Source organism: Hyphococcus luteus (genome assembly GCF_002943565.1).
Classification (GTDB): domain Bacteria; phylum Pseudomonadota; class Alphaproteobacteria; order Caulobacterales; family Parvularculaceae; genus Hyphococcus; species Hyphococcus luteus.
In genome coordinates this window covers 409,270-466,940 of sequence record NZ_PJCH01000003.1, presented here as the reverse complement: position 1 = coordinate 466,940, position 57,671 = coordinate 409,270, and the positions used below count along the sequence as shown (strand labels likewise).

Annotated in this window: 47 protein-coding genes (1 of these 47 running past the window's edge); 35 read left to right on the top strand and 12 right to left on the bottom strand. The window is 57.7% G+C overall.

The window, feature by feature from the left end:
- The 10 genes from CW354_RS24025 to CW354_RS04705 all read left to right on the top strand — a co-directional run.
- Nucleotides 1-66, top strand: the 3' end of a protein-coding gene (locus CW354_RS24025) for a GSU2403 family nucleotidyltransferase fold protein (RefSeq protein ID WP_104828887.1). It extends 219 nt beyond the left edge of the window; only the last 66 of its 285 coding nucleotides appear in the window; its start codon lies off the left edge, out of view; its stop codon occupies nucleotides 64-66.
- Between the two features lie 53 nt (nucleotides 67-119).
- Nucleotides 120-2,096 carry a ParB/RepB/Spo0J family partition protein gene (locus CW354_RS04750; RefSeq protein WP_165793521.1) on the top strand — a complete coding sequence of 659 codons (1,977 nt, stop codon included), beginning with the start codon at nucleotides 120-122 and terminating at the stop codon, nucleotides 2,094-2,096.
- Between the two features lie 88 nt (nucleotides 2,097-2,184).
- Nucleotides 2,185-3,108: an ArdC family protein gene (locus CW354_RS04745; RefSeq protein ID WP_104828933.1), complete on the top strand. Its 924-nt coding sequence runs from the start codon at nucleotides 2,185-2,187 to the stop codon at nucleotides 3,106-3,108.
- A gap of 10 nt (nucleotides 3,109-3,118) precedes the next feature.
- On the top strand, nucleotides 3,119-3,700 hold the full coding sequence (locus CW354_RS04740) for a DUF6927 domain-containing protein (RefSeq protein ID WP_133162182.1): 582 nt from the start codon (nucleotides 3,119-3,121) through the stop codon (nucleotides 3,698-3,700).
- Entirely contained in the window at nucleotides 3,697-4,680 is a 984-nt protein-coding gene (locus tag CW354_RS04735) for a DUF7146 domain-containing protein (RefSeq protein ID WP_104828884.1), read from the top strand. Before CW354_RS04740 ends, CW354_RS04735 begins: the two co-directional genes overlap by 4 nt.
- A 315-nt stretch (nucleotides 4,681-4,995) precedes the next feature.
- Nucleotides 4,996-5,889, top strand: coding sequence for a DUF2493 domain-containing protein (locus tag CW354_RS04730; protein ID WP_104828883.1), 894 nt, complete (start codon nucleotides 4,996-4,998; stop codon nucleotides 5,887-5,889).
- A 507-nt stretch (nucleotides 5,890-6,396) separates the two neighbouring features.
- Nucleotides 6,397-6,726 carry a DUF736 family protein gene (locus tag CW354_RS04720; protein ID WP_104828881.1) on the top strand — a complete coding sequence of 110 codons (330 nt, stop codon included), beginning with the start codon at nucleotides 6,397-6,399 and terminating at the stop codon, nucleotides 6,724-6,726.
- A 275-nt stretch (nucleotides 6,727-7,001) separates the two neighbouring features.
- Nucleotides 7,002-7,277: a helix-turn-helix domain-containing protein gene (locus tag CW354_RS04715; protein ID WP_104828880.1), complete on the top strand. Its 276-nt coding sequence runs from the start codon at nucleotides 7,002-7,004 to the stop codon at nucleotides 7,275-7,277.
- On the top strand, nucleotides 7,274-7,807 hold the full coding sequence (locus tag CW354_RS04710; RefSeq protein WP_104828879.1) for a S26 family signal peptidase: 534 nt from the start codon (nucleotides 7,274-7,276) through the stop codon (nucleotides 7,805-7,807). Before CW354_RS04715 ends, CW354_RS04710 begins: the two co-directional genes overlap by 4 nt.
- 153 nt (nucleotides 7,808-7,960) lie before the next feature.
- Nucleotides 7,961-9,934 carry a DUF3363 domain-containing protein gene (locus CW354_RS04705; protein WP_165793520.1) on the top strand — a complete coding sequence of 658 codons (1,974 nt, stop codon included), beginning with the start codon at nucleotides 7,961-7,963 and terminating at the stop codon, nucleotides 9,932-9,934.
- A 4-nt stretch (nucleotides 9,935-9,938) separates the two neighbouring features.
- On the opposite strand, the gene CW354_RS04700 is transcribed toward CW354_RS04705, so the two are convergent.
- Genes CW354_RS04700 through CW354_RS04690 form a run of 3 tightly spaced genes read right to left on the bottom strand, consistent with a single transcriptional unit; the run spans nucleotide 9,939 to nucleotide 13,364 of the window.
- Entirely contained in the window at nucleotides 9,939-11,633 is a 1,695-nt protein-coding gene (locus CW354_RS04700; RefSeq protein ID WP_133162181.1) for a hypothetical protein, read from the bottom strand.
- Nucleotides 11,634-11,662: 29 nt separating this feature from the next.
- Nucleotides 11,663-12,577 (bottom strand): nucleotidyl transferase AbiEii/AbiGii toxin family protein, encoded by a 915-nt coding sequence (locus CW354_RS04695; protein WP_104828876.1) that lies wholly within the window; start codon nucleotides 12,575-12,577, stop codon nucleotides 11,663-11,665.
- Nucleotides 12,567-13,364, bottom strand: coding sequence for a type IV toxin-antitoxin system AbiEi family antitoxin domain-containing protein (locus tag CW354_RS04690; RefSeq protein WP_207764668.1), 798 nt, complete (start codon nucleotides 13,362-13,364; stop codon nucleotides 12,567-12,569). The genes CW354_RS04695 and CW354_RS04690 overlap by 11 nt, the downstream gene beginning before the upstream one ends.
- A 429-nt stretch (nucleotides 13,365-13,793) precedes the next feature.
- Between CW354_RS04690 and CW354_RS04685 the strand changes: the two genes are divergently transcribed.
- From CW354_RS04685 to CW354_RS04625, 13 genes are all read left to right on the top strand, one after another.
- On the top strand, nucleotides 13,794-15,782 hold the full coding sequence (locus CW354_RS04685) for a conjugal transfer protein TraG (protein WP_104828932.1): 1,989 nt from the start codon (nucleotides 13,794-13,796) through the stop codon (nucleotides 15,780-15,782).
- Between the two features lies 1 nt (nucleotide 15,783).
- Nucleotides 15,784-16,236: a CopG family transcriptional regulator gene (locus tag CW354_RS04680; protein WP_104828874.1), complete on the top strand. Its 453-nt coding sequence runs from the start codon at nucleotides 15,784-15,786 to the stop codon at nucleotides 16,234-16,236.
- The gene (gene trbB, locus CW354_RS04675; protein WP_104828873.1) at nucleotides 16,233-17,228 is read left to right on the top strand and encodes a P-type conjugative transfer ATPase TrbB; all 996 of its coding nucleotides are present in this window, start codon (nucleotides 16,233-16,235) and stop codon (nucleotides 17,226-17,228) included. Before CW354_RS04680 ends, trbB begins: the two co-directional genes overlap by 4 nt.
- Nucleotides 17,229-17,242: 14 nt before the next feature.
- On the top strand, nucleotides 17,243-17,554 hold the full coding sequence (locus CW354_RS04670) for a TrbC/VirB2 family type IV secretion system protein (protein ID WP_104828931.1): 312 nt from the start codon (nucleotides 17,243-17,245) through the stop codon (nucleotides 17,552-17,554).
- Between the two features lie 12 nt (nucleotides 17,555-17,566).
- Entirely contained in the window at nucleotides 17,567-17,821 is a 255-nt protein-coding gene (locus CW354_RS04665; RefSeq protein ID WP_104828872.1) for a VirB3 family type IV secretion system protein, read from the top strand.
- Nucleotides 17,815-20,262: a conjugal transfer protein TrbE gene (gene trbE / locus CW354_RS04660; protein ID WP_104828871.1), complete on the top strand. Its 2,448-nt coding sequence runs from the start codon at nucleotides 17,815-17,817 to the stop codon at nucleotides 20,260-20,262. The genes CW354_RS04665 and trbE overlap by 7 nt, the downstream gene beginning before the upstream one ends.
- Nucleotides 20,247-20,978, top strand: a complete 732-nt coding sequence (gene trbJ, locus CW354_RS04655) for a P-type conjugative transfer protein TrbJ (RefSeq protein ID WP_243396294.1) — start codon at nucleotides 20,247-20,249, stop codon at nucleotides 20,976-20,978. Before trbE ends, trbJ begins: the two co-directional genes overlap by 16 nt.
- Nucleotides 20,979-21,086: 108 nt before the next feature.
- Nucleotides 21,087-22,421: a P-type conjugative transfer protein TrbL gene (trbL, locus tag CW354_RS04650; protein ID WP_104828869.1), complete on the top strand. Its 1,335-nt coding sequence runs from the start codon at nucleotides 21,087-21,089 to the stop codon at nucleotides 22,419-22,421.
- A gap of 1 nt (nucleotide 22,422) precedes the next feature.
- A complete protein-coding gene (gene trbF, locus CW354_RS04645) occupies nucleotides 22,423-23,118 on the top strand; it encodes a conjugal transfer protein TrbF (RefSeq protein WP_207764666.1) in 696 nt (231 codons plus the stop codon).
- The gene (gene trbG, locus CW354_RS04640) at nucleotides 23,115-24,089 is read left to right on the top strand and encodes a P-type conjugative transfer protein TrbG (RefSeq protein WP_104828867.1); all 975 of its coding nucleotides are present in this window, start codon (nucleotides 23,115-23,117) and stop codon (nucleotides 24,087-24,089) included. The genes trbF and trbG overlap by 4 nt, the downstream gene beginning before the upstream one ends.
- Nucleotides 24,089-25,345, top strand: coding sequence for a TraB/TrbI/VirB10 family type IV secretion system protein (locus CW354_RS04635; RefSeq protein WP_104828866.1), 1,257 nt, complete (start codon nucleotides 24,089-24,091; stop codon nucleotides 25,343-25,345). The genes trbG and CW354_RS04635 overlap by 1 nt, the downstream gene beginning before the upstream one ends.
- Nucleotides 25,342-25,578, top strand: coding sequence for a DUF2274 domain-containing protein (locus tag CW354_RS04630; protein WP_104828865.1), 237 nt, complete (start codon nucleotides 25,342-25,344; stop codon nucleotides 25,576-25,578). Before CW354_RS04635 ends, CW354_RS04630 begins: the two co-directional genes overlap by 4 nt.
- A 3-nt stretch (nucleotides 25,579-25,581) precedes the next feature.
- On the top strand, nucleotides 25,582-25,890 hold the full coding sequence (locus CW354_RS04625; RefSeq protein ID WP_104828864.1) for a DUF736 domain-containing protein: 309 nt from the start codon (nucleotides 25,582-25,584) through the stop codon (nucleotides 25,888-25,890).
- A 598-nt stretch (nucleotides 25,891-26,488) separates the two neighbouring features.
- On the opposite strand, the gene CW354_RS04615 is transcribed toward CW354_RS04625, so the two are convergent.
- Nucleotides 26,489-27,895, bottom strand: a complete 1,407-nt coding sequence (locus CW354_RS04615) for a DUF2779 domain-containing protein (RefSeq protein ID WP_104828862.1) — start codon at nucleotides 27,893-27,895, stop codon at nucleotides 26,489-26,491.
- A 580-nt stretch (nucleotides 27,896-28,475) separates the two neighbouring features.
- On the opposite strand from CW354_RS04615, the gene CW354_RS04610 reads away from it, so the two are divergent.
- The 6 genes from CW354_RS04610 to CW354_RS22965 all read left to right on the top strand — a co-directional run bounded on the left by CW354_RS04610 (nucleotide 28,476) and on the right by CW354_RS22965 (nucleotide 36,456).
- Entirely contained in the window at nucleotides 28,476-30,551 is a 2,076-nt protein-coding gene (locus tag CW354_RS04610; protein ID WP_165793519.1) for a tellurite resistance TerB family protein, read from the top strand.
- A complete protein-coding gene (locus tag CW354_RS04605) occupies nucleotides 30,551-31,861 on the top strand; it encodes an ATP-binding protein (protein ID WP_104828860.1) in 1,311 nt (436 codons plus the stop codon). Before CW354_RS04610 ends, CW354_RS04605 begins: the two co-directional genes overlap by 1 nt.
- Nucleotides 31,812-34,049 (top strand): DEAD/DEAH box helicase, encoded by a 2,238-nt coding sequence (locus CW354_RS04600; RefSeq protein ID WP_207764665.1) that lies wholly within the window; start codon nucleotides 31,812-31,814, stop codon nucleotides 34,047-34,049. Before CW354_RS04605 ends, CW354_RS04600 begins: the two co-directional genes overlap by 50 nt.
- A gap of 199 nt (nucleotides 34,050-34,248) precedes the next feature.
- Nucleotides 34,249-35,274 carry a hypothetical protein gene (locus tag CW354_RS04595; protein ID WP_104828859.1) on the top strand — a complete coding sequence of 342 codons (1,026 nt, stop codon included), beginning with the start codon at nucleotides 34,249-34,251 and terminating at the stop codon, nucleotides 35,272-35,274.
- Between the two features lie 101 nt (nucleotides 35,275-35,375).
- Nucleotides 35,376-35,840: a hypothetical protein gene (locus CW354_RS22970; protein ID WP_133162180.1), complete on the top strand. Its 465-nt coding sequence runs from the start codon at nucleotides 35,376-35,378 to the stop codon at nucleotides 35,838-35,840.
- The gene (locus CW354_RS22965) at nucleotides 35,833-36,456 is read left to right on the top strand and encodes a Cap15 family cyclic dinucleotide receptor domain-containing protein (RefSeq protein ID WP_133162179.1); all 624 of its coding nucleotides are present in this window, start codon (nucleotides 35,833-35,835) and stop codon (nucleotides 36,454-36,456) included. The genes CW354_RS22970 and CW354_RS22965 overlap by 8 nt, the downstream gene beginning before the upstream one ends.
- Here the strand turns inward: CW354_RS22965 and CW354_RS22960 are convergent.
- The 6 genes from CW354_RS22960 to CW354_RS04565 form a co-directional block, all read right to left on the bottom strand.
- Nucleotides 36,453-37,367 carry an anti-phage nucleotidyltransferase gene (locus CW354_RS22960; protein WP_133162178.1) on the bottom strand — a complete coding sequence of 305 codons (915 nt, stop codon included), beginning with the start codon at nucleotides 37,365-37,367 and terminating at the stop codon, nucleotides 36,453-36,455. The genes CW354_RS22965 and CW354_RS22960 overlap by 4 nt on opposite strands.
- Nucleotides 37,354-38,313: an anti-phage phospholipase gene (locus CW354_RS04585; RefSeq protein WP_104828857.1), complete on the bottom strand. Its 960-nt coding sequence runs from the start codon at nucleotides 38,311-38,313 to the stop codon at nucleotides 37,354-37,356. Before CW354_RS04585 ends, CW354_RS22960 begins: the two co-directional genes overlap by 14 nt.
- A gap of 307 nt (nucleotides 38,314-38,620) precedes the next feature.
- The gene (locus CW354_RS04580) at nucleotides 38,621-39,553 is read right to left on the bottom strand and encodes a HEPN domain-containing protein (RefSeq protein WP_207764663.1); all 933 of its coding nucleotides are present in this window, start codon (nucleotides 39,551-39,553) and stop codon (nucleotides 38,621-38,623) included.
- Nucleotides 39,554-39,935: 382 nt separating this feature from the next.
- Nucleotides 39,936-40,973, bottom strand: a complete 1,038-nt coding sequence (locus CW354_RS04575) for a nucleotidyltransferase family protein (RefSeq protein ID WP_104828856.1) — start codon at nucleotides 40,971-40,973, stop codon at nucleotides 39,936-39,938.
- Nucleotides 40,974-41,109: 136 nt separating this feature from the next.
- On the bottom strand, nucleotides 41,110-41,250 hold the full coding sequence (locus CW354_RS04570) for an antirestriction protein ArdA (protein ID WP_104828855.1): 141 nt from the start codon (nucleotides 41,248-41,250) through the stop codon (nucleotides 41,110-41,112).
- A 393-nt stretch (nucleotides 41,251-41,643) separates the two neighbouring features.
- Entirely contained in the window at nucleotides 41,644-41,985 is a 342-nt protein-coding gene (locus CW354_RS04565) for a hypothetical protein (RefSeq protein WP_133162177.1), read from the bottom strand.
- Nucleotides 41,986-42,347: 362 nt separating this feature from the next.
- Here CW354_RS04565 and CW354_RS04560 point away from each other — a divergent pair, with 362 nt between their 5' ends.
- The 3 genes from CW354_RS04560 to CW354_RS04550 all read left to right on the top strand — a co-directional run bounded on the left by CW354_RS04560 (nucleotide 42,348) and on the right by CW354_RS04550 (nucleotide 47,310).
- Nucleotides 42,348-42,572 (top strand): RHS repeat domain-containing protein, encoded by a 225-nt coding sequence (locus CW354_RS04560; protein WP_207764662.1) that lies wholly within the window; start codon nucleotides 42,348-42,350, stop codon nucleotides 42,570-42,572.
- A gap of 83 nt (nucleotides 42,573-42,655) precedes the next feature.
- Complete coding sequence (locus tag CW354_RS04555) at nucleotides 42,656-46,924, top strand: RHS repeat domain-containing protein (protein WP_104828853.1); 4,269 nt, start codon at nucleotides 42,656-42,658, stop codon at nucleotides 46,922-46,924.
- A gap of 17 nt (nucleotides 46,925-46,941) precedes the next feature.
- On the top strand, nucleotides 46,942-47,310 hold the full coding sequence (locus tag CW354_RS04550; protein WP_104828852.1) for a hypothetical protein: 369 nt from the start codon (nucleotides 46,942-46,944) through the stop codon (nucleotides 47,308-47,310).
- Between the two features lie 764 nt (nucleotides 47,311-48,074).
- Here CW354_RS04550 and CW354_RS04545 read toward each other — a convergent pair.
- On the bottom strand, nucleotides 48,075-51,008 hold the full coding sequence (locus CW354_RS04545; RefSeq protein ID WP_104828927.1) for a M16 family metallopeptidase: 2,934 nt from the start codon (nucleotides 51,006-51,008) through the stop codon (nucleotides 48,075-48,077).
- A 355-nt stretch (nucleotides 51,009-51,363) separates the two neighbouring features.
- Complete coding sequence (locus CW354_RS04540) at nucleotides 51,364-51,804, bottom strand: DUF6491 family protein (protein ID WP_133162176.1); 441 nt, start codon at nucleotides 51,802-51,804, stop codon at nucleotides 51,364-51,366.
- A gap of 346 nt (nucleotides 51,805-52,150) precedes the next feature.
- On the opposite strand from CW354_RS04540, the gene CW354_RS04535 reads away from it, so the two are divergent.
- The 3 genes from CW354_RS04535 (at nucleotide 52,151) to CW354_RS04525 (ending at nucleotide 57,662) form a co-directional block, all read left to right on the top strand.
- A complete protein-coding gene (locus tag CW354_RS04535) occupies nucleotides 52,151-52,771 on the top strand; it encodes an RNA polymerase sigma factor (protein ID WP_104828850.1) in 621 nt (206 codons plus the stop codon).
- Entirely contained in the window at nucleotides 52,768-53,868 is a 1,101-nt protein-coding gene (locus CW354_RS04530) for a FecR family protein (RefSeq protein ID WP_104828849.1), read from the top strand. The genes CW354_RS04535 and CW354_RS04530 overlap by 4 nt, the downstream gene beginning before the upstream one ends.
- Nucleotides 53,869-54,047: 179 nt before the next feature.
- On the top strand, nucleotides 54,048-57,662 hold the full coding sequence (locus CW354_RS04525; protein ID WP_104828848.1) for a TonB-dependent receptor: 3,615 nt from the start codon (nucleotides 54,048-54,050) through the stop codon (nucleotides 57,660-57,662).
- Nucleotides 57,663-57,671 lie beyond the last annotated feature (9 nt).

Genomic DNA, 57,671 nt, shown 5'->3' with positions numbered 1-57,671 from the left:
GCTGCGCCGCTCGCGCGGCGCAAAGTGAAAGGATGTTTTTGGCCGGGCGAAGCCCCGGCCCGGTGAAAGAAAGGGTCCGGGTCTTCATTCCTGAAATTCAAATCATGGAGACCTGCCTTATGAGCGAGCACCAAGCCGCATTGAAAACCGGGGAGCGGATCGAGCTTCCTCTCTCGAAACTCATTCTTTCAAAGGACAATCCGCGCAAAACTGCGTGCCGGGAGGCCGATCCGGAGCTGATCGCGTCGATCCGGTCCGTTGGCCTTCTGCAGAATCTCGGCGTGCGCGCGGCGCCGGAAAATCCGGGGAAATTCGAGGTCCGGTTCGGCGGGCGGCGTCTGAGAGCGCTTCGCGCGCTTTCAAAGCAAGGCTATTTCGGTAAGGACGCGCAGTTTCCCTGTACGATCGTTAGCGACGACGAAAAGCAAGCGCAGGAAGCAGCGCTCGCCGAAAACGTCGCCCGGCAAAGCATGAATCCGGTCGACGAGTTCGAAGCGTTTTCCCGTTTGGAAGAAAGCGGCCTTGAAATTCCGGACATTGCGGGACGCTTCGCGATCACCGAACGCCAGGTCCGCCAGCGCCTCGCGCTCGGGCGCGCGGCGCCCTGCGTGCGCAACGCGCTGCGCGCAGGCGAGATTGCGCTCGATATCGCAATGGCCTTCGCCGGCGCGTCCGACATCTCCCGCCAGGAGCGCGTCTTCAAGGCGATGAAAGAGCGCGGCGGCTTTTCCGAATTCGCCGTCAGGCGCATGCTGCATGAGGGCGCCATAAGCGCCGATGACGATCTCGCGCGCTTCGTCGGCGTCGAAGCCTATGAGAAGGCGGGCGGCAGGACCGAAACGGATCTCTTCAGCAATGAGAACCGACTTATCGACCCTGAAATCGTCTACCGCCTGCGCGATGACCGTCTCGCGGCGGGAGCGGAACGCCTGGCGCGCGAGGGCTGGTCCTGGGTCGAGACCCATGAAAGCCACAGCTGGCAGGCGCTCGCTGCGTTCGACCGGATTTACGGCGAGCCGGTCGAGCCTTCTGAGGAAGAAGCGAATGAAATCGAGCGCATCAGCGCCGACATCGCCGCCTATGAGGCGCGTGCCGAAGATGAAATGTCCGATGAAGACTGGGACGCCGTCGACGCGCTGGAAGAAAATCTTGCGAAACTGCAATCGGGACGGCGCCGGTTTTCATCCGAACAAAAAGCCGTATCGGGCTGTATCATCTATCCCGAACGCAACGGGCTTGGCGTTCATGAAGGGCTTGTGCGCAAGGCGGACCGCAAGAAGGCCGCGCGCCTTAACGAACCGGAAGGCGAGGGCGATGGAAAAGCCGATCCGGCGAATGCAGGCTACGGCAAGGCACTTCGCGCTGATCTTGCCAGTTTCAGGGCGCAGGCGCTTCGGGCGGGGCTCGCCGGCGCGCCCCGCCTGGCGCAGACCGCCCTGCAATTTGCGATCGTCTTCGAGGCGCTCGGGCCATGCGCGGCGGCCCGCCCGGAGGGACTAACCTTTTCCGCTCCCGCCGCGCAATTGCGCGTCGCCAAGGGCGAACTCGGCGAAACGCCGGCCGCCGCGCGGCTTCTGGCGATCGAAAAAGAATTGCGCCTTGATATCTTCTCCAGCGGATCCTGGCGCGGCGCCTGGGAGGCGTTCAAGGCGCTCCGCGGTGACGAACGCGCCGCGCTCGCGGCGTTCTCCCTCGCGCGCATGATTGAGCCAATTAATGACGAAGAGGGATTCGCGTCTGTGCTGGGGGTCGAGCTCGGCCTTTCCATTCGCGAATACTGGACGCCGACTGCCGACAATTTCTTCTCACGCATCAGGAAGGACGATCTCGCCGAATTTCTGACGCAGACGGTCGGCAAGGAGCGAGCCGCCTTCCTGACGCGCGAATTCAAGGCGAAGAAAAGTGAAATCGCAGCCGTCTGCGAGCGGCTGACGGACGGAACGACGCCGCTGAAATCCGCCGAACGCGACGCTGTCGGCGCATGGGCGCCGCGCGGCATGGCCTTCGCCATTCCGGCAGGGCTTTCAGCGAAAAATGACGCGCCGGGCGAAGACATCGCGAGCGGAGAGGAACGTCCGGCGACGCAAGCCGGCTGATCGGCAAACCCGAAAGTCGAAAACTGAATTCAACCCTGAACGCCCGCGCGCCGCCGCGGGCGTTTTTCGTTTCAAAGGAGATTTGAAGATGAACATACCCGCTAAAAAATCCCGGCGCGATCCCGCGCAGGAAATCACGAACCGCATCATCGCCGCCATCGAAAAGGGCGCCCCGCCATGGAAACAGCCATGGACCAACGCCTTTTCCCAAATGCGGCCGCTCCGCAGCAATGGCGCTCCCTATTCGGGCGTCAATATCCTCATTCTCTGGGACCGCGCCTGCGAGATGGGATTTGAAAATCCGCGCTGGATGACGTTCCGCCAGGCGCGCGCGCTTGGCGGGCGCGTCAAAAAAGGCGAACGCTCCGTTCTCGTTGTCTATTACGGATCGACCGTCAAAACGGAGGAGGATGAAGGCGGCGAAGCGGCGGAGCGAAGCTTCCGATTCCTGAAATCCTATCCCGTCTTCAACGTCGAACAGATCGTCGGGCTTCCGGCGCATTTTTACGACTATAAGGGATCGGATATCGTCCGCACGCCGCCCGTTTCGGAAAGAAGAACTTTCTTCGACGCGATCGGCGCCAAAATCCGCCATGGCGGCGGCGAGGCTTTTTTCAGCCCGGGCGCCGACGTCATTCGGATGCCGCCCTTCGGTTCGTTTGACGAACCCGAGCGCTATTTCGCAACGCTCGCCCATGAAGCAATTCACTGGACAGGGGCAAGGACCCGTCTCGACCGGCTTAAATTTCCCATGAGCGAGGCCGAACGCGCTTTTGAGGAACTTATCGCGGAAATCGGCGCCGCCATGCTCGGCGCGCATCTTCGCCTGCCGCCCGGCCATGTGGACGATCACGCCGCCTATGTCGCGTCCTGGCTGAAAGCGCTGCGCGGCGACAAGCGTTTCATTTTAAAGGCCGCGGCGGCCGCGCAGCAGGCCTGCGATTATCTGCTCGAACGCGCCGGTCCTGATCTCTCCCTGGATGCGGCCGGCGCCGCGCCGGCGGCGGCGTGAGGAGGCGGTCATGGGATGGACATTCACATCGGCCTATGACGGCTCGGGCGTTCGCGCCTTTCTCGACCGCCAGTTCGAATGCGACAACGAAGACGGCAAATGGGAGATCCTGAAAAGCGCCCTTGTGCGCCTGAAGACCTATTACGCAGCCTGCCGCTGGACCGACAAGAAAACAGGGCGCGTGCGGATTTTCGCCGTCGTAGCGCTCGTTAAATACAATCCGAAGGATGCGGAAGGCCTGTGTCTCGGCTGGAAGGAAATGACCGAGGACATGGGCCCTTTCGCCGATGAATGCCCGCTGTCGATCCGCGATCTTCTCGATTCCGTCGCCACCGGCAGCGATGCGAGCGAATGGCGCGAGCGCGTGAGAGCCTGGCACGCAAGGCGAAAGGCGGCGCCCGAGCCCGGCGATATCGTCGTCTTTGACGAAGCGCTTTCCTTCACCGACGGCTCCTCGGGACGGCGTTTCCGCTGCGAGCGTTTCGGCAGGCGCGGGCGCGCCTGGCGCAATCTCGACAATGGCGGCCTTTACCGGATTTCCAATATCGCCCGGCGCGATTTTGTCATTGAGAGAAAGGAGATTTCGCCATGAGCCGGGCGAAAGAGATCGCCGCGCGCCTTGCCGGGCGGGCCGAGGAAACGGCGCGCGCCTATCTCTCCAATGGCCGGCGTTGCGGCGCCTACTGGATCGCGGGCGATGTGCGAAACGCCCGGGGAAAAAGCCTCTGGGTATGTCTTTCGGGACCGCCGGGCGCCGTCGGGCGCTGGCGCGATGAGGCCGAGGCGGGCGCTCATGGCGATCTTCTCGATCTTATCCGTATGGCGCGCGGCTTCGATACGATCGCAGAAGCCATGATCGAAGCGGAGCGTTTCCTCGGAATGCCGGCGCGATTGACGAGCGGCGATGACGCCGGCGCGGCCTTGCAAGGCGATCGGATCGCAGCCGCAAGGCGTCTTTATGAATGCTCGCATCCCGTTACGGGCACGCCCGGCGAGGCTTATCTGAAAGCCCGTGGGCTAGCGTCGCCGGTTCCAGATGCGATCCGCTTTCATCCCAACGCAATGTATCGCGACGAGCATGGCGCCCGGCATTCGGGTCCGGCCCTCATCGCCGCAATCACCGATCACGCCGGCGCCCTTCAGGGCGTTCACCGAAGCTGGATCGACATGCGCGGGCGCGAACCGATCGTCCTGCGCCGCCGGATCCTCGGCAAAGCCCGCGGTCATGGCGTGTTTCTGGGCGGGCGCGGCCGCAATGCGCTCGCAGGCGAAGGCCTTGAAACGGTTCTCTCGATCTGCGGGATGATCGAAGGCGTCCGATGTTATGCCGCGCTGTCGGCAGTCAAGCTCGCCTCATGGACCTGGCCGGCGGACGCGTCCGGGATTTTCATCGCTGTCGACCGGGACCGCCACGGCGCGGGCGAGCAGGCTGCACGCCGTCTCGCCGCGCGGGCCCATGCTCACGGGACCGCCGCGCGCCTTCTCTTTCCCCGGCTCGGGGATTTCAATGACGATTTGCGCATTGTTGGCGCCGCAGCGCTTGCAAGCGCGCTCGCAAAATCGATGCGCTGACCGCCGCTTCGCCGGGCGAAGAAATCTCCTCACGGACTTCTATTCAGCCGGTTATCGGCCGTTTTCTCGTTCAGCATGCACATGGCGATCGTTTTTGCATGGCTCCGTCCTTGCGTCGCCGGCGCGGCGTTCCCCGGGCGAAAAGCGGGGAGCGTCGCGTCCGGGCGGCGCGCCGGTCAAGCGCCCCGGCGGGGCGCTCGGCCCGCAAGGGTGCGGGCCGCCCTTGCGGGTGACTGCGCGCCTTGAAGGCCCGGCCGCTAGAGGTCCCCGCCGCCCGGGGAACGGCCCCGCGCGGCCGGCAACAAGGAGAAAGCCATGCAATCGCCAACCGCCCGCATTCTGGAAAATCTCGCCCTTTTCGGGCCCGGCGCAATTGCGCCCGAAGACGATCCTCTCGACGATAACAGCGACGTCGCCGGCGCGATCGAAGGTCTCGTAACCCATGCCGGCGACGCGCTCCAAGGCACGCCGCTCGAGGCCTATGCGGACGATATCGCCTGGGGTCTCGTCAATCTTTTCCACCGCAAGGCCGATTGGCTCGAACGCGATCTGCGCGAGGCGGAAAGTCTCTGCCAGTCGCTTATCCGCAGCCAGGACGGTTCGGAAGCCAGATCGGTCGAGCTTGAGCGCGCCACCCAAAAGGCCCGCGCCCTTGCCGCCCATATCGGCGAATTCGAGAATATGCGCGACCGGCTCGCCGATGAATTCGCCGCGCTGACCGGGTCTTCCTGGCGGCCCCGGTCGGGCGTGAAAAAGGGCCGGCCCGGCGTGACCGCGGCGATAATCGAGGCGCGCGATTTCATCGATGCGCGCCGCGCGCGCGAGTGCGAAGCGCGCGCGCCCAAAGGCCCGCTTATCGCCTTTTCCGGCGGCGCGGACTGGACCGATGCGGATGCAATATTCCGGGTGCTCGACAAAGTGCGCGCGCGCCATCCCGACATGGTGCTCGCCCATACGGCTCAGGCTCGCGGCGCCGATCTCGTCGCCGCGCGGTGGGCCGATGCCCGCAAGGTCGATCAGGTCGCCTTCCGCCCGCATTTCGAGCGGCATGGGAGGGCCGCGCCTTTCCGGCGCAATGACGAGATGATCGCCGCCGGCCTCGCCGGATGCGTGATCTTTCCGGGCAATGGCGTTACGCTCAATCTGGGCCAGAAAGCCGAGAAAGCGGGCGTTTTCGTCCTGCGCTGCGGCTTTGACCGGCGCGCCTGAAGCCGGTCCCGGCGCCGATTTCTTGAAAACGATTCTGCCGGAAGCGTCCTTTCCGCCGGGCTCCTTCGCTCTGCCGCGCTGCATTCTGGGCCACGACTGCCGGACGCCGTCACGGCGTTCAATTCCGCGCCGGTATTCACGCACGTGGCGCGTTCGCCGCCAAACTTCCTTCATCGATGACGCCGAATGGCTGAGCCCCTTCGACTGCCGGGTCGTAAGGGGCGCGGGGGCGCCGTCAATTCAACGCATGCCGGTCCGCCACCCGTGTTGTTCGCCGCCCGCGCGGCGAGCGCGCGGTGAAAAGCGGCTCACGGCCCGCGCCAGGGCGGCCCGGCCTTGCGTCCTTCGCTCGCGCTGCGGTCCCGCGCACGGGAGCGAAGCCCGGCCCGGAAGGCCGGGCGCTTTGTTTTCGCGCGGGATGAATTGCGGCGAGGCCCGGCCCCTTTTTTCGCGACCCGTCGAGGGGACTGGCCCTTCGGCGATGATCAATGAGAAGGAACCTTACCTATGTCCACGATCGGCTATGTGAAACAGACCGGCGACAATCGCTTTGAAGGCGTCATCAACGGTCTTCTGACCTGGCGGGGCAAAATCAGCCTGCAGCCGCTTTCGGACGCTGTCTCCGAAAACGCTCCGGAAATGGAAGTCGTTGCGGAAAACGGCGCGCGGATCGGCACGGCCCGCTACCGCACCAGCTCCAAGAGCGGCGAGCGCTATGTCAATATCGCCATCAAGCATCCGCAAATCATCGGCTCCGGCGCGCGCCCGATCTTCGCCAATCTCGGCCCGGCGAACGATCAGGCCGATCCGGACGCTTATGCCGTGATCGCCAATTGATCGCGCATGAGGCGATGCTTCTGCGCGGGACGCCTTAAATCCGTCCTGCGCGGGAGAAATCCGGGAACAGCCGCCCTGACGGGCGGCTGTTCCTTTTCTTAGGTTCTTCGCCTGTTTACGCAATCTATATTAATATAGATTCGCGATAATATATCCATTGACATGGGGAAAAATATCATTTGACCTGTCTGTATTGGCATAATTGTTGGATTTTGCCGATTGTGTTGGTAAGGACGGCTGTGGGGGCCCGTGGGCATGATGGCGGCGGGCGCCAGATGCGGCCAAGCGGGGGTGACCGCATTGTGGTGGCGTTTCGCGTTGTCGCGCCTGAAATCGAAAGCCCGTTTCTGACCGTGGACGAAACCGCGGCCTATCTGCGGCTGACAACGCGGGCGCTTGAGAATTTCCGGCAGTCGGGGGGCGGGCCCATCTATCGCAAACATGGCGGCAGGGTCGTTTATCACAAGGACGATCTCGACGAGTGGTCGGCGCGATTGCGCTATGCTCATAGCGGCGCCGTGTTCAACAAGAACGGGGAGGCGACGGCGTGAGAAAGAAGCCGACCCGCGCCGAGATCCTCATTGTCGGCGCCGCGGCCATTGCGGCGATGGCCTTTGGCGCGCTCAGCAAAACAGCCCCGCGCATCGTCTGGAACGCTTCGCGAAGCGCGCCGACGGGTCTTTATTCGATTAGCAAAAGACTGCCCGGCAAGGGCGATTTCGTGCTCGCCGCGCCGCCGCCGGCGCTTGAAACGCTTATTGAGGAGCGCGGTTATCTGCCGCCGGGAACGCCGCTTTTAAAGCGCGTGGCGGGCCTTGGCGGCGACCGGATCTGCCGGGATGGCGCGCGCCTTGTCCTCAACGGCGTTATTGTCGCGCGGGCGCGCAAGAGCGACTCAGATGGCCGCCCGTTGCCGCAATGGAGCGGCTGCATCACGCTCGGCGCCGGCGAAATCTTTCTCTTGAACGATCACGAACGCTCCCTCGACGGACGGTATTTCGGGGCGATGAAGCGCGAAATTATTATCGGTGTTGCGACGCCCATATGGACGAAACGGCGTAAGTCCCGCTTCAGCGAGTAGACGAAGAACGAAGGAAACATTGCATATGAGCGTAAATTCTGCGCGTAGGGCAAGATTAAAGGATTGGTGCATCAAGAGCCCCAATCCCTGTCTGCACGTCTCGTTTTTATGCACTATGTTCATTCGAAATTGCGCCAAATGGTGCATGGCGCCGTGACCGGGGGAGAAGACGAGTTTCGCCCGCGCCTTGGACGCATTCGTTCAAATGGCGGACGCCCAGCTAAACGCTATCTCGGACGCCTATACGGCAAGATGGAGAAGGTTCGGCCCGGCGCCTTTGCGAAACGCGCCCGCGCGCGGTTTTCCGGTGAGCGCATCGGGCGCGGGGCCGGGATCGGCGCCGCCATCGCCGCACGCTATGCTTTCGCCGGCGCAAGAAGCCGCCGGGTGGCGGTCAAAATCCGCTCAGTGCGTCTCGGCGCCAACGGGCTCGCCAAGGCGCGAGCCCACCTTTCCTACATCCAGCGCGATGGCGCCGGCCGGAACGAAAACGGCGAAAAGGAAAAGGCGCGGCTATATGGTCCGGACGTCGAGAAAGCCGACGGCGCCGCCTTTCTGGAGGAAGGCAGAGACGACCGCCATCAGTTCCGCATCATCCTTTCGCCGGAAGACGCAGGCGAGCTTGGCCGTCTCGACAGCTATACACGGGACTTTATGGCGGCGGTGGAAAAGGATCTCGGCACGCGCCTCGATTGGGTCGCGGTCAATCACTACAATACCGACCACCCCCATGTTCATATCGTGCTGCGCGGGAAGGACGAGACCGGCGCCGATCTTGTCATCGCGCGCAACTATATCGCTCACGGGTTTCGCAAGCGCGCCGAGGAGTTGGCGACGCTGGAGCTGGGGCCGCGCCGCGATCTCGATATCGCCCGCGCGAAAATGCAGGAAGCGACGAAGGAACGCTGGACCGGGCTCGACAGGGAACTTGGCGATCTTGGCATTGACGGCGCCGTCGAGCTGCCGCGCGCGCGAACGGCCTATGACCGATTTCGTCTGAAGCTGTTGACCGCGCGCCTGCGGCATCTGGAAACCATGGGGCTTGCGGGGCGGCGCAAAGAGGGCTGGCGGTTGTCGCCGCGCCATGAAGCGGCCTTGCGCGAAGCGGGAAGGCGCGGCGACATCATCCGCTCTATGGGCGAGGCGATGGGTGCCAAGCTGGCGCCAGCGAGGGTGCGGGATTTTGCAGGCGCCTTCGGCAAGGATGGCCCGCTTATCGGCCGCGTTGTCGGATCGGGCGCCGCCGATGACGGTCATGATGCTCGTTTTCTTGGCATAGAAGGCGCCGACGGCAATCAATGGCGCGTCGAGGCGGACTTCGCGCCGGGCGCTGCACCGCCGGTTGGCGCGATTGTCGAGGTTTCAGGAAAGTCCGGAGAGGCGCGGCCTGCGGACAGAACCATCGCAGCCATCGCCGCGCGCCATGGCGGCGTCTATTCGGGCGATCTTCATGAGGCGGACGATCCCTCATCGAGCGCCGACTATCGGCAGGCCCATAGGCGCCGCCTCGAAGCCTTACGTCGGGCGGGGATAGTCGAGTGTCAGGAAGACGGGTCGTGGCGCATCCCCGGCGACTATTTGGAGCGCGCCGCCGGTTTTGAGAAAAGCCGTTCGGGCGCGCGCGTCCGGGTGCTGTCCTGGGCGTCGCTCGACAGGCTGACGGAAGCGAATGGCGCGACTGTTCTCGACGACGCCCTTGAAGGCAAGCGCGTCATCGACAGCGTGCGATCAGGCTTCGGCGAGGAGATCAAGCGCGCGCTCGCTGTGCGCCGGCAGTTCCTTCTGGCGAACGGTCTTGCGGCCGAAGATGGTCCGCTTTTATCGGTAGACAGAAAGGCGCTTCGCGAACTTGAAAACAGTGCTGTGGCGCAAGCGGGCGCGCGGCTCGCGAAGGAAACCGGCAAGACGTTCGCGCCGGTTGAAGGCGGGCGCATTGAGGGCGTCTATCGCCAGCCGGTCGAGATAGGCGGACGCCGTTACGCCATGATTGAGCGGTCGAAGGAATTTTCTCTTGTTCCATGGCGTGAGGTGTTGGAACGCCACCGCGGAAAGACGGTTTCGGGCATACTTGGTCGAAACAGCGTGCAATGGGCGTTTGAACGGAAGGGGCGGGGGCTTGGCGTATAGGACGCTACCGCGTTTTCCATATAGCGAGACTTGCAAGGCTGATGAGGCGGGTCAGTTCCATTGTCTCGATCCGGTCGAAGCGCAATAGGCCCAAATGGGAGCCTTCGTTTCTGATCGCTACGAGTGCTAGCAGGTAACGCAAAACCGGCGTATGGGCGCCAGCTGACGACTTTAGCCGAGCAATCTGTGCAAGGCGCTGACGCAACGTCTGATGTTCCGTGCGCATCAATGATCGATGCTTACTCAGATAACGATTAAGATCAACGGGACCGGCCGGCCCAAAAAGCAGGCGCAGTTTCGGCACAAGCGTCATTCTAGGCCCGCGCGGCGGCGTTCCTTTTTCGAGCAAAACTTCATTAGCGATCATTTCGGCGAGATTGGCGAAATTGGCGACGTCCGCTGTGGTCGCCGCTCGCTGCACTGGATCATCTCGATGACGCCCTTCTACGGCTCGGCGGTAAATCCAATAGAACTGATAAAGTTTCTTCTCCTCAAGCCATTTGCAGAGTTCATCGAGCTCAGTGTCGTTAAACGTAAACGGCGTCGGAGTTCCATCGAATCCGTCCGCCGCCCAGGGTTTCAGGGAGCGAAAGGCAAGCTCCCTCTGTTCCTTGATCCAGCTGGGAAAGACGACGTCGAGGGTTGGCTTAAAATGGCCGGTGACGCGGCCGACATCAGCGGACTGCTGCTCATGCGTCGCGCCGGTAGCCGCGCGATGGAAATCGAGCGTTATCCCAATATGGCGTTTCCACTCATCGGCGAGAAGCGCGGGTCCGCGGCGTTCAGCGTCATTCCACCACTTGCATTGCGCCTTAACGAAATCGATCAAGTCTTTGTCGTTTAGACCATATTTGCCGAGCGTTTCGGCGGCGATCTGCTTTTCTCTTGCGCGGAATGCTTGCCAGTGACGCGGCGCCAACCGGCCATGTTCATCGGCATGACGGCCAAAGCGCTGAAGTGCATTGCGGGAATAATCCTGAAAGTAACTGACCGCATCGAAGCAATTTTCGTATTTCCGCAATTCATGCAGCTCATGGCGCGCTTCAATGTTGAAAGTCACCTGACGACGCTTCCTAATCGCATCGTCGTCGAGCCGTCCTTCCCACATGGCTTTTGAGACAGCGTCGTCATCGACCGCATAGAGCAGCATCGCAGCCGTGCGCAGATAGGTAGCGAGAAAAAACACCTGCCAAGCATGATAAAAAGTCGGATAGAAGCGATCTCCGGCATAGATTTCATCGCCGTCGATGAGATAGGCGAAGACCTTAAAATCGTCCCAGGGAACAAATGTTTCCCGTGAAAATTCGGTTTGAATGAATGGCGCATGCTCCGGACGAATCTTGTCGAGAATGTGCGGACTTTCTGCGTCTCGCGCCGTAATAGAGCGGGTCGGAAAGCACAATGCGCCGTGCAAGCTAAGGGCTGCTTTGGCTACCGTGTCGTCTCGTTCAATCGGTTCAAGGATTTTTTCGCTTGGATGACGGTCGCCTTCCTCCAAGGCGAGACGCCGCACCAGCGGCGCCGGATAGCGAACGCGGCGAACCGGACTTAAAATGCCCTCGCGCTCCATAAATTCGAGAAAACGTTCACGGCCGACTGGTAATTTGAGGCCGAGATCTTCAGCGTAGCCAAGGAGATCGCTAGGCGAGATAAAGCGTTTACCAAACCGATTTTTAGTGCGGATCGGACGGGACGGCATGGATGGCGGCTCTCAGGCGGCGACGCAGATCACGACAATAGCGCTTCCAGCGCGCGGACCTGCTCGGCGTGTTTTTCCGGATTTGACGCCTTTAGTTTCTCAATATTCTGAAGCTTCCAGCGGATAGCGGGCAAATTCGCCGCGTCGGGCAAGCCCAAAAGGACGAAGTCCGGAGCGCCGACCGCAAGTGTTTTCAAAAACGTTGCTGCGTTTTCCTTAAGGCGCGATTGAATGTTGTCGATCAAAGCGGCGCGGGCGCCGGTTAGCTCGTCAATTGTCGTTGGCGTTGTCGTCATCCCGACAAATTCTCTTTCATAGAGGTCGCCAATCTCCTTCAGATTGGGCGCCAGCAATTCGTGTGGCGGTCTGTTGGAACTTGCCACATAAACGAGAAAAGCGCGGAACAGATCGTCCGTCAGTCCTTCATTTTCAAAAAGGGTCTTCACGTCAAAAAGGTCTCGGGGGTGCTGACGGTCCAAGGCGGCGTGCAGCTTGCCCGCATAGAGATCCTCGAATGAGACGACATACGCTTCCGCAAAGCCGAATTGGTCCTCGACGGCGGCATTGACCCGGCGCATGGCCGGCTCGAAGACAACGCCCCGCGTCACTGGCGAGGTCTCGACTTTCACAGTCGATGAGCCGCGCTGAAACTGCACGCGCGTTGCGCCGCCGCCGCCGCCTGCAATGCGCTTTGCAGTGACGCCATTGATTGTTTCTCCGGCGGCGCCGATTCTGTCCATGGCCGCGTTGATGGCGGCAAGCGATTCTGCGCGGTCCTGTACCGGCAGATAAGTGAGATCGATATCGACTGACAGCCGGGGCAGGTTCCGGTAAAAAAGATTGATCGCCGTGCCGCCTTTTAACGCAAACGCTTTTTCGGCGGCGACCGCCGGCAGGACATCGACGAGCAGTTTGACCTGATCGGCATAGTGTTCATGGGCCATCGTCAGCACCCTCGTTCTTTGGAAGATAGTCTTCGGGCACGGAGATTTTATAGCGCGGGTGAATTTTTCCGCCTTTGACGAGCGCGCGTGGTCCGGCGCCGAGATCGTATTCATCGGCATTGAGGTGTTTGCGCCAGGCGTGATTGTGTCGATCAGCAAAAACGAAGAACAGCCGCTTTACTTTGATGCTTGTGCAATGCTTAAGCAAATGCGCCAAGCGTTTTGGGCGGGCGGAGGCGAGACCTTCGAACGCCATGTCAGCCATGTGAAAACTTTCGCCTTTCGGGAGCTCATCCAGCATTTCGAGGATAGCGCGCTCCGGCGACGAGCACCGCAATGGACCGGAAGCCGATTGAACGTCGGCGGTTTCGGCGATGGTTCCGTCAAAAAGCGCGGCGTTGTGCAGGACATAATCAGTCGGCCCGGATAGGCGTTTGAGCCAGCCCGGATGGTCATCGCCATAAAGGTGGACCTGCGCTTCGCCACCCAGCGGCACATAGTGGCGCAGCCCCTGTTCTTCGAGCGCGGTGCGGCCGCCGATAACGCAGTCGTAGCCCATCACGGCTTGAAGCGAATGAACGACCGTTCTCCATTCGAGGGTGTTTTCAGCGGCGTTTTCGGCGCCGGGAGCGCGGCGATAGAGGCCCCGGATAACAGGCGTTAGCCAACCGCTTTGTATATATTTGTGGACGAGTTGACGGGTCACGCCATGGCTCTTCAGCGTCGGCGTGTCGATCAGTTGGCCTTGGGGAACCTGGTCGAGCACCCATTTTAGCTTTGGTTGCAATTGTCTACTCATGGTAGACAAAATAGGCAATATTCAAAATATTACAAGGGGGCATTTTGAAATTCAGTAAATAAGTCTACCAGAAGGCGACAATTATCGTCTTTAATAAAGAGTTTACGCTGGGCCGGAAACACCGCCTAGGGATGGGCAGCCAGCCAGGGGACAAACGCCCGCCAGACCGGCGCTCACCCCAATTCTATCGGGAACGACACTCAATATCTGCCAGAACACTGCGCCCAATCACATTATCTACCCGATTACGCCATCTCGGGGCGCCCCGCCGCAATCGCCCACCACTTTCCACATGCGAACCGCAATTCGCCCCGGTCGCTACAAATTCCCCCGGATTCTCTCCGGTGACAAATATCGTTCCGTAGCCGCACGATGATTCGCGAAGCGCCAATTCCGGCGCAGTGGGGATCATCTTTCGTGACGCCGACCAAAATACTCATCGGACAGATCGTCGTCGTCATAATGATGATCGCCGCCGCCATGTGGCTGGCGACGGGTTATGTCGCCGGCGTCTTTCATCATGACGCGGCGCTAGGAGCGCCCTGGTTCGTCGCGAACGGCCAGCCCTTCTATTATCCCTGGCGCATCTTCGAATGGTGGTACGCCTATGAGGCCTATGCGCCGGGCGTCTTCATGCGCGGCGGCGCGATTGCGGCTGGCGGAGGGTTCGCCGCCGCTGCTGCTGCTATCGCCGGATCGGTCTGGCGCGCGCGCCAGGCGAAAAACGTCACCACCTATGGCTCGGCGCGGTGGGCGACGGGCCGCGACGTCAAAGCCGCAAAGCTCCTCGATCCCTCGGGCGTCTTTTTAGGGTCGTGGAAGCGCGACTATCTCCGTCATGACGGACCCGAGCATATCATGGCGTTCGCCCCGACCCGGTCCGGGAAAGGCGTCGGCCTTGTCGTGCCGACACTTCTCTCTTGGACCGGGAGTGCGGTCATTCACGACATCAAGGGCGAGAACTGGAGCCTCACCTCCGGTTGGCGCTCACGGTTTTCTCATTGTCTGTTGTTCGATCCGACCAATCCGGCCTCGGCGCGGTACAACCCGCTGCTGGAAGTTCGGAAGGGTGAGCGCGAGGTTCGCGACGTCCAGAACATCGCAGACATCCTCGTCGATCCGGAAGGCTCTCTCGAACGGCGCAATCACTGGGAAAAAACCGGCCACGCGCTTCTCGTCGGCGTCATCCTTCATGTTCTTTATGCGGAGAAGGAAAAGACGCTCTCGCGCGTCGCCGCGTTTCTTTCCGATCCGGCGCGCTCTTTCGAGCGCACGCTCAAAGTCATGATGACCACCAATCATCTCGGGACAAAAGACGCGCCGAAAGTGCATCCCGTGGTCGCGCAGGCGGCGCGAGAACTCTTGAACAAATCCGAAAACGAACGTTCCGGCGTTCTTTCGACCGCCATGAGTTTTCTGGGGCTTTATCGCGATCCGACTATCGCGCGGGTGACCAGCGCCTGCGACTGGCGAATCGCCGATCTGATGACGGCGGAAAAGCCCGTTTCCCTCTATCTCGTCGTGCCGCCGTCGGACATCTCGCGGACGAAGCCGCTGGTGCGGTTGATCCTCAACCAGATCGGACGGCGCCTCACGGAAAGCCTCGACGGCGCCGCGCACAAGCGCAAGCTCCTGATGATGCTTGACGAATTTCCGGCGCTCGGCCGCCTCGACTTCTTCGAGTCGGCGCTTGCTTTCATGGCCGGCTATGGCGTTAGAGCCTACTTGATCGCGCAGTCATTGAACCAGATTGAAAAAGCCTACGGCCCGAACAATTCCATTCTCGACAATTGCCATGTGCGCGTCGCCTTCGCCGCCAATGACGAGCGAACAGCGAAGCGGATTTCCGACGCACTCGGCACGGCGACGGAACTACGCGCGCAAAAGAACTATGCAGGCCATCGCCTCGCGCCCTGGCTCGCTCATGTCATGGTCTCGCGACAGGAAACGGCGCGCCCCTTGCTGACTCCCGGTGAGGTGATGCAATTGCCGCCGGACGAGGCGATCGCGCTTGTCGCCGGCCTCCCGCCAATCCGCGCCAAGAAACTCCGTTATTACGAGGATGCGAATTTCATGGGCCGCGTGCTTGCGGCTCCAGAAAAAATGGAGACGCCGGCGTCACGTGCCGACGACTGGAGCGTCTGCGAAGCGTCGGAAGACAAGCGCCTCGACCAGCCCTGGTTCGATCTCGTTTGCGAGAACGATGACGAGGGCGGCCGCGAATTGAAGCCGGATTTAACCGCGCCCGCAAAAGAACCCAAGCAACAAACCGAGAGAGATGACGACATCGGCGCCGACGATGATGACGCCGCATCGGCCCGCAAGTTCAAAGACCTTGCAGATGAAGCGACCCACAAGGCGGCCGTCATCGACAAGCATCCCCAAAGCATTCTGCCGGGTATTTGAGATGACCAAGCCGCGCATCAATATTCATATCAGCCGCGAAGCGGAACGCTTGCTCGATAAGGCGGCGGGACCGGGCGTCACCAAGACGTCGCTGGTGGATGCGGCGATCAAGCAGCTTCTGGCGCCGAAGGACGACAAGAGCGAGACGGCGGCGCTTGTTCGACGCCTCGACCGCATGACCCGGCAGATGGAGCGTCTCGCTGATGATGGCGCCGCGCAGACCGAAACGCTGGCGCTCTATGTTCTCTATTATCTCTGCATCACGCCGCCATTGCCGGAAAATTCCCGCGCCGGCGCCGAGGCGCTCGGACGACAGCGCTTCGAGCATTTCATCGGCCAAGTTGGCGACCGGCTCATGGGCAAGGAGCGCTATGTCGACAGCCTGCTTGCCCATATGGGCCTTGAAGAAACGTCGGCGCCGAAAGCAACTACTCCTCTGGAGGCGGTGCAATGACCGGCGCGCCGATTGCAAACGGCGCCGATGCGCGCCGCGCCTCCATGCTTAAGACGGCCTTCGGGCCCGTGATCGGCGCGGCGCTTGGCGATCCGAGCGTGCTTGAGATCATCGCCAATCCCGACGGCGCCCTTTGGGTCGAGCGCGCCGGGGAGGGGCGCAAACGCGAAGCGCAACAAATCAGGCCCGCGGACGCCGAACGCATCATTCGTCTGGTGGCGTCCGGCGCCGGCATGAGCTGCGACAGTGATCATCCCGTCGTCTCCGCCGAACTTCCCGAAACCGGCGAGCGGTTCGAGGGCGTGTTGCCGCCGGTGTCACTGGCGCCGGCCTTCGCCATCAGAAAACCGGCGACACGCCTCTATTCGATTGAAGATTATGTAGCGGATGGCGTCATGACCGCGGCGCAAGGCTTCGCCTTGCAGGCCGCCATCGCCGCCAAACACAATATTCTGATCGCCGGGGGAACCTCCTCGGGCAAGACGACGCTCGCCAATGCGCTGATTGCGAAAATCGCAGAGCTTTGCGAGCGCATCGTCATTCTCGAAGACACCCGCGAACTCAATTGCGCGGCGGACGACAAGATTGGCTTGAGAACCTCTCCCGGCGCCGATCTCACGCGGCTCGTGCGCGCTACTATGCGGCTGCGGCCCGACCGCATTATCGTCGGCGAAGTGCGCGGGGGCGAGGCGCTCGATCTCCTTAAGGCATGGAACACCGGCCATCCGGGCGGCATCGCCACCATTCACGCGAATTCGGCGGCGTCGGCGCTCTCAAGGCTCGAACAACTGATCGGTGAACGGACAAACCGCGTTCCCCGCGAGCTGATCGCCGAAGCGGTCGATCTCGTCGTCTTTATCGCCAAGACGCCAAATGGCCGCGCCGTTCGCGAGATCGTGCGCGTCGCAGGGCTTCATCCCGATCATTCCTACCGCATCGAGCCCGCGAAGGGTCCGGAGCTTTCACTTGTCATGCAGGGAGACCAATCATGATCGCCTACCACACTATGAGAAGCGCCCTCTCAACGGCGCTCATCGCAGCACTCGCGCTATTCATTTTCGCCGCGCCGGCGCACGCCGCCGGATCGGGGATGCCCTGGGAGGCGCCGCTCACCCAGATCCTCAATTCCATCGAGGGGCCGGTCGCGCGCATCGTCGCCGTCATCATCATTATCATCACCGGCCTGTCGCTCGCTTTCGGCGATACGTCGGGCGGTTTCCGCCGCCTCATCCAGATCGTTTTCGGCCTTTCCATCGCCTTCGCCGCGACCAGTTTTTTCCTCGCCTTCTTTTCGTTCGGCGGCGGCGCATTGATCTGAAGGAGTGATGAGATGATCGAGGGCTATTCCATTCCAGTTCATCGCAGCCTCACCGAGCCGATGATGATGGCGGGCGCGCCGCGGGGCGTCGCCATCCTCAATGGCACGCTCGCCGCGGCGGTGGGGCTCGGCCTTCAGATGTGGATCGCCGGGATCGTTCTCTGGATCGTCGGCCACGGCGGCGCCGTCTATGCGGCGAAGCGCGATCCGAAGTTTCTGGAAGCGGGGTTTCGCGCCCTCAAACACAAAGCGCATCTTTCATGCTGAACATCCGCGAATATCGAAACCGGCCGCAGCGCCTTGCGGATTTTCTCCCTTGGGCGGCGCTGGTCGCGCCCGGCATCGTCCTCAACAAGGATGGGAGTTTTCAGCGGACGGTGCGCTATCGCGGACCGGACCTTGAAAGCGCCGACGCCGGCGAACTCGTCAGCTTCTGCGCCCGGGTCAATAATGTCTTGAAACGCTTCGGCGCCGGCTGGGCGCTCTTTTTCGAGGCCGACCGCATTCCCGCCGGCGACTATGCGCAAAGCGAGTGGCGTGATCCCGTCGCCTGGCTCGTCGACGAGGAACGGCGCGCGAGTTTTGAAGGCGGCGCGCATTTCGAGAGCGTCTATTATCTGACCTTCGCCTGGCTGCCGCCGAGCGACGGGGCCGCCAAGACCGAAAGCATGTTCTTTGAAAGGTCCGAACGCGAAGAGAAAGCAAGCGCGCGCGATCATCTTGAGCGCTTCCTGCTGGAGACCGACCGCGCCATCGATCTTCTGTCGATGCTGACGCCCGAATGCGCGGCGCTGGACGACGACGAGACGCTTGGCTTCCTTCATTCCTGCGTTTCGTCGAAACGCCATCGCGTCGCCGCCCCGTCAACGCCGATCTATCTCGACGGGCTCCTGGCGGACGAAGCGCTGTCGGGCGGCTTCGAGCCGATGCTTGGCGAGAACCATCTGCGCGTCATCGGCGTCAACGGCTTTCCGCCCGCGAGCGAACCGGGCTTTCTCGATGCGCTGAACGCGCTTGGCATTTCCTATCGCTGGACGACGCGCTTTATCGCCCTCGACAAGGCCCGCGCCGAGAAGGAACTCGTAAAATACCGTCGGCAATGGTTCGCCAAGCGAAAATCCATCGCCGCTATTATCAAAGAGACGCTTTTCAACGAGCAGAGCGCGCTCGTCGATTCGGACGCCGACAACAAGGCGGCGGACGCCGACGCCGCCCTGCAGGAGCTGGGCGCCGACGATGTTGCTTTCGGTTATCTGACGACGTCGATCACCGTCGCCGACGCGGACCGCCGCGCGGTTGAGACCAAGGCGCAGGAAATTGAGCGTGTCCTCAATGGACGCGGGTTCGTCACCATCCGCGAAAGTCTCAACGCCGTCGACGCCTGGCTCGGGACATTGCCGGGACATCTTTACGCGAATATTCGCCAACCGCTCATTCACACGCTCAACCTTGCGCATTTGGCGCCCTTGTCGGCGATCTGGGCGGGCGAGGCGCGAAACGCGCATCTTGACGGGCCGCCGCTCTTGTCCGCGACCACCTGCGAAACGACGCCGTTCCGGCTTGTGACGCATATCGGCGATGTGGGGCATACGATGATTGTCGGTCCCACTGGCGCCGGCAAGTCGGTGCTGCTGGCGCTGATGGCCTTGCAGTTCCGCCGTTATGAGGGCGCGCAAATTTTCGCTTTTGACAAGGGACGGTCGACGCGGGCGACGATCCTCGCCCTTGGCGGCGCGTTTCACGATCTCGGCGCCGAAGGCGAGATCAGCTTTCAGCCTTTGCGTTGGATTGATTCCGACGAGGAAAAGGCGCGTGCTCAAAGTTGGCTTTTGGGGGTTCTCGAACAGGAAGGCGCCGCGCTCGATCCGCCCGCAAAAGAAGCCGTGTGGTCGGCGCTCGGGAATTTGAGCGAGGCGCCGGAAGCCGAACGCACGCTCACCGGGCTTTCGCTTCTCTTGCAGCGCGCCGATCTGCGCGCGGCCCTCAAACCCTTCACCATCGAGGGCGCCCATGGGGGCCTTTTCGACGCCGAAGCGGACTCGTTCGACCTCGCCGATGTCGTCGGCTTCGAAATGGAAACCCTGATGCGCCGCGAGGCGGCGGTGGCCCCGGCGCTTTCCTATCTCTTCGACCGCCTGGACGATCGCTTCGAGGGAAGACCGACTTTTCTCATTCTCGACGAGGCCTGGCTCTTTCTCGATCATCCGCTCTTCGCCGAGCGTTTGCGCGACTGGCTTAAGACCCTGCGCAAGAAAAATGTCTCGGTGATCTTCGCCACGCAAAGTTTGAGCGACATTCAGACTTCGGCCATCGCGCCGGCAATCATCGAAAGCTGTCCGTCGCGCATCTTTCTCGCCAATCCGCGAGCGCGAGAAGCGGGTGTCAGATCGGTTTACGAAGCTTTCGGTCTTAATGAACGCCAAATCGAAATCATCGCGACCGCCACGCCGAAGCGTGACTATTACTATCAGTCGTCCGCCGGCAATCGTCTGTTCGATCTCGGGCTTGGGCCCGTGGCGCTTGGCATTTGCGGCGCCTCGTCGCCGGCCGATCAGAAACTGATCGACCGCATATTGTCCGAAGCGGGACTGGACGCCTTTGCGAGCGCTTTCTTGCGCGCCAAGGGTCTCGCCTGGGCCGCGGACCTTCTCACTGACAATTCAATGCAAGAAACATCGAAAGGAGCACAATTATGCGCCGCCGAATGAAATCACGCTTTCTCGCCTGCGCCGCCGCGCTTGGGCTTTCGATTGTGCCCATCACGTCCGCCGACGCCTTTCTCTTGGGCGGCATTGTCTACGACCCGACGAACTACGCGCAAAACCTTCTGACCGCGGCGCGCACGCTCGAAATGATCAACAATCAGATCAAGCAACTTACCAACGAAGCGCAGATGATCGCCAATCAGGCGAAGGAGCTGACGAACCTTCCTTACTCGGCGAAAGCGGCGATCGCCTCGCGCCTCGCTCAGATCGACAATCTCATCAAGACCGCGAACGGCATCGCCTATGACGTTGCGACCGTTGACGCGGCGTTCAAGATGTATTTTCCGGAAGACTATTCGGCGTTCTCGAACGCCGCCATGGGCGCGGCGGCGCACCAGCACTGGAAAGAAACCTCGCGGGCGTTTCACGACGCCATGCTGATACAGGCGCAGGTCGCTGAGACGGTTCGCGATGATGCGGCGACTCTCGATACGCTCGTTCAAGAAAGCCAAAGCGCCGTCGGCGGCCTTCAGGCGGCGCAGGCCGGCAATCAGTTGATTGCGCTTCAGACCAAGCAATCCATGCAGACCGCCCAGATGCTCGCCGTCCAATATCGCGCCGAAGCCCTTGAACGCGCGCGCCAGATTCAGTCGGAAGAACGCGCACGCGTTCGGCGTGAGCGCTTCCTCGGCGACGGTTCCGCCTACACGCCGAGCTGATGATGAAACCGAACGAAGTGAGGCAAGTGCGACCGCACGCCGGCCGGTCAGGTCGCCCACGCGGAGCCGTGAGGCCGAAGGCCGAACTGGCGCGAGCGAGATAAAATCATGGACGACATAAACGTCATAGACGATTTCACGGCGACCTTCACCGCCTATATAGATTCAGGCTTCGGCCTCCTGGCGGGCGATGTTGGATTCCTGACGGCAATCCTGATCGGCATCGATGTCGTCCTCGCCGGTCTTTTCTGGGCGCTCGCCGGAGAACAGAACGTCCTCGGTCAATTCGTCAAGAAAGTGCTTTATGTCGGCGCCTTCGCCTTCATCATCAATAATTTCGCGTTGCTCGCGAATATCGTCTTTGAAAGCTTCGCCGGGCTTGGCCTCATCGCGTCCGGCTCGTCATTGACGGCGGCCGATCTTTTGAAGCCCGGCTTTGTCGCCGCCACCGGATTCGACGCCGCCTATCCGTTGCTTGAAGAGGCGAGCGACCTTGGCGGCTTTCCCGGCTTCTTCAACAATTTTGTCACCATCGCCATCATTCTGCTGGCCTGGCTGATTGTGCTGTTTGCGTTTTTCATTCTCGCGATCCAGCTTTTCGTCACGATCCTCGAATTCAAGCTGACGACGCTCGCCGGTTTTGTGCTGGTGCCTTTCGCCCTCTGGAACAAGACCTCGTTCCTCGCCGAGCGGGTTCTCGGCAATGTGGTCGCCTCGGGCGTCAAACTCATGGTGTTGGCGATCATCGTCGGTATCGGCTCAACCGTATTCGGCGCCGTCACCGCCGCCTTCACGCCGGGCGACGTGACGCTGGAGCAGGCGGCGTCGACCATTTTGGGATCGCTCTCCTTGCTGGCGCTTGGCATTTTCGGTCCGGGCATTGCCACCGGGCTTGTCTCAGGCGCGCCGCAATTGGGCGCCGGCGCCGCGGTCGCCACGGCCGCCGGAACCGGCGCCGCTGTTGTTGGCGCCGGCGCGCTTGCAGCAACAGGCGCTGGCGCCGCCGCGCGCGCCGGGCAATCGGCGGTCAGGGCAGCGGCCTCCATGGCGGGCGGTTCGCAAGCTGCTTACACGCTCGGCCGCGCCGCATCTGGCGATGTAGGCTGGCGTTCCCACGCCGCAGGCGCAGCGGGCGCCGCACGGGCTGGCGTCGCCGGCGCCATGAGCCGCGCGCGCCGCTCCGTATCGAGAGCATTCGGCAATCCCGGCGAGGCGTATCAATCCGGCGCGCGCGCCGCCTTCACCGCGACCGGGGGAAAGATTTCATCGCCGTCATCTCCTGCGGCTATGGCCGCCGCAACCAATCATGCGCCGAATTGGGCGCAAAAATTGAGACGCGAACAGGGTTTGCGCGACGCCGGGATGACGACGGCCCACATGGTCGCGTCCGGTGACCGGCCGTCGTCTGCCGATGCGCCAAAACTCAGACAAGAGGATGATTGAGATGTTCAAGCGCGCTTCCGTTCGTTATGGCGAAACGCCCCAGCCCGAAACGCCCTACCAAAAAGCGCAAGCCGCTTGGGACGAGCGCATGGGCGCGGCGCGCATTCAGGCGGCGAACTGGCGCATCGCCGCGCTTTCAAGCCTTGTCGTCGCGGCGTTGTCTGTGGGCGGTCTGATCTGGCAGTCGAACCGCTCCATCGTGACGCCCTATGTGGTCGAAGTGAATGAGGCGGGCTCGGTGCGCGCGGTTGGTCCCGCGATGGAGACTTACAATCCTACCGATGCGCAGATCGCACACCAATTGGCGGAGTTCATCCGCAATGTCCGGTCGGTTTCCATCGATCCGGTCATTGTGCGCGAGAACTGGCTGAAGGCTTATGACTTCACGACCGATCGCGGCGCGCTTGCGCTCAACGATTATGCGCGCGAGCACGATCCGTTCGCCGAGATCGGAAGGCGCAGCGTCACCGTGGAAGTCGCGAGCGTCGTGCGCGCCACAAAGGATTCGTTCGAAATCCGTTGGACGGAGAAAACCTACGCCAACGGACAGTATGAAAAGCGCGAACGCTTCACGGCGCATTTGAGCGTCATCGTCACGCCGCCGCGCACGGTCGAGGCGCTGCACAAAAATCCGCTCGGACTGTTCGTCCACGGCGTTAACTGGTCCCAGGATCTGAAATCGGGAGAGGCATCATGAGTAAGGTTGGATATTGTATTGCATTCGCGGCGCTCGCCGGGTGCGCCACGGAGATCCCCGATATTTCCCACGACGATGCGCCCATGCGCCCGGCGAAAGTTGTGGAATTCAACGCGCCGCCGCGGCGTGAGGTCGTCGAAACCGCAAGACCTTATCCCTTGCCGGGGCAGTTGAAAGAAATCGAGGAGGAGCCGGCGAAAGAAGAAGGCTTGAAACCGTTCGAGCGCATCGACGCCGCCAATGAACGCGCGAAAATCGAACCCGATCTTGGTCGCTTCCTCAACGCCGTGCAGGTCTATCCGTTTATGGACGGCGCGCTTTACCGCCTCTATGCAGCGCCGGAACAGGTGACCGACATTGCGTTGGAAGCCGGCGAGCAGTTGAACTCTGTTTCCGCCGGCGACACGGTGCGCTGGATCGTCGGCGACACGACGAGCGGCGGCGTGAATGGTGAGAAAGTTCATATCCTCGTCAAACCCATCGCGCCGGGGCTTAAAACCAATCTCGTCATCACGACAGACCGGCGCGCATATCATCTCGAAATGCGGTCCTTCCGCGAAACCTATATGGCGGCGATTTCCTGGACTTACCCGCAGGACCAACTCGCGCGAAAAAGAAGCGACGCTTCGGCGAGCAACGATCTCGCCGCGCGAAACCCCGTTTCGAAAATCAACGCCGCCGATCTCAATTTTCGCTATGAGATTGAAGGCGACAGGCCGCACTGGCGTCCCGTGCGCGCTTTCGATGACGGCAAACAGGTATTCATCCAGTTTCCGGCGAATATCGCGCAAGGGGAAGCGCCGCCGCTCTTCGTGCTGAGTCGCAATGGCGAATCGGAACTCGTCAATTACCGGATGCGCGGCGCCTATTATGTGGTGGACCGGCTATTCGCGGCCGCCGAACTTCGCCTCGGCCGAAAGCATCAAGATATTGTGCGCATCATTCGAACCGATCTTGACGGGCGGTCGTAATGGTCGCGGCGGAAGACAATCTCGAAGCGCTTGAACTGCGGTCCAGACCGCGCCCGGTGACGCGCCTCAATAAAAAGGCGTTGCTCATCGCGACGGGTGGCGCCGCGCTTTTGATATTCGGCGCCGTCTCCGTCGCCTTGAAGCCGCCGCGCGCGGTCGGCGAGGCGCGCGCCGAGGAACTCTATAACGTGGAGACGAAACCGACTGCTGAAGGGCTTGAAGCGCTCCCTAAATCCTACGCCGATGTTAAACCGCAACTCGGCAAGCCGCTGCCGGGCGATCTTGGCGCTGCGCTCCTAAAAGCCGAACAGGCCGTTTCATCGTCCGATGTCGGCGGCGATCCATATGATTACGCCGCGATGTCGCCGACGCCGTTCCGCAACTCGCCGGAGGCCGACGCCGCCCGAGAAGCGGCCTTGCGCGAAGCGCAGATCAAAGCGGAGGCAAGGGAGGCGGGCGTCTTTTTTCAGCTCGCGTCTCGCGGGCAATCGAATTCACCGAGCGCTGGGTCGGAGACGCCGCCGGTCTCGCCATTCGATCTCGGACTTGTCGCGGCGCCGCCGGCCTTCGGCGCCGAACGCGGGGACGACCCCAACCGCCAGATCAGAAAAATGCAGTTTCTCGAAGACCCTGACCTGTCGGCGACCGACAACCCGCACCGCATCGAGGATCAGATTACGCCATTTGAAGTGATGGCGGGGACGGTCATTCCGGCAAGCCTCATCACCGGCGTTAATTCCGACCTGCCGGGGACCGTCATCGCGCAGGTGACGCAAAATGTCCGCGACACAGTGACGGGACAATATGTTCTGATCCCGCAAGGGTCGCGCCTTATCGGCCGCTATGACAGCGTCATCGCTTTCGGCCAGTCGCGGGCGTTGCTGGTATGGACGCGCATCGTTTATCCCGACGGCGGCTCCATCGTGATCGACAACATGCCGGCGAGCGATGTCGCCGGTTATGCCGGGCTTTCCGACAAGGTAGACTTCCATACCTTCCGGTTGCTTAAGGGCATTATTCTCTCGACGCTTTTGGGCGTCGGCACCGAGCTTTCCTTCGACGATAGCGAGAGCGATCTCGTCGCGGCGCTAAGAGAGTCGACCCAGAACTCGGCGAACCAGGCCGGACAGCGCATCGTCGAACGCAATCTCGATATTCAGCCGACGATCAAGATACGCCCCGGCTGGCCGCTCCGCGTCATTGTCCACAAAGACTTGGTGCTGCGCCCCTACAATCTTGAGGAGGCGGCGCGATGAGCCTCAAACTCGGACCCTTGCCTGATCGCAACCCGGTGAAGCTCAACCTTTCCCTGACGCCGGACGTTCATGACGCGCTTTGCGATTACGCTTCGCTGCACGCGAAGGCCCATGGTCAGGAGGCGCCGCTGCCCGATCTCGCGGCGCTGATGATCGAGGAATTCTTGAATTGCGACTCCGCTTTCAAGCGGGCGCGCAAAACCCTGGAGAAGAAAACCAGCAGCAAGGAGTAGACAATGAGCATCATAGGGACTTTTTCGAAAACCGCAGACGGCTATGCCGGCCTCATTCGAACAATGACGATCAACGTCAAAGCGAAGATCGTCGCCAACGACAAGAAAGGCAACGACAAGGCGCCGGACTTCAAGATATTCGCCGGCGGCGCCGAACTTGGCGCGGCGTGGCGCGCAAAGGGGAATGGCGATGAAGCGAACGACTTCTTGCGCGTCGAACTTGACGATCCAAGCTTTGCGGCGCCGATCCGCGCCGCACTTTTTGAAAACCCAGGCGAGGACAAGGCCGCTCTGGTCTGGTCTCGAAAATAATGTTCACTGACAATTCGGGCAGGCGCATATTCTGCGGAGGTCGAATATGAAGTCGATTTACTCTCTTCCGTCTCTTTCCGAGATTCTCGCTGCCAACCCGGGTTGGCTCGAAGAAGCTGTAAACACACGCACGGCGAGCAGGATCACCGGCGTACCCGTGCAAACGCTTGAGACGTGGCGGTCGCGGGGCGGGGGACCGCGGTTTCTGAAGCTCGGGACGAAAACCGTTCGCTATCAGCGCAGAGAGTTATTGGATTGGATGGTGCGGCAGCAGTGTTCCCGGACCGGGGACAATGGCCACGGTCAACCTCATGCCGATGAGAAGGTTGAGCGTCAGACACCCATTTTGCACATAAGCTATCAGCACAACTAGAATCGACCCCTCCACCCCCAGGACTCATACACCGCGATTCAGCTTGTCTCCCGAGATAATTGCTGATCGGCAGCGCCGGCCGTGCCAAGTGAGGCGCCAACAAAAGTCAACGCTAAGTTTTGGGCCCTTAACGCTTAGAAGGCTGTGCGGCACGATTATAACAATCGCTAGCTGGACAGAAGTTTTGCAGGCAACTGGAGGCGCGTAAGTTAGTCCAGTACGTCATCATATTTCAGTGAGAAAGCGGTAGATTTCCACCATCGCCAACGTATCCCGCGCGCAATAAAGCAAGAGCGATTGAGCGATGCATTCGGCCTCGTCGGTATCGGCATTTAGCATGCGCTGCCAGGCCTCCATAGCGGATGATCCGTCCTGAACGTCCAGATCTTCGTAATTGAGCTTTGGACAAATGACAGGCAACACCTTTTTGATAGACGTTGAGCCGTCAAATCTGGCGTCTACATAATCGGTTTTGAATACATCCTCCAGATCGACCATTCGATCATTTAGACCATTCAGAAAGTCTGCCTTGTCCGGGTATGTCTCCGCCATTTCCTTGTTGCGGGATTTTTCAAAGGGCGCATGCCACGAAAGGAGACTTCCCTCGGGCCCAATATCAGATTGCATCTGTTCAATGAGGTGAAGCGGAGCCCGCGCCTGACGTTCAAGATATTCCTTGTGATCGAGAGTCCCATCCTCCTTCAGAACATGAAGAGAATACTGAACCGGGAATTGCTTGTGCGGGCTGGCGCCGTCAATCAGTGGGACTGCTGATCCAAACGTCTCGTAGTCAAAAAAGTATAATGGAAAGGTCAGCTCTGACAGGAATGCTTTAATCGAAGCTGAATCAATTTGGGGCGAATTCTCTTTTGCGGCTTTCACAACCAAGCGCTGATTTGCAGAAAGAGGGTAATCATCGCTGATATCGCTCAGGCTCAACAGTCCTTGAGAGACGAGTTCTGAGCGCTTCTTCTGGCTTAGGCGAGGAAGGCTATAGATGGACGGCTTGGGAACCCCAGGATTGAACAGAGCAAAACTATCGCAGTGGTTTCCGCGCGATTTTTCAAGGCAAGTGCATCCCTCTCCCTCGAAATCGCCAGCCAGGAAACTGAGAGCGGCTTTGATTTCCGCAGCCGTTTCATCTTCAATAGCCAATACGCGATCAGTGATGTCTGCGAATACAAGGAGTTCATTGGGGTCAATGTCGCCATTACGAACGTAATTCCCGTTCAGGTGCACAAGGCAAACGCGATCGACCGGCTGTCCCGCCTGCTCGGCGCAGATTTTTTGGAAGCATGCATCTTTTATATGGTTGTGCTGACTGTCCACTTTGACGCTTGTTGAAGATTTAATCTCGTAAAGCACCGTGTCGCCATCCGCCTGTTCAATTGCGTCAGCGCGTGCAAATAGACCATCTTTTGATTTGAAAACATCCTGGAAACTCACTGACGATCTTCCCGCAACCTCAAAGAAGCGCTGGACCCACTGTTCGACCTCATGGCCTTCGCGCACAAGCTTTTTAAGAAACAACGAGAATTCGCCGTGTGGATAGCTTTCCGGATCCCTTTTGAGAAGCCACAGAGATCTCGGGCAATTCAGATACTGAATGAAGTCGGTCTTAGTGAGCTGCATGGTTTTGCCTCTACTATTTCCTGCATTGAGCGCGGCACCTAGTGGATCACTATTCGAAGTTTGAGGTCCTGGTTGTGCTTTTTGATGTCTTCTTATGCGCCGCGCAGTAGGCGTTCATTGGGTCATAGGCATTCGAAATTGCAGAAGGCCGATACTAGAAGTGCGTGCAATCGAGGTGCGAAGTCTTCCTCCGGAGGCCTACGGATTTTGCTCATTGTGGCTGTCCCTCGTGAAAGTGACGTTTCATGTTATTGGATTCATTCCAATTGACGCGGCGGCGCATGGTTTGGGCGCTAGCCAGCGGAACACTTAAACAGGGGTGTGGAAAAGTTGCGCCCTCCAAATAAGTGTGAAAATAATCAATAATATGCTCAATATACTAAAATAATGGTTGGGGCGAGACTATAATATGTGGTGGCTTTTGATCATCGCCGGAGTGGCCTTGTTCTTTTTCTTCAACGGCCGAAAGAAGCCAGCGGCGTCACAGAACCTGTCGAGCGCTGCTGCTCCCCGTACGGTAACTCCAACCCAATCCAAGGGAGCAACGCCGCCCCGGAAACAAGCTCCTAAGGGTCGTCCCATGGAGTGGGTTCCAAAAGGCGACACCGTTATCATCCAGGGCGTCAGAATTGACGGAGGAATGATCTATGTGGGCGAACGCAATCGCCCCGGAGATTCGGATCGCCCTCAGAACGCGCTGGTCAATCCGTCCTTGTCTGCTTCTGGCACCGCACGCGATCCCGGCGGCGATTCCATGCCGTATTGGCCTTCTTACTCAGAGATTGAGCCGCGGGCTCGGCGAACGTATCTCGAATGGTTAGCGAGCGGGCGCAACGATCCTGAAATTGGCATCGGCTATGTATTTTTGTACTTCTACGGCCTCGAATACCGGCTGTTCTTTGAGCAGGCAGACGCGGAGTTCAACGAGATCCTCGCTGAAGTAAAGCGCCTTCTGTCAATTTACGGCGGTAATAACTCCTTTCGCAGCTATGCCGAGCGCTTGCTCGAGGCGGCAGGATTTTTGGCCACAAAGCTTGACCAACGTCCGCCGGTCGAACCGCCACGCTCTTCACTTTTCGAAATGCCGTATGACGTACGTGCATATCTTGGCCGAAAAATATTGGATGGCGAGAATCTGGACGCCGATGACGCCTTGCTCTGGATGGTCTCTTCGCCAGCCGTACAGCTTCGGACGCCTGCCATCCGATGTTTCGATGAGCTACGCGCTCTCTGGAATGTTCGGTTCGGCAAACGGTTTCCGAACGGCATAAAGGTCAAGCCTCCGAAAAAGAAGCTGTCCTTGGATTACAGGGCTGCGAGCGGCCGTTTTAACGCGTCCATTTCGGGGAAAGGCGATGACCTGCCGGACATTGGGGCGCTTACGGCGCCGGTGAACAAGTTGAATGGGCTTCTTGCCGAGTGCACCAGCGAACTTGATGTTTACAGCCGTTTGATTGGGCGCTCGCCGGAAGCGAAAGGAACGATTGACGCCGCGGCGTTGCTTCCGGCGGACCTCATGGATGCGCCGTCCGCCAACCCGCTAAAGGAAATCGCCTCTGCAATTGCAGCACGGCTGTCTGAGAAAAAATCGGGTTGGATGCCGGTAAAATCTTTGCTGGAGTCGATTGAATTGGAGGTTCCGACCACCGGCAAGATTCCCGCAGCAACGCTGAACAAGCTGGGCGCCGTGCTTGATAAGCTCGGATTGGGCTTCGAACCTGATCGGAGATTGGGAAGCATGCCGCCGGCTCCTGACGACATAATTGTTTTATTTGAAGCTAAGGGCGGCGTTATTGACGCTGACAGCGACCCCTATCGCGCTGCGAAAACGGTAACGGAAATTTGCGCGCTTGCTGCTGGAGCCGATGGCGAGATTGCCCAGGAAGAGATCGAACACATAAAATCTGAAATCCTTTCTGTGCCCGGCCTTTCCGTTGACGAGCGGCAGCGTCTTTTCGCCTACGCAAAAGCCCTATGCCGTAATGCGCCGCGTCACCAGCCGATTCTACGGAAATTGTCCAAGGCTGACGAAACCACCAGAAAGACGATCGCTAGGTCAGCTGTTGACGCGGTGCTCGCAGACGGCAGGGTTGAGGCTGCCGAAGTGAAATATATCGAGCAACTCTTCCGTTCTCTTGGTTTCCCGGCGGAAGACGCTTATGCGTCCTTGCATCGGGGCGCCGCCGGCTCAGATGAGCCGATTGCGGTCAGACCGGCGACGCCTGAATCTGGTGCGCGCGTGCCTCCTCCACCCGGAATGGCGATTGAGAAACCGACGGCGATCGATCGCCAGAAGATTGAGCGCATCACCAAAGAAACTGCGCAAGTCGCGGGCCTTCTCAGTGAGATATTCGCCAGCGAAGACGAGGAAATTATTCAGCCGCGCTCGAGAGCTGCAGACAACATATCGTTGCGATTCGAAGGGTTAGATAGCCAGCATGGCGAATTGTTGAGTTTTCTGCTTGAGAAGGGCGAACAGTCTCGCCTCACCTTTGAAAGCGAAGCGAGGCGGCTGCAATTGCTCCCAGATGGCGCCATCGAGACGATTAATGAATGGGGCTTTGACGTTGTTGGCGAGCCGGTTCTCGATGCAGCAGATAACATTTGTATTGTGAGCGACCTCGTTGAAGAAATTCAAACGTTGGAGAAAAGATGATGGCGAAGTCCTCGAAGATCCGCACACGAGAAAGAGACACAATTGTTCAGGCGCTTGCGGCCGGTGTTGTGCCGCGCATCGGGCTTCAACACATTCAAGTCGGACGGGCTGCAGAGCTGAACGCGCTGGTGCGCGATATAGACCAAATTGCCGACGATGGCTCCGCTGTGCGATTCATTATTGGCGAATACGGCGCCGGAAAGACATTCTTTTCAAACTTGGTGCGCTTGATTGCGCTCGAAAAGAAGCTGGTCACGGCCCATGCGGACCTTGCGCCGGACCGGCGCCTTCATGCAACCGGCGGGCAGGCGAGAACGCTCTATGCGGAGGCCGTCAAAAACCTCTCGACCCGCACGAATCCCGACGGGGGAGCATTACAGAATATCCTCGAACGCTTTGTGACCGAGTGCGTGCGGCAGGGCGAAGCGCAACAAAAGCCAATCGAAACGGTAATCGATGAAAGGCTTGCGGCGTTGCAGGATCTCGTCGGCGGTTATGATTTTGCAACGGTTGTTAAGGCCTATTGGCGGGGCAGCGAGACCGGCGACGATGTGCTGAAGGCCGGGGCCCTGAGGTGGCTGCGGGGCGAGTTTTCGACGAAAACAGAAGCGCGCCAGGCTGTCGGTGTCAGGACCATCATTGATGACGCCTCGATCTATGACGGGCTAAAGCTGCTTTCGGAGTTTGTGAGGCTTGCCGGCTATGGCGGGCTGCTCATCGTATTCGACGAGATGGTCAATCTCTACAAGCTCCAAAGCGCGCAAGCGAGGAAGCAGAACTACGAACAAATCCTCAGGATGTTGAATGATGTCCTTCAGGGAAACGTCGGCGGGATCGGATTTCTCTTCGGCGGGACGCCAGAGTTTTTAATGGATCCCCGCCGCGGGCTTTACAGCTACGAAGCCCTGCAATCGAGGCTATCGGAAAATACGTTCGCCGTAGACGGGCTTGTCGACATGACGGGACCGATCATGCGGCTACAAAGCCTGACGCCCGAAGAACTTTATGTGCTGCTACAAAACCTCAGGCACGTGTATTCGGGCGGCAATGAAGAGGCTTATCTTGTGCCAGATGAGGCGCTTGAGGCTTTTATGGCGCATTGCAGCGAACATGTGGGAGAGGCCTACTTCAGAACGCCACGGAATACGATAAAGGCCTTCGTTCATATGCTTGCGGTTTTAGAGCAAAATCCGCAGACAGAATGGCGAGCGCTGCTCGGCGCTACGGAAATCGCTCCCGATGAAGAGGAAGAAGGGGTGGATGACACCGCATCGGATGGCGATGATGAACTCACTTCCATCACCCTCTAAGGCGTTCGACCGGCTGCATCCGGAAGTCCAGCGATGGATCTGGGAAAAGAAGTGGCAGGCGCTTCGCGACATCCAGGATCGCGCAATTCCCGCCATCCTTGATGGGGAACGGGATGTCCTGATTTCGGCTTCTACGGCGGCGGGGAAAACTGAAGCGGCCTTTCTGCCGATCCTGACGGCGATCAAGAATGCAGATGCGGCCGGACTATCCGTCCTGTGTGTCAGTCCTTTGAAGGCATTGATCAATGATCAGTTTCAACGGTTGAACCTGCTTTGCGAGCGGCTGGAGATCACCGTCGTTCGTTGGCATGGCGACGCCCCTCAAGGGGCCAAGAAAAGGGCGATCAAGGAGCCCCGCGGCGTCGCGATCATAACCCCGGAATCGATTGAAGCCCTCTTCGTACGCAAACCCGCCGCTGCTCGGAAACTCTTTGGCAGCTTGCGATTTGTCGTCATCGACGAACTGCATGCGTTTCTGCATGGGCCTCGGGGGCTTCATTTGTCGAGCCTGCTTACGCGCATAAATGAGCTAAACCAAACGAGACCGCGCCGCATTGGTTTGTCAGCAACCATCGGTGATCTATCCGCTGCCGCTCGATGGATGAATTGGCGGCGTCCGGAAGATGTTTTTATACTCGAATCGTCGGCTGAAAAGCGCGAGCTACATCTGCAAATTAGGGGCTATGAAGAACCGCCGCCGGCTTCTTCGGCCGAACGGTTGGGTTTGGATGACGACAAGCACTCGGCGATCGCCCGGATTGCGGCGCACATGTTCGAGCGCCTTCGCGGGGAGAACAATCTCGTCTTCGGCGGACGCCGCGTTGACGTGGAGGTGCTGGCCGATCGCCTGCGTCAACTGTCGGACGATGCCGCAGTGCCGAATGAATTTTTCGCGCACCATGGCAGCATCTCAAAAGGGCTTCGCGAAGATCTGGAGGCGCGTCTTCGCAAAGGCGACTTGCCAACGACCGCAGTAGCGACATCAACGCTGGAGCTTGGCATCGATTTGGGATCGGTAAAAAGCGTAGCGCAATATGGTGCGCCGAGATCGATCAGTTCCCTGAAACAACGTTTGGGTCGGAGCGGTCGCCGCGAGGGATCGCCCTCGATCCTTCGGATTTACGCAAGTGAGAGGTTTATCCGCAAAGGCGATGATCCAATCGATCAGTTGCGGCTTGAAATCGTGCGGGCGGTCGCTGCGGTTCGTTTGCTTATCCGCGACGAGCTTGAGCCGCCTGCAATCGATAGCTCGACAGCGACAGTCGTTCTTCACCAAACGCTTTCGGTTATAACCGAGCGGGGCGGCGAACGCGCCGACAAGCTATATAGAGCGATTTGTGGCGCCGGTCCCTTGTCATCTTTTTCCACTCAGGATTATGCGCGCTTGCTGCGCCATATGGCCCATCCGGACGTTAGGCTCATCGAGCAAGCGCCCGATGGCGCTGTCATGCTTGGCGAATTGGGGGAGAAGATTGTCGATAGCCGCAGCTTTTATGCAATTTTTCCGACAGATCAGGAATGGCGTCTTATCCACAAGGGAGAAGTGCTCGGGGCTCTTCCTTTAAGCAATATTATCAGCGTCGGCAGCCTTATTCTTTTCGCCGGCCGCAGATGGCGCGTCGTTTCTGTGGACGATCCAGGAAAAGTGCTGGACGTTACGCCTCATAAATCGGCGCGCCTTCCAAAGTTTGAATCTGCATTTTCAGAATCAATAAGCGACGAGTTCGTTGCAGAAATTCGGACCGTGTTGCGTGGGGTAGATGAGCCTCCTTATCTTGATAAAGAGGGCATGCGGTTGCTTGGCGAAGCCAGGGCGGCCTATCGGGAATTTGAACTCGACTCCGTTAGAATTCTGGTGGTCGGTAGAGACGCGCATCTATTCTTATGGCGTGGAACCGCGCTTACGAATGCATTTGCCGTTGCCTTGCAAGCGGCGGGCCTGGAGTGCGAAACCCATGACCTTGGCGTTACTCTTCCCGAGACGACCGCTGATGAGGCCAGAGCGATTTTGCGACAAATCACGCGAGCGGACGGCCTGACAGCGCAAGCCCTATCTGACTGCGTGGAGAATATCCGGTCAGCCAAGTATGATGATCTGGTCAGCGAAGAGATTCTCAGAAACGAATGGAGAAAGCGCAATGAGCCCTACTTCGGCGAAATTGCTGAAGTCGCAAGAAGGCTGATTTAATCTCGTTAACGAGAATAAGTAAGCTAGGGTGACCACGAATTCATCGACGTAGGCCAGTGCCCGTGGTATGTTGGACGGAGCAGCCGGCAATTATTTGCCGGTTGACTGCTCTGCGCGCTAATCGGGACATTGCTTCCTCCACGTTGAAGTCTGGGAAGACGCCGCGGGAGCGCGAGCGCCCCAAAGGCGCAGGCTTTGCATGTCGATTTTTATGTTTAAGCGCAATCTCAGAATATCACTGGAACAGGCGCGCAAGGCGACAGGCCTGGACCTTGTCTCGACCCGGGATGTGATCTCACCGCAAGGCCTGTCCTATCATCAACTCGAAACTAAATCGGAAGGCGTTGCGCACTGCAAGGCGCGCGAAGACGCCATTAAATGGTTCACGTCTAGAGGATATCTCGTCTATCCGGAAGGCGTCGGGGTCGCGGGGGTCTATACTTTTGCAGACTTCTTGGCGGTTAGAGCGGAAAACGGTCGAACTGTTTTTGTCGAGATTCTCTCGGACGCAGGCGTAAAGCCTGAAACCATCATCCGAAAACGTGCGCTTCAAATACACGGCGAACTTTGCTTCGTGCTTTTCGTCGGAAAAAAACAATTCAACCGAAAAGCCGCAGAACAATTGAAAGCAGAAATCGGAAAGCACTCCGATGTCCTGCTCTATTTTCTCGATTCCTACACGGGAAACTGGATGGCGGGAGATTCGCGCGCGACTGTCGCTTTCGATACGAGCTACGACGAAGGAATAAAGGTGGAGGTTAGAGTCACCCAAAAAAAGTCGAAACTATTCGTCGCAATCCGATATCTGACCCGGCAATATCAAAACCCGGATAGCGTGCCTATTTCCGATACCGTTGCGTCCGACAGAGATTTCCTGGAGGCTCAGTTCTTAAACGCGTTCGAACACCTTTGTCGGGGCGCGGGAGCGCGCATCAGAGAAACCCGATCTAGGGCGTTTGAGACCAATTTCAGAGCGATGCGTCGCAAGTCAGGTCTCAAAGCTTTCCAGGATGGCGGCGAGCTGTTCGGATCGTTGCGCGTTGCGGAGCACGAGTCGGTGTTCTCGTTTGATGCGGATATCACCGATAAAAACGCCCGTGTCGAATCGAATGAGTGCGTTGGCATTTACGAATTCCCCAACGGCGAACAGCACATCGCCGAGGCGCTCATCGATATTTACCGTAAAATGGGTCGCAAAGTGGTGATCTCCAACCCGTTGGACTAGGATTGCAGTTTATTGGGCACATGCTTTATGGAAGCTGGGTCCGTCTGCTTTTGTGGGGCGGCGGACGGAATGGCTACAGCACGGCAACTTAGGGCACGCATATGATCCAGCAGGACCTTCTTGTCGAACTATTCAACGTTTGCGCTGAAAGGGAGCGCAATGGTCAATATGCTTCGTCCGGAATCCTTTGCTTGACTGATAGCCGAAAGCTTCCCGCATTTGTTTCGCCGATGCCGCGTGATCCAGAACCGGCAACTGGTATGGCAATTGATCATGACTTTTTAAACCAACTTCGAAAAGCCTGCAGCTTGAATCCGGCAATTCATGACGGAGCGGTGTTGGGAGGATACGATGAAGCTCTTGGCCGGTATGTGGTAACTGGCTGGTCTTATCGTTTGTTTGCCCCAAATGCAGGTATTTCAGAACTAATGAATATGGGCGCGCGTTTTCATAGTTCCCTTGCAATGAGCTGTGTCGACCATGTTGACGGAGTAATTACATGGTCTCCAGAGCAGGCGTATCTTTTTACGACAGGCCAAGTGAAACGACGGACTCTACATGAATAATCGAATCCGAATTTCAATCGTCGTCGTAACAGCGCTGACCTGGTTGGTTGCTGCGCTAATTTTTGGATTGCCAACAACGCTTGTCGATGCGGCACGACCATTCATAGCTGCCATGACAGTCGCAAGCGCAACCTTTGTTGCCTACGATCATTTCCTGTGGCGGTTGCCGTTGATCAGACGGTTTGTCGCGGGCACGCCTGACTTGCTAGGTGTCTGGAGAGGGGAAATTCACACGACATGGACGGATCCGGAGACCGGTAAGAGGAAGGATCCGATCCGTGGTTTTGTGCAAATCGATCAATCAGCCTCTAAATTCTGTATGCGTGTATTCACAGAAGAATCGCGTTCCAAAACAGTCGCTTTCTCGTTCGCTGATGACCAAGGCGTTTTTCGCTTGGCGGTCGTGTACGAAAATCAGCCTGATATCCATTTACGGGAAAAAAAGAGCGCCTTTCACCAGGGAAGCGCCTCATTCCACGTTCGCGGTTATCGTCCTGCGATGTTCAAGGGAGAGTATTGGACCGAGCGGAAAAATGTCGGCACGATTACGGTCTCTGAACGGCGGCGCGGAGAAATCGACAGCTATGAGCAAGGCGTGAAGCTTTACGACAGTTAGATTGCTTGTCGTCGTGGCCCCGACCAACTATCCCATAAAGTCCATAAAGCGGAGCGAGTTTTTTCAAAATCGGCCATATTCCAACAAACTTCCTGTCCATCCCGGATCAGAAAATGCAGATCATTAACACACGTCAGTGCGTTTGGATCACAGTTATATAGCCACACAATCGCATTGAGGAAGGTCTGGCTGTAACTGTTCGTAAATTCTGAGTTCGGAACATTTGAAAGCATGCCTTCCAGGAAATAAGAAGGCGCTACGGAGTCTGCGATTAGGTCGCGCTCAAGCATGACATTGCGCATGTTTTTCATGATACGAACATTTGGTTTGAAACGCGCAAGAGTATTTTGGTGCTTCGCGGTACAGTTATCGCGATGCTGTTTGGGGTAATTTACTATTTGCTTTCCATCGCGCGTCCAAAAGACAACGCCTTTGTCAAAGTCGTCGATGCCTGAGCGCGTGTATTTTCGATAGTCACGATGCTCTGCGCAGACAAGGACATCTGCGTCTCTGCGATTACCGTTTCCGGGAACAGAAATTGCCTTGCGTCCTAGGTGTACGCTGGGCCCGAACTTTTTTGTCAGCCAGGCTAGAACCTCGGCTCTGAATTTTGGAAAACCATATGGCTCCGGAATCCTATCACTTTCAAATAAATCTTTATCGGAGGGGTTCAGCCCATCAATATCGAAATAATATGTGGACGTCAGACAGATCACGACATCAACGTCGCTGTCCCTGTAAATATTAGTATCATTTCCATAGGATCCCTGCAGAAAAATATCGAATGATCGAAGCCAAAACGGCGAGCTTGGATCTTCCAATACAGACTTGATCGACTGATAGGTCGATGCCGACTGAGTCTTGGCGCCCTGGTGAGACCAGGTTTCTAATTGGGCTTCAGGAATGGCCATCGCGCTCTCCTAGCAATTCGACGATTTCGAACTCGCGGCTCGCAAAAGACTCCGCTCCGCGCTGGCGCAAGAGGTTGAGCTTGGCCATATCGTGCTCCAAAAAATCCGTAGCCATTTCAGGGTGATCAAACGTGTCGTCAATTCGCACTGTCGGCGTCTGAGGAAACAAAACGCGGCGCAATTGCTCCATCGAGGCCGTATTCACAGATAAAGTTTTTTGGAGCAATTGAACCGAGCGTAGATTTTTTACGACCCGCTTCACTAGCGTCGGCTTAGGCTCGGGATAATTTCCCGTGCCAAGGCTTAGTACGTGACATTGTTCCGGCTTTACGCCAAATGCGGCAACTGCATCTGCGAGCGCATATAGTGTCGGATTATTCGCACAGTAGCCGCCGTCCACCAATTCTACATTGTCTCCTTGATGCGTTGTCACCCATTTCCGCTCGAAAAACGGGTAGGCAGAAGAGGAAGCTTGAACAGCGTCTGAGAGAGTGCAGCCAAAGCCTGGAACAAAGGTCGCCTTACGGCCGTGCGCCTGCTCCGGAGTGCTCTTAAAAATCATTGGCGTTTCGACCTGCCATTTGGCCGCTACGATGCCAAGGCCGGTCCTAACCGCATCGAAACGCATATCGCCGACTGCGGCTTCACCTGCTTCGCCCAACTTCAGCGATTTTGCGCTAGGAGACTTTGCACGCATAATGCGAGGAACATGCTCATTGTAAAGATCATGAACATCTTCTACGGAGCGACCGATCGCCAAAAGGGCCGCAATGATCGACCCGGTGCTTGTGCCAAAAATTAGGTCGAATTTTTGGCAAAGCGGTGTGCCGAGAAGACCTTCTAGCTCGCGAAGAACGCCCAAAGTATAAAAGCCTTTAGCGCCACCCCCATCGAGGCTTAGGATATAACACGTTGACCTATCTTTTCCCGGCTCGCTCACACTCATTAGCCGCTGACCTCGCAGATTTCACCGTTCTCCATTCGTTCACAGAATTTAGCACTCACACCAAGTGGCCGCCAAGAATAAATCTAGATATTGTAGCAGATTGTGGAAAACGCCCAAAATCTAAAGGCCACGGATTATTTACGTCCTATTTAGCCGTTCAATACACAGTCACGAATTACAGCAGACCATGACCTCCCCACCGGTTTGAGGATATACGCGACATTGTGCAGTTGGCGTGACGCTTTGCGCCTTCCTTGGCGCGTTTCGATCCGGTGAATGCTTTGTTCAATGCGTATCTCAACGCTTCTTATTCGGTTACATTTATGAGGCCGCTCAATCGCTTCCTGCAAACCTTTTGGACTAGATTGGCCAGAAGCTTCGCGCGCTCGCCAAGCCATCCGAGTTCGTCTTCTGCGATTACATAATGTTTTGAATACCGCGCCTTAATATAAGCATCTTTTAGACGTTCAAAGCTTCGCCTCTGAAAACGGTCTTCATCAAGCCAAATCGCGCGGAATCGTTCGTCCTTTTCTTCAACGAGCGAACGCAGCTTTTTTAGATTATGGGTAGAAGGACTGTAGAGCGTCGTTGTCAGCAGATAACAACCGTATAAGCTCTCGACTGTTTGGTGGAGTTCAAAAGCTGCCTTCTTCCACATTTTCTCACTGAGACAATACTCAAACGTCTTGAGATTGTTTTCTGAGGCGGATAACCATTCGTCGAAATACTCCTTTGCCATCTCATACGCTTCTTTCTCATTGAGCGGCTTCGGATCGACAAAGCGATGACCTTCGAGTTCGTAGAGGGCTATCCCGTCGCGGACGATATCGACAAAGAAGTATTGCCCATGCGCCAGCTTGTCGTTCACCTCGCTGAGCGAGTGGACGATGAGACCGATGGGAGTTTTGATGGATTTCTCGCGTATGATGCGGTCTTCGGCCTTGTACCAGTAGGTGGCCATGTCCGTGAGCTGCTTGTAGTTGACCACGATGAGGAGATCGAAGTCCGATTGGTAGCCCTTGGCGGTCTTGCCGGCTTCGTCGACCCAGTCGCCTCTCGCATATGAGCCGAACAGGACGATTTTGAGGATGCGGCCTTTCTTGTCGTATTCCTTCTGGCTGTTCTTGCCGCGGGCGAGATCGAACTCCTCAAACAGGATCTCCTGGATGCGCGCGAGTTCGCGCTGCTTCTTCTCAGGGAGGTGTTCGATACTGGTTTTCATATATTGAAGCGGCGGCATGGCTATAGGCCCTACAGTGATGCGGATTACTTGCCAATGTAAATGAAATCCCGGCCAGCCGGGTCGGAAGCAGGGCGTTTGTGGCGATCGGGTATTCTGAGGCCGTCCAGATAATCGGCCCACCATTGCATCATTTCGACACGCTGATCCCAGGAGAGGATTCACCTGTCCCGAGTCTGATTTTTCTTTCAAAATCTTGCGAGAGATTGTTCATCCGTGTACCAAGCATCATTCCAACACATTTTTATGCTTGAGTAATTCAGTTCCCAAACATGGCGTATTCTGTATCACGTTTGTGCATGTTTGTCAGTGGCGAGATCAAATTTTTTTGATGACGCTGCATGCTGTTTTACAATTCAATCCGTCAAGCCGGCGCCAGATATCAGGTCAGCAATTTTGAGAGCAATCTGATTTCTTCCGGCAAGCGACCTGCGCTAGTTTGCAGACGTTCGCGCCAGCCAACGCCGCGCTTCTTCGCTTCGCGAAGGACTTCGTTGAAATCGTTAAGGCGGCGCTTGACCGAGAATGCCTCGATCAGCGTCGCGGCCTGCGCAACATCCTTGTCGGCCTTGGCCGCGCTTTCGCCTACCGAATGCCGCAAGGTTGAAACGATCAGCTTGTGAACCGCATATCGCTCTGGCGTCGGTATGTTGACGAGAACGCCTGTCTTGCTGAGCACCGCCGCCTGGACCGTCTCTTTCAACAGGAAGTCGAGAAAACGAAGGGGAACTGCGTCGGTCTTCAGGCTGGGCAGTGTGACGGGAGCGTCGCGATCCTTCCCTCGATTGGTCGTCAGTACATCCACGCGGTAACCGCCTGGGCGGGCGTAGGTCGTTGCAGCGGTCTGTGATGAAATATGCGGCACGGGCGAAAAGCGTTTGTCGACCTGCCGCAGAATGTCGAGGAACGAAGTCTCGAGCGCATCGTCGATTCCTACAGCGACGCCGTAATCTTGCGCGATATCGACATCGCCGGTTCTGATGGCGGCGCCAGGCAATCTGACGCCAAGAAGGCCCGCATAGGTCTGGAAGGCGACCGTGCCGACAACGACGCCCCTCAGGCGGAAGACGCCTGCGCCTGCCAGGGCTTCGAGGATTGCTGCGGTGAGCGTATCCGGTTCAGGCAGCCCGGCCGCCTTTAGTGACCGGATGATCGCCTTGCGCGCATCGGCGTCCGCTTTGGCTGCTTGTCCTCGCTCGATTGCGGCCGCCAGTTCCTCGGTGTCTGGACCGAGATAGCGCTCTGGCGGGCGCCCTTGCGGTCCGGTCGGCTCTTGGGCGTACCAGTAGGATTTGCCGGAAATTTCCCGCTTGCGAAAAGTCGATCCTGCCGGGAAGTCCGAGGCCGTTTGCGCGCGCAGCAAATCCGTCAGCTCGGCGTAGCTGGTCTGGAGAACGAGGGGCAGTTCCTGGATAGCCATTTACCGGCAGAATAGCATTTTGCCGGTAAAAATCAATACCCGAGGGCCTATCCCGAACCTCCAAGGTTGGAGATTATTTGCTTACGCTAGCATTGAATGCCATTGAACGCATAGGTTCACAATTTGCATCACGGCGTTAGCGCCGCCAGAATACGTGAACTACTTCAAATCCCGTTTCCACGGCGAGCACGTCGTTCATCTCAAGATCGCGCCCCATGCGCTCATAATCGATATAATATTGCAGGTTTTTAGGGGTTTTCGTCGTCTCCTCGGTCAAATTCTGAGCGAAATCGGCGAACGAAGAATACTTGCCCTGTAATCTTCCTCTATCGCAGTTCGATCACGCGCGCATCAAGCGGGCCGCAGACAAATGCTTCTCCAGGGCGGAGAGGGATGAAGTGATAGCGCTAGGCGTTTTTGGCGTGGAAACGCAAAGCCGGATCTCCTGGGACCGAAAGACCGATCTGCCGTAAAACTCAAAAAATGAGCGCCTGCGTTGATGCGGGCCTGGCCGTATGAATGCGCAATGCGGCCTTGTTAATGAATGTTCCTATGGTCCCGCATGATGTCCGCTATATGTTCAGTTCGATCCACGCGCGACTGAAAACGCCTTTTTCAATCCCTGGGTTGAAGGCCGCGTGGCTCATTAAGCGGCGCCGTCAAAGATAATCTATTCTCTTGGAGCAGTCGCCTCCCGCGAAGCCTCACACATTTCATCGGGCGAAATTGCATAGACTTCTGTCATGGCAGCCTTGAGGTCATCGCTGAATTTCTCAACAGCGTTGCACAATGCAGCGGTCGCAGACGCATCCCACTTGCCGGGGCAGGAAACGATTGTGAAGTCCCGTTCCTTCTCTATTGTTCTGTCGGAAAATTCCTCCAAACGTTTACGAGGAATGGCGAAAATGATGTAATTTTCGTCTCCGTGTTTTGATTGTACACACATTACACTTTTCTGCGGCTCGCCATTGGCGCCGAACAAAAACAAGGCTGCTGCGAGGCTTGAAATCATGGCGTCCATATCCTTTGATTGCTGTTCAGTCGTATTAATCTCGCCGCGAGGGGGCGGTTTCGGAAATTAGATGCGCTTACGGAACAACCTATCTATGCATTTTGTTTGGCGCCGATCAATAGTCCCAGTAAAAACAGGCGATCTCTCCTCCTGTTGCGTTATGTTATACAAAAAGATTGTCTTAGTTTTATGATATTTTCGCCTCTATTATTGACTCGTGATACACTTTGACTCGTGATACACTTTGATTGCAACCTTTTGCCTATAGAGTCGGCGTTGTTTTGCTCTATACAATCGCGTAGTCAATTTTGAGTCCTATCGGTCAGGCGGCGTCAGATTGCGCGCACGCCAATGGAGCAGTTATGCAAAAAACCTGGTTGATAGTGACAGTTTCCACCTTCGCACTTTCCTGTGGATGGGCGAACGCTTCAGAAACCGTTGATTACACTTATGATGCGCAAGGTCGTTTGATCAAAGTAGAACGATCAGGAACTGTCAATAATGATGTCGACACTGAATATGAATATGACGACGCGAACAATCGCACTAACGAAACGACTACAGGCTCGCCTAATCCGCCGCCCTGATCGGGGGATAGCATTCCAGCAGCGTAAGATTCTTTAAGTCCGCGGCGGTGCGTTTCAGCGGCAGGTTATAATGGAGCCGGCATATGAACCGGGCGATAATGCGCGCCGGTGGCGCGATAATTTTTATTTTTCTCGGTGTTTTCGCGGCTGCGACCGGGGCGCTCGCACAGCCTTCCGAATCGCCGTTGCCGCCGGACATTACGACCGACGCCAACGGCGTCGATCTCATCACCGGCAATTATTATCCGCCTTATCCTTCGATCGGCATTGGCGATGGTCCCGGCGCTCTTGGCGTCACACGCCAGGGCGGAAAGAAATATGTCGATTCCAATACCGGCGTGATCAACTCGGCCGGCTCGGGCAAGCTCGCCGTCACTCTGTTCGGCGAAACGAGAATTTGGACATCTGTCGGCGGCGGCGTTTATGAACCCGACGACGGGCATGGCGGCACGCTCGAATATCAGAGTTCTCACCCTCAGTACACATACACAACAGCTGACGGCGTCGTTGCCGAATATACGATCGCGACGTCCGGGCTTACGCCTATAGAGGCCAATATTGCCAGCGTTGACGCGGTCATTTTTCCGAGCGGGGAGCGAGTGGAGTTCGCCTACGCCCTGCAGTCACAATGCAACGCCTATCATCCGATTACGGGGCAGTGTATCGCGCTTATACAAGCTGTCAGGCTCGAGAGGATAAGAAGCACACTCGGCTACGAGCTTACCTATGATTACGGATCGGACACCTGCTGCGGCGCCAGCTGGTATACGGCGACGTCGATCGTGGCTTCCTCCTATTTCGGTTCGGGAAGCTGGCAGACGCTTTCCTTTTCCCATAACGGCTCCACTGAAGAAATCACCGACGCCGCCGGACGCACGCATGCCTATACGCGCAGTGCTGACGGCATAACCGGTTATAAAGGACCAGGCGCCTCGTCCAACGATGTTACGGTCACCTATGACGGCTCGGGCCGCGTCTACCAGCTTACGAAATTCGGCCTCACCTGGACCTATGCCTATTCCGACAACGGCTCGACGCGCACGACGACGATTACCGACAATGACGGCCACACGCGAACGGTGGTCTCGGATATGAATTCCAGTCGCGTGACAAGCAATACAAACGACCTCAACCAGACCACCAGCTATGAATATGACAGCTACGGCCGCATGACCGAAGTACACGCCCCTGAAGGAAATTATACCAAATATACCTACGACTCTCGCGGCAATGTCACGGCCGTGCGTGAATACGCCAAGGGAGGCGGGTCGAATATCCTGACCTACCAGGCGTCCTATCCTTCGTCCTGTTCCAATCCCAGAACCTGCAACCAGCCCAGCTGGACGAAAGACGCCTATGGCCGGCAGACTGATTACACTTATAACGGCACGCATGGCGGAGTTCTGACCGTCAAAGCGCCGTCGCCGGGAAGCGGAATTGCGCGCCCGCAGACGACATACGGATATTCGTTGCAAACGATATATTCCTACCAACATGCGACTTATTCGACGTCCGCCTATCGGCTGACTTCCGTGTCCTCCTGCGCCTCGACGGGATCGTCCACCTGTTCGGGAAGCGCCTCGGAAACCAAAACCGAGATCGCCTACGGGATAAACGACCGGCTGCCGTCGTCGGTAACCGTCAAGGCGGGGAACAATTCCGTCTCCGCGACCTCCGCCGTGACCTACAACAACAAGCGCTTTCCTGTGTTGGTGGATGGGCCATTGCCGGGCTCGGCGGATTTCACGCGGACTTTGTACACCCCTGGCGGCCAAGTGGCCGGAACCATTGGGCCGGACCCAGACGGCGGCGGGCCGCTTAAATATCGCGCCACCAAGATCACTTATAACAGCCGGGGCCAGCCTTATCTGACCCAGACCGGAACGACCACGAGCGGAACGAGCCTCGCGTCCTTTTCTGCGCTTCAATCAACAACAACCGATTATGATTCATACGGCCGCCAGAAGAGACGGTCATTCTCCGCCGGCGGGACGACCTACGCGGTCGTCGATTTGCAGTACCGGGGGGACAACGGCCTTCTCAACTGCGTCTCCCGGCGCATGAATCCCTCGATCTTCGGATCGACGCCGAGCGGATGCAGCATGGGAACCGAGGGCTCCTTCGGCGAAGACCGGCAGACGCAGACGCTTTACGACGCGCTGCACCGGCCGGTTCACGTAATCACCGCGCGCAATACGACAGCGCGAATCGACGAGTACAGGACCTACACGACAAACGGCCTTGTGGCGACCGTCACCGACGGCGAGGGCAACAAGACCACTTACGAATATGACAATTACGACCGCCGGGTGAAAACCCGCTATCCCTCGACCTCCCAGGGCGCCGGCGTCAGCTCGTCCAGCGATTACGAGCAATGGACCTATCGCGACACCGGGGCCGTTGCGACATACCGCAATCGGGCGGGCTTCACGCGCACATTCTCTTACGACAATCTTGAGCGCCGCATCGGCGCGACCGGCGGCGGCGGTCTGACGACGCGCGTTTACGAATATGACAATCTCGGTCGCGTCACGAAACTCGACGGCGACGGCGTAACCTATGTCAGCTATGATTATGACGCGCTCGGGCGCCTGCTCATGGACAGGCAGGCCGGGTCGGAAAAGATGTTTTACGAATATGACGATGCGGGCCGGATGACGAAAATGATCTGGCCGGACAATTTCTATGTCAATTACGATTACGATCTCTCGGGCGCCGTCACCAAGGTGCGCGAAAACGGCGCGAGCTCCGGCGTCGGCGTCCTCGCGGAATATGAATATGACGATCTCGGGCGGCGGACAAAGCTCACCCGCGGCAACGGCACGGTGACCGAATACGACTATGACGGCGCCTCGCGCCTCACGGAGATTGACGACAATCTGTCGGGAACGACCCACGACCAGACTCTGAACTTCTCGTACAATCCGGCCGGGCAGATCATGCAGCGCACCAGCGCCAATGATCTCTATGCTTTCCTCGACCATTATAATATCGACGCCGATGCTATCATTAACGGCCTCAACCAGGCGACCAGCGTCGACGGCAATTCCGTCAGCTATGACAACAACGGCAATCTGACGTCTTATGACGGCGTCAGCTATTCCTACGACGACGAAAACTTCATGACCAGCGGAAACGGTGCGACGCTTCATTACGATGCGGCCGGTCGATTGCGCTACGCCACCAAATCGGGCCTTCCCTCGACCCGTTATATTTATTCCGGCGAAACCGTGGTCGCCGAAGAGGATTCGAGTTTCGACATCACGCGCCGCTACGTGCATGGCGCGGGCGCTGACGAGCCTCTTGTCTGGTATGAGGGCGACGATACGTCCGACCGGCGCTTCCTTATCCCCGACGAGCGCGGCTCTATTGTCGCGATCACCAATTCCTCGGGCGCGGTCACCGGCGTCAACACCTATGACGCCTATGGCCAGCCGGGCGCCGGCAATGTCGGCACGTTCCAGTATACCGGCCAGGTCTTCGTCGAGCATGTGGGCCTCTATTACTATAAGGCCCGCTGGTATAACCACGAGCTCGGCCGTTTCATGCAGACCGACCCCATCGGCTATAGCGACGGCATAAACATGTATGGCTATGTCGGCGGAGACCCGGTGAATGGGACGGATCCGAGCGGCCTAAGTGACAAAAAGCAGAATACGAAGCCAGATGATCCAGTAGGCGCAGACCTCTGGGAATTTGTGACTAACTCTCCTGGCGCAAATGTTTCATGTAGTGGGGGGTGCGGCAGGACCACAAGTGGACTCAGTGCAGCGGCAAGCGGCTATGCTAATCATGCGCAAGCGAAGAGTTTCACAGCTCTGGGAGGAAGCGTGGGCCTAGCGGGCACGTCCCAAGGAACACCCTCGAAGATACAGAATACATCGATATTGGGCGGCTCAAAGGCATGGAGCCAAGGCAGATCGATCGACAGCAAGAACTACGAAAAGCTATCCAATATTTGGAACACTCCTTCAGTGCTCAAGCCAATTCTAAAAGTCGCGGAGCTTACTGCATTGCCTGTCCCCCCGGCAAATGCACAGTTTATTTTACAAAGTCGTGTGCTATTGCCGGATGGGAAGGTGCTGTTATACGCACCTCCTAGCTATAGACTATATCAAGATGGGCCAGTTGCTTGGCTCGCACCGCCAGGGTGGAGACCAGAATGGGGCCGAAATCCGGAAGGCCGGGCAAATACTATACGAATAATGCCTCCCAATGCCCGCTACCCGTCTGGTTACTTCAGAGTGTATAATTCTGTTGGCCAACCAATAAGCGTCATCACTGGCAAGCCCGGAACGAGAGCCGAGACTCACTTTCCGCTTGATGGTATGGTGGCCATGCCCGGATATTAACGAACTGAAGGGTGTCCATGCCCGCGATTACAGCACAAGCTCTCAAAAAACTACAGCAATTTGCTGGATCAGAGTTTATTAGAATTGCATGCGATTCGTCGCAAGTTATATTAACTTTCGACGCTGGGGAGATCGTGGTGGAAACTAGCGTTGAGGTCGAATCACGCGAGTCAAATACCTCGCTGGGAACAATAAGCCCAGCAACATTTCCCAAATTAGATTTAACATGCCTGTTTGGCGAAGAAGTCGAATACATAGAATTCGACGGAGAAAATTTAATGATCCATCTCCCGCAAGTTGTGTTTAAGATTCCGATAGCAGGGGACGGTTATGAATCTATTTCGATTTTCTTCTCCGATCCTGGGACCCGCTCTCTCTTTTTTTGATATTCAATAACTGCCATTAATACCTGACATGAATCGGCAGCAAGACTAGTCTATATCACTATCGGTGTTGATGAGGTGTGCAATAGCCATTTGCAATAGCCATTTTTCCATTCTCAACCTCGTTTATCCTTCGAACTTTTTGCGCCGATCTTAACGCAACCTGACCTTGCTGAATTTGCGTAAAGCCGAGCATTTTACGCTTTCTAATACTAGCTCCCCGAGCATCGATCCAAGTCTCCCGTGCCCCCGATGAATTCGGCAAGGGCACAAACTCGTCAAACACGGCATATTCCGAAACGCTCGCGCCCTCGAAACCACCATGGCGCCCGTTCTTCTGCGTCCGAGTCAGGACTCGCCGCCAGCAAGACGGCGACGGCCTTGCGAACCTCGTCTGCGGTGCCATACTAGATCCGCGCCCCGTGCAGGCATACGTTATTGTAGATCGCAAGGCACGCCACTTAGTTTCGCGACCTATCCGCCGCGAGCGTCGCGGCAGAAGTTGCAGGCGAGGGGGGCTCTTATGGCGCTCTCCTACTCCGGCCCGGTCCGTTCTTTCCCCACAGGCAAGCGGGGCGCCGGCCGTCGGCAGCGCCTTCCTGGGGAGCGATATTCTGACTTTCGGAAAAACGTAGGAGGGATAACGCTGGGTCCGCGAGATTGTCTCAGCCCAGGTTGAGTTTATGGAGCCGGCGCCGGGGCCTCGTAAGAGTGAGGAAAAACGGCGAGGGAGTTCGCGCCGGAACCGGCGTGACGCCCCCCGAAGTCTACTGGGCAGCCATCGGCGCGCCGCTTGCGTCGATTTCGATGATGCGGCGGCCAAAGCCCGTGAGATCGTTAAGGATGAGGTCGCGGTCGCCGACAATGACGACGATCATGTCGTCCTTATCGAGATATTGCCGGGCGAGGAACTTGACGTCCGCCAAGATCATGGCGTTCAGCGCCGCGCGCTGATCGTCGACGAAATCCGGCTCGAGATCGAATGTGAGCATGTTCGACAGGAAGCCGATTTTCTTGCCTGGCGTTTCATAGGCGAGGGCCTCGCGCTGAACGATCGAGTTCTTTGCGAAAGCGAGTTCTTCGTCTGTGGCGCCATCTTTGCGATAGGCGTCCAGTTCCTTGAAGAACTCGGTCAGCGCCGGGCCGGTGGCGTTGGCGCGCACGGCGGCGCTCGCCGTGAAGGCGCCCGCATAATCATTGGCGCCGAAGCCGCTGCGCGCGCCGTAAGTATAGCCTTTGTCCTCGCGCAGGTTCTGGTTGATGCGGCTGTTGAACGAGCCGCCAAGCGGGAAGTTCATAATGTTCGCTTTGTAAAATTCGCCGGCGGCGTCCCAGAGCATGGCGCGGCGCGCAATACGAATCTCCGACTGCGCCGCGTCAGGCTTGTCGATGAGATAGATGGCGTCGGTTTCGAGAGCGGGAAATGCATGGATCTCGGCGCGTTTTGCATCGCCTGCCTTCCATTGCGCGAAAGCCGAGAACTCGCTGATCAGTTTTGTTTGCGGCAGGTCCGAGACGACGACGATCTGAGCCCTCGCTTTTCGGACTTTCACTTCATAAAAGGCTTTGACGTCATCCAGTGTGATGGCGCTGATCGTGTCGGCGGTTCCCATATCCGCATTCGCGAAAGCGTTGTCGCCGCCATAAATGAGGAGACGGCGCACGTCATCGGCAAGCGCGCCCGGGTTCTTCTCTTTCTGGGCGATGGCCTGCAGGAACTGGTTCTTGACGCGTTTGAAGTCGTCCTCCTTGAATGCCGGAGAGAACAGTTTCGCGGCGGCGATGTCGAGCGTATCGGACAGGTTGTCCGTAAGCGTTGACACAACGAGGCTTGCATAGTCGTCGCCGGCTCCGATCGAGACGCTGGAGCCGAGGCGTTGCAGCCGGCCGCTTAACTCTTCCTTGCTGGCGCCGGTGGTCGCTTCATCGAGCATGGCGAAAGTGAGCGCCGTCAGCCCGAGCTTGTCGAGCGGCTCCTCGCGCTGACCGATATGGATCTGCAATTGCAGCGCGGTCGTCGGCGTTTCATTGTTTTCAGCCCCGAGAACCGCGATGCCGTTCGGCGTCGTGTCGCGCCAGATCGGCGGTGTGTGGATTTCGGGCGCGGGTCCAACCGGCGGCTTCTCCCCGCGATCGAAATCATCCGTCGCCATCCTGAACTCGAGATCATTCTCCGAGAGCGGCTGATATTCAGGGAGGGTGCGCGGCGTGTAGGTCCAGTTGTCGGGCTTGGCGGGCGCGAGCGCTTTGCCTTTCGGCAGAACGCTTAGGATGACGCCCGGCTTGCCTTTGAGATATTTCTCATACGCGGCCATCACGTCTTCGGCTGTTACCGTCTCATATCGTGCGATGTCTTCCGTCGAGAGATTGGGATTGGCGAAAAAGGTCTGATAGGCGGCGAGCTGCGAGACCTTGCCGGAAACGCTCTCGAGGCTGAAGACCTTGCCCGCGACAATGCGCATTTTGAACCGGTCGATATCGGCGTCCGAGACGCCGCGCTCTTCGAATTCCTCGAACGTCTCGCGGATGATACGTTCGAGATCGGCGAGGCTCGCGCCGCCACTGGGGTTTGGCAGCGCATTCACCGTGAATGTGCAGCCAAGCTCCTGGCAGCCATGGCCGGCCTGCGCCTGCACAGCAAGGCCGTTCTTGACGAGGTTTTTGTAAAGGAGCGACGTATCCCCGGTGCCGATGATCGACATCAACACGTCAAGCGGTGCTTCGTCTTTGTCCATGAGTGTGGTTGTCGGCCAGGACATGACTATAAGCGGCAGGGCGACATTGTCCTCGTAGGAAAGATAGCGGTTCTTGTTGATCGTAAATGTCGGCGCTTCGGGCTCGCCCACTTCAGGTCCGCGTGGGATCGATCCGAAATACTTTGCGACCCAGCTTAGCGCCTGGTCGCGGTCGAAATCGCCGCCGATAGTGAGAGCGGCGTTGTTCGGCCCGTACCAGCGTAGGAAGAAGTCTTTGAGGTCGTTGACGTCGACCCGGTCGAGGTCCTCCATATAGCCGATGGTTTGCCAGGAATAGGGATGACCTTCCGGGTAGAGCGCTTCATTCAGCTTTTCGCCTACAAGCCCATAAGGCTGGTTGTCTATATGCTGGCCGCGCTCGTTCTTGACCGTCGCGCGCTGGATTTCGAATTTCCGTTGGGTGACGGCGGGCAGAAGGAAGCCCATGCGATCGGCTTCGAGCCACAACATGCGTTCGAGCTGGTTGTTGGGCACTGTCTCGAAATAATTGGTCCGGTCGGTATTGGTGGTGCCGTTCAGCGTACCTCCGGCTTCGGTGATCAGCCCGAAATGCTCTTCATCGGCGACATTCTCGGAGCCGTTGAACATCATGTGCTCGAAGAAATGCGCAAAGCCTGACTTGCCGATGTCCTCGCGCGCGGAGCCGACATGATAGGTGACGTCTACATGAACGAGGGGATCGGAATGGTCTTCATGAAGAATCACGGTGAGCCCGTTGTCGAGCGCGTATTTTTCATAAGGAATGACGAAGTCGTCGCCTTCCCCGCGCGTCACCTTTTCGATGAAGCGCACGCCGTCGACTTTGGACGCCGTCATTGCGCTTTCCGCCGCGGCCGCCGCTTCTTTGGGCGTCGATGCTTGCTCATTATTGCATGCCGAAAGTACGGCGAGGCTTGCTGCGGCGAGGAGGGCGATTTTGGTCAGCTTCAACATCGTCTGTTTCATTGTCATCATTCCGGTCACAAACTTGAAAAAGAAGCAGCGCGGGAACACGGCGTCCCGCGCTGCTTCAGGCGAATAGGTGGAACGCTGCTCCGGTCCAGAGGGCGCTTTACCGAAACGGCGCGCGGCGCATTGAGGATCGCCTCACGCACGCGCGTTCCATTTGATAAGACGCAGAGCGGCGACCATGCCGCCACTCAGAAGCGCTCATTTGATCGTGTTTTTCAAACGGTTGGCCGATAGGGGACAGGCGCGCAAGCGCGCATTAACGCTGCATTCAGAGGCGTTGCGCGTGTATCCATCGCAAGCCTCGCGGGCGGCGCGCAATTCTGCTGATCTATGCGGAGTGAAGGGGCGATTATTGCGTATTTTTGTTCGTCGCCTGTCGCGGCGCAGCGAGCGCGATCATTTCTTCGTTTTGCGCCGGCAGCCAATCATAGACCCGGTTCACTAGGCAGCGATCCGGCCGGTCGGCAGGTTCGCCGGAACGGGGGAACTGCGTATCGTAAACGAGAAGCCGCGAGCCGCGCTTCAGACACATGCTGGGGTCGTCGATTTTGAGGCCTTCAACGGCTCTCATATTGGGGCAGTAGCCAGTCTCGACGAGATAGGACTCGCTCGGGCTGCGGCGCAGGATGACCGCGTTGCTCCCCGCTTCGTAGAATCCGGAGAGCCCGCCGGTGAAACATACGGTGTCGATTTCTTCGCCGCGGCGCCCCGCATCTTCCGGTCCGCCGGACGAGCCGGTTGCGCATGCAGTGAGCGCAAGTGAAGCGAGCAATAAAAATCTTGGTTTCATAGAAAATCCCCGCGCCGGCTTGCGCCGCCGCGCCCTCTTGGGCATCCCGTATGGTTTATGACGCTCTGGAGCGGAAATTCCGCCAGACCGGCGAAATTAGAGGGCTGTGTGGGGCACCGATAGGTCGCTGCAAAATGCCTGCATACCTTTGACGCCTGGGGCCCCGGGCGCCGCCAGTCGATGTTGAAAGTTTTTTCAGCCGGCCCTGCGTTCCCGGCGCCACATCTGGACGGGCTTTCAAAAAAACGTCATCCTAAGCCTTGCCGGCGGGTAAAAAATCCTAAGCAAAAACAGGGGAATGGCGCGCCGGGCGTGGTTTGATGGGGCGTGACGGAGCCTGCAGGATATGGCCGACCAGGACGAAAAAAAAGAAAGGACCGACGGGGGGAGCGGCTGGTTCCTGGCCCATGTCCACCGGCATTCCGAGGCCCTGAAACGCTATCTTCTGCAATTGTCGCGCTCGCCGCATGAGGCCGAAGAAATCGAGCAGGAAGCCTATCTCCGAGTCTACGAAGCCCAGCGCGGCCAGGACATCGAGAACCCTCGCGCATTCCTCTTTCGCACCGCTCACAATCTCTTCATTCAGCGCTACCGGAAAAACCGCAATTCGCCGATCGAGGCAGTGGAGGATGTGGACGCCTTAAGCGTCAAGGATATGTGCGCCGCGGCGGATGATCTGCTGGTGGCGCGCGAGCGGCTCGGGGCGCTCGCGGAAGCGATCGATCGATTGCCGCCGCAGGCGCGCCGCGTCTTTATCATGCGGAAAGTCTACAACCTTTCCCATAAGGAGATTTCGGACGTGCTTGGCATCGCCCCCAGCACCATAGAAAAACATGTCGGCCGCGGCATTGTCGCGTGCCGGGACTTTCTTACGCGCCATGACGCCGGCGAGAATGTGCATGACGACGGTTATGACGACAGGGATTCAGCATCGTCGGGTGCAGATAAACGCGGAGGCCGCTCATGACGGCGTCCGATCGCGATAACCGCGTGCACCATCTTAAGGATCGGACTGCGCTCGAAGAAGAGGCCGCTCAATGGGTCTGGCGCCTTGATGCGGAAGACGCCGGGCCGGAGCTGCGCGCGGAATTCAATGCATGGCTGAAAGAAGATCCGCGCCATGCACGCGCCGTCGAAGAGTTCAAAAAGGTCTGGGGCCGGCTCGATGAGCTCGCCGTTCTGAAGCAGGACGCAAAACTGAAAACGGTCAAGCGCGGCGTTGATGAAGAAGAACGCCAGCGTCTTGTTCCGGTCCCGCTCGGCGTACTGCGCTATGGCGCAATCGCCGCGTCGCTGATTTTGGCGGTAGCGCTGACATTATTTATCGCAACGCCGCGCAATGCGCCCCATCCGCCAACGAGCTATGCGACGGCCGTCGGCCAGCAGCGCACCATCGAACTGGCGGACGGGTCCGTCATCGAGCTCAATACGAATTCGATCGTCGATGTCGAATATGCGGACAATAAACGCCTGGTGCGGCTCTCCAAGGGCGAGGCGCATTTCAAGGTGGCGAAGAATCCCGACCGGCCTTTCATCGCAATGGCGGGCGATACCGCGGTTCGCGCCGTCGGCACCGCCTTCAATGTTCGCTTGACGCCGGATGAGCCGGTCGAAGTGCTCGTCACCGAAGGCAAGGTCGAGGTGACGAAGAAAGATATGCCGGCGCCCCGGCCAGCAATGGCGCACAAACCAGAAGTTGTTGAAAAACCGAAACCGCTCGCCACGGTTTATCTGGAGGCCGGTCAACGGCTCGGCGCCGACATGACGGAGCCGGAGAAAGTTACGTCTGTTTCCGAAGCCGCAATCGACCGGGAGCTCGCCTGGCGGCGCGGCATGCTGATTTTTGAGGGCGAGCCGCTGGAAAATGTTGTGTCTGAACTCAGCCGGTATTCCGAAGCGCGCTTTATCATCGTTGATGATTCAATCCGGGATCGGCGCGTCGGGGGGTATTTCAGGACCGATGATGTCGAGAGTCTCTTGAGTGTCTTGGAACATGGCCTCTCCATCGAGGTCGATCGCGAGGGCGATGGACTGATTATGCTGCGTGACGCTTCGCACGGTTAGTGCTGATCGCAACTTCGCGCGGCAATTCAGTGCGTGGCTAATTTGCAACAGGGATTTCCGTGGGCGAATAATTTGAAGTTTTTTTGAAATCCGATTGGCGGCGCAAAGGAGCTGAGGCGTCGGTGGATTGAAGGGCTGCACGCAAGGGAGCGGCCGGAGGGGAACGAAGGAGTCAATCCATGACCAAATCCGCCAATAACTTCAAAGGGGATCACGCGAAAATCGAGCGCCGCAAGACGCGTTATCTGGCAGGTGCGTCGCTTGCCGCAATGCTCGTGTCCGCAACTGCGCCAGCATTGGCGGAAGAGAAAAAGTTTGACATCGACGCAGGTCCGGCGGCGAAAGCGCTGAACGCCTTCGCCAAACAGGCCGATGCTTCGGTGGTTTTCGCTTATGACGCTGTCGAAGGTTACAATACGAACGGTCTCGAAGGCGAATTCGAGCCGAATGTCGCGCTCGGTAAGCTGATTGACGGCACCGGCCTTTCTGTATTCGCTGGCGAAGGCGGCGCATTTGCTGTTCGCGCAAATGCAAGGCAGGCCGATCTCGGCGGTGTCATTACGGTGGCGCAGACAGAAAACGCGACGCAAGGCATGTCGGTCGAACCACGCGCGACGGGCCCGTCCGGCGACGGCGCGCCGGTCACGGTAACCGGCGGCGTCAAGGACGAGCGCACCGGCGGCAACCTTAAAGGCGCGCTTGTCGAGATCGAGGAGACCGGTCAGTCCACATCGACTGACGATTTGGGTAACTTTCGATTTCCGAGCGTTCGCCCTGGCTCTTACACTTTGCGGATTTCTTATCTCGGGTATCGCGATGTTGTGGCGGCGATCGACGTCGCACCGGGACGGCGCTTCGACCAAAGTTTCGCGATGAAAGGCGGTTCGGGCGACGATGTTGTTGTCGTTTATGGCAGTAGATCTGCGCGGGCGCAGGCGCTCAACCAAGAGCGAACAGCGGAGAATGTCTCGACGGTGATATCGGGAGATCTGCTCGGTAATTTTACGGGGACGACATTGTCGGAATCGCTCCGCCGTGCGCCCGGCGTAATTTTCGAACGTGATGCGCAGACGGGCGACGGCGCGAACATCATCGTGCGAGGGTTGGAGCCCGATTTGAACACGGTGAAGCTGAATGGCGTCGAATTACCGGAGGGAAGCGGCACTGGACGCTCGGCCAGTTTAAGCAATGTGCTGACCGAATCCATATCCAAGGTCACGATTTCGAAAACGCTGATGCCCAATCAGGACAGTTCAGGCACGGGCGCTCTCATCGAGATCGAGACCAAAACGCCGCTGGACCGGCCTAGACGATATGCCTCCTTTACGCTGGAAGGCGCAAAGCGGGCGAATGACTTTAATGAATCGTTTCTGGCTGCAGGCACAGTTTCGGGCACCTTCGGAAGAGAGGATCAGTTTGGACTATCGGCATCAGTCCAATATCGCGATCGCGACGTTAGCAAAGTGCGCCTTTCTACCGACCTGAGATTTGGTCAATATCTCCCGCTGCACGCGGACGGTTCGCCTGTAACCTCAGTTTCACAAATTGATCCACGCACTCCTTTTCCTTATGAAGGCGCCGCTGCCGCAGTTTATGCCGACGGATTTAGTGTAAATCTTGATGACGCGCAGACAAAAAATCTTGCGCTGACTATTTCCGGAGCATGGCGGATTAGCGATCACACAGAATTATCATTTGATTTTCAAAGGCTGGATCAAGATGATGTTACAGTTTGGCGACAATCGAGTTTGTCTTCATCGAATTCATATAGTGTGCGACCGGTTCTGGCGTTGGGAGGAGAGGCACGCTCGGCCCTGGGCTGGAATGGATCAGTTTACGGCGGTTCATTGTACGCCCTTCGAAATGAAGAAAAGCTGACAGATGTCTACAGTTTTCGAGGGCAATCGGAAGTTGATAAGTGGCGGTTCACATATGCAGCCGGTTATGCGAATGGACGCAGAACAAATCCTGAAAGAACTCTCACTACGTCGTTTCCTAATCAGGTTCTAGATTCGAGCTATGTTGCTTCTTCAGCAACGGATACTGTTGAGGGGCGCATTTTATCACTTTTTGCTCCGCGAACCGCTGGTGAGGGAGGATTGCCGGATCTTCTTTTGTCGGAAGCTGGATTCGATTACTTTCAAAACCCGGATAACACTGCATTCAGCAGTGTTGCTGAAACGACATTTTGGGGGCGCAATGAGAAATTTAATGGTGAAGCTAGCGTGCGTCGTGACTTCGAAAATGGATATCTCGACTATCTAGACTTCGGTGCCAGTTATGAGGTGTCCAAATTCTCCAATGGATATCCCGGTTCGGTGAGTTATGCAGGCGTGAGGATGCCTCCGTTGTTTTCCTTTCCTTCGCTTAGTGATGTCGGCCTTGGGTTTTCTGAAGGCAGTCTGTCTTCCATTGGGATTGACTCTCCAGTAAGCCTCATCAGCAAAGAGGACTTGATAGGTTTTATCGATGCTGTCCCAGACTTGGAATTGGTATGTGATCCTTCTTCAGTATCGGGATGTCCAACGGGGGCGCTGATTTATAAAAGCGTTTTTGACCGTGATCCAAGACTCTCGGAGGCTTTCACAAAGGAGAATGAGTTCGCGGCGTATATTCAGGGCAAAGTCGATGTTGGAAAATTCGAATTCATTGGTGGCGTGCGAATGTCGCGGGTGGAACTCGAGGCTACAAACCTGAACAGCCCGAACATATATGAGGCCGGCGGCTATGATATCGCCTTCCGAGAATCCAATATTAGGCTTGTGTCAGAGAAAGCGACTCAGACCGAGTACCTGCCGCGTATGCTTATCAACTATCGTCAAAGTGATAATTTAATTTTCCGCGCCGGATATTATATGTCCATTGCACGACCGCAGGTGTCACTCCTTTCAAGTGAGCCAACCGTGCTTCTTTTTTTATTGCCGTTTTTTGGTCCGAACGGAGATCAACCGCAGCTTTTCGTGAGCAAAGGAAACCCAGACCTTAAATCCGCGCGAACTCATAGCCTGGATTTCAGCGCGGAATATTATGACAGAGATATCGGCGTTTTAAAAATTGGTGCTTTCTACAAAAATATCTCCAATCTTCTGGAAAGCAATGTAACTTCAGGCGAAGCGGTATTGGATCAGGTACGAGAAATTCTACCCGACGATCCCAGGTTCCAGGATGTGCTGGACAATCCGCAAGATTACGACCTTATCTTGCAAGTTCCTGCGAATAACCCGGATAGCGCTAAAATCTGGGGGATTGAGACCTCTATCGAAAAACAGCTCACCTTCCTGCCTGGTTTCTGGGGCGGGTTTGGGGTTTATGCCAATTACACGTTTACTGACAGTTCGAAGAACCAGCCAATCAACTGGTCGCAGCGTCCGGTTTTAGACGGAGACGGTAATGTCAGCGGATTTGAGTCGGCTGATATCACCGTCCCGAATGTTGCCTTTAACGGGCAAGCTAAGCATTCCGGGACGGCCGGACTAACTTATAACAAATACGGGATTGACGCTAACCTTGCCTATACCAAGCAGGCCCGCCGGCAACTTAGCTTCGAGAAAAACAATTTGAGCCGCTACGAGGAAGCCTATGGAACACTCGATTTGCGACTCGAATATCGATTCGATCAGAGTTTTGGAGATTTTCGCATTTATCTGGAGGGTGCGGATCTGTTGCACGGCGCTAATGACCCCAGCATTTCACAATCTGTTGGCGCGGATGATGGTTATACGTCGAAATATATTCGCTTGGAAAACTATTTCGGCGGCCGCCAATTTCGGGTTGGCGTTACGGGCGCCTTTTAGTCTTTAATT

Coding starts and splice junctions, on each gene's coding strand:
- CW354_RS04715 (WP_104828880.1), top strand. CDS start 7,002: ATGCGGCCAAGCGGGGGTGACCGCATTGTGGTGGCGTTTCGCGTTGTC.
- CW354_RS04740 (WP_133162182.1), top strand. CDS start 3,119: ATGGGATGGACATTCACATCGGCCTATGACGGCTCGGGCGTTCGCGCC.
- CW354_RS04575 (WP_104828856.1), bottom strand. CDS start 40,973: ATGGCTATCCAGGAACTGCCCCTCGTTCTCCAGACCAGCTACGCCGAG.
- CW354_RS04600 (WP_207764665.1), top strand. CDS start 31,812: ATGACACCGCATCGGATGGCGATGATGAACTCACTTCCATCACCCTCT.
- CW354_RS22970 (WP_133162180.1), top strand. CDS start 35,376: ATGATCCAGCAGGACCTTCTTGTCGAACTATTCAACGTTTGCGCTGAA.
- CW354_RS04550 (WP_104828852.1), top strand. CDS start 46,942: ATGCCCGCGATTACAGCACAAGCTCTCAAAAAACTACAGCAATTTGCT.
- trbF (WP_207764666.1), top strand. CDS start 22,423: ATGTTCAAGCGCGCTTCCGTTCGTTATGGCGAAACGCCCCAGCCCGAA.
- trbE (WP_104828871.1), top strand. CDS start 17,815: ATGCTGAACATCCGCGAATATCGAAACCGGCCGCAGCGCCTTGCGGAT.
- trbL (WP_104828869.1), top strand. CDS start 21,087: ATGGACGACATAAACGTCATAGACGATTTCACGGCGACCTTCACCGCC.
- CW354_RS04540 (WP_133162176.1), bottom strand. CDS start 51,804: ATGAAACCAAGATTTTTATTGCTCGCTTCACTTGCGCTCACTGCATGC.
- CW354_RS22960 (WP_133162178.1), bottom strand. CDS start 37,367: ATGGCCATTCCTGAAGCCCAATTAGAAACCTGGTCTCACCAGGGCGCC.
- CW354_RS04750 (WP_165793521.1), top strand. CDS start 120: ATGAGCGAGCACCAAGCCGCATTGAAAACCGGGGAGCGGATCGAGCTT.
- CW354_RS04605 (WP_104828860.1), top strand. CDS start 30,551: ATGGCGAAGTCCTCGAAGATCCGCACACGAGAAAGAGACACAATTGTT.
- CW354_RS22965 (WP_133162179.1), top strand. CDS start 35,833: ATGAATAATCGAATCCGAATTTCAATCGTCGTCGTAACAGCGCTGACC.
- CW354_RS04595 (WP_104828859.1), top strand. CDS start 34,249: ATGTCGATTTTTATGTTTAAGCGCAATCTCAGAATATCACTGGAACAG.
- CW354_RS04665 (WP_104828872.1), top strand. CDS start 17,567: ATGATCGAGGGCTATTCCATTCCAGTTCATCGCAGCCTCACCGAGCCG.
- CW354_RS04525 (WP_104828848.1), top strand. CDS start 54,048: ATGACCAAATCCGCCAATAACTTCAAAGGGGATCACGCGAAAATCGAG.
- CW354_RS04565 (WP_133162177.1), bottom strand. CDS start 41,985: ATGATTTCAAGCCTCGCAGCAGCCTTGTTTTTGTTCGGCGCCAATGGC.
- CW354_RS04735 (WP_104828884.1), top strand. CDS start 3,697: ATGAGCCGGGCGAAAGAGATCGCCGCGCGCCTTGCCGGGCGGGCCGAG.
- CW354_RS04635 (WP_104828866.1), top strand. CDS start 24,089: ATGGTCGCGGCGGAAGACAATCTCGAAGCGCTTGAACTGCGGTCCAGA.
- CW354_RS04630 (WP_104828865.1), top strand. CDS start 25,342: ATGAGCCTCAAACTCGGACCCTTGCCTGATCGCAACCCGGTGAAGCTC.
- trbJ (WP_243396294.1), top strand. CDS start 20,247: ATGCGCCGCCGAATGAAATCACGCTTTCTCGCCTGCGCCGCCGCGCTT.
- CW354_RS04745 (WP_104828933.1), top strand. CDS start 2,185: ATGAACATACCCGCTAAAAAATCCCGGCGCGATCCCGCGCAGGAAATC.
- CW354_RS04610 (WP_165793519.1), top strand. CDS start 28,476: ATGGAGTGGGTTCCAAAAGGCGACACCGTTATCATCCAGGGCGTCAGA.
- CW354_RS04695 (WP_104828876.1), bottom strand. CDS start 12,577: ATGGCCCATGAACACTATGCCGATCAGGTCAAACTGCTCGTCGATGTC.
- CW354_RS04560 (WP_207764662.1), top strand. CDS start 42,348: ATGCAAAAAACCTGGTTGATAGTGACAGTTTCCACCTTCGCACTTTCC.
- CW354_RS04555 (WP_104828853.1), top strand. CDS start 42,656: ATGAACCGGGCGATAATGCGCGCCGGTGGCGCGATAATTTTTATTTTT.
- trbB (WP_104828873.1), top strand. CDS start 16,233: ATGACCGGCGCGCCGATTGCAAACGGCGCCGATGCGCGCCGCGCCTCC.
- CW354_RS04545 (WP_104828927.1), bottom strand. CDS start 51,008: ATGAAACAGACGATGTTGAAGCTGACCAAAATCGCCCTCCTCGCCGCA.
- trbG (WP_104828867.1), top strand. CDS start 23,115: ATGAGTAAGGTTGGATATTGTATTGCATTCGCGGCGCTCGCCGGGTGC.
- CW354_RS04730 (WP_104828883.1), top strand. CDS start 4,996: ATGCAATCGCCAACCGCCCGCATTCTGGAAAATCTCGCCCTTTTCGGG.
- CW354_RS04700 (WP_133162181.1), bottom strand. CDS start 11,633: ATGCCGTCCCGTCCGATCCGCACTAAAAATCGGTTTGGTAAACGCTTT.
- CW354_RS04530 (WP_104828849.1), top strand. CDS start 52,768: ATGACGGCGTCCGATCGCGATAACCGCGTGCACCATCTTAAGGATCGG.
- CW354_RS04615 (WP_104828862.1), bottom strand. CDS start 27,895: ATGCAGCTCACTAAGACCGACTTCATTCAGTATCTGAATTGCCCGAGA.
- CW354_RS04720 (WP_104828881.1), top strand. CDS start 6,397: ATGTCCACGATCGGCTATGTGAAACAGACCGGCGACAATCGCTTTGAA.
- CW354_RS04670 (WP_104828931.1), top strand. CDS start 17,243: ATGAGAAGCGCCCTCTCAACGGCGCTCATCGCAGCACTCGCGCTATTC.
- CW354_RS04535 (WP_104828850.1), top strand. CDS start 52,151: ATGGCCGACCAGGACGAAAAAAAAGAAAGGACCGACGGGGGGAGCGGC.
- CW354_RS04680 (WP_104828874.1), top strand. CDS start 15,784: ATGACCAAGCCGCGCATCAATATTCATATCAGCCGCGAAGCGGAACGC.
- CW354_RS04625 (WP_104828864.1), top strand. CDS start 25,582: ATGAGCATCATAGGGACTTTTTCGAAAACCGCAGACGGCTATGCCGGC.
- CW354_RS04580 (WP_207764663.1), bottom strand. CDS start 39,553: ATGCCGCCGCTTCAATATATGAAAACCAGTATCGAACACCTCCCTGAG.
- CW354_RS04585 (WP_104828857.1), bottom strand. CDS start 38,313: ATGAGTGTGAGCGAGCCGGGAAAAGATAGGTCAACGTGTTATATCCTA.